Genomic DNA, 57,671 nt, shown 5'->3' on the forward strand with positions numbered 1-57,671 from the left:
CTGTCCGAGACCCGTGCCGCGGGCTGGCCCAACGGACTCGCGCTCTCCGCCGCCGACGACATCGGCGCCGTGCGCAACGCCCTCGCGGGCGGCGTCAAGGGCTACGTCGTCACCGGCACCCGTACGAACGTGGGGCTCCCCACCCGACCCGGCGCCGCCCCCATCGGCTCCGCCGCCGCCCGTATGCACCGGCGTCCGCCGGGCACCCCGAGCCACCCGGGCGGCTACCGCGAGCTGTCGGGACGCGAGGTGGAGGTGCTCCGCCTGGTCGCCGAGGGGCAGTCCAACAAGGCCATCGGCGTCTCGATGGGCCTGTCCGCGCTGACCGTCAAGAGCCATCTCGCCCGCATCGCCCGCAAGCTCGGTACCGGCGACCGGGCGGGAATGGTGGCGGTGGCCCTGCGCACGGGAATCATCCACTGACCGATTTACACCCCCTGGCCGCCCGTCGACGTAACGTTCCGTCGACGGGCGCCGTGCGTTCACAGATACCCTTGACAGGTGACCGACGCCCAAGAGACCGCAGCAGACAGCTCACTGCGAACCACCGGAGGCGCTCCTCCGGACGAAGGCGTCACAGGCGTCTCCGTCGAAGGGACACCCACCCCTCTCCTCGAACCGCGTGACGGCATTCCGCCGGTCGTCTCCGACCAGGAAGCGCTTGCGCAGGTCATCGCGGCATTTGCCACCGGTACGGGACCGGTGGCCGTGGACGCCGAGCGGGCCTCCGGGTACCGCTACGGCCAGCGCGCGTACCTGGTCCAGCTCCGCCGCGAGGGCGCGGGCACCGCGCTCGTCGACCCCGTCGCCTGCCCCGACCTGTCCGGGCTCGGCGAGGCGCTGGCCGGCACCGAGTGGGTGCTGCACGCCGCGACCCAGGACCTGCCGTGCCTGCGGGAAATAGGCATGGTTCCGTCCGCCGTCTTCGACACGGAGCTGGCCGGGCGCCTCGCCGGGTTCCCCCGGGTCGGCCTTGGCGCGATGGTCGAGAGCGTTCTTGGCTACGTACTGGAGAAGGGCCACTCCGCCGTCGACTGGTCGACGCGACCGCTCCCCGAGCCCTGGCTGCGGTACGCGGCGCTCGACGTCGAGCTTCTCGTCGATCTGCGCGACGCCCTGGAGAAGGAGCTGGACCGGCAGGGGAAGCTGGAGTGGGCCCGCGAGGAGTTCGACGCTATCGCCTCGGCGCCGCCCGCGCCGCCCCGCAAGGATCCCTGGCGGCGTACGTCCGGCATGCACAAGGTGCGGCGCCGGCGGCAGATGGCGGTCGTACGGGAGCTGTGGACGACCCGGGACCGGATCGCGCAGCGCCGTGACGTCTCGCCCGGCAAGGTGCTCAGTGACGGGGCCATCGTGGAGGCGGCGCTCGCGGTGCCCGCGAACGTGCACGCGCTCACCGCGCTGCCCGGGTTCGGGCACCGGATGGGGCGGCGCCAGCTCGAGCAGTGGCAGGCCGCCGTCGACCGCGCCAAGGCGCTGCCGGACGCGGAGCTGCCGCAGCCCGGGCAGGCGGTGGCGGGGCCGCCGCCGCCGCGCTCCTGGGCGGACCGCGATCCCGCCGCGGCGGCGCGGCTGTCCGCGGCGCGCGCCGCGGTGTCGGCGCTCGCCGAGCGCCTGAACATGCCCCAGGAGAACCTGATCACGCCGGACACCGTCCGCCGCGTGTGCTGGGAGCCGCCCACGGATCTCACCCCCGAGTCCGTGGCCGCCGCCCTCACCACCCACGGCGCCCGCCCCTGGCAAATCACCCAGGTAACCCCGGCCCTCACCAGGGCACTGGCGACACCGGCCCCGTAACGCACGGGGGCCGCACCGCGGCCGAGGGCACCTCCGCGCCGCGGTGGGGCGCCTTACCCCGCCGCTCCGCGGCGGCCTTCCCACCCGCCCACCCGTCACTGTGGGACGCGGGTGCGGGCCGGGACAGGCGGTCGCGTACGGCGGCAGGGGCCGTAGTCCCGGGTGACGGCGGTGCCACCGCACCCGCGTGTGCGGTGGGGCGGTGGCAGGCCGGGGGTGCGACCGGGACCACAGCCACAGGCGGGCGGGTGGGAGCCCGCGCGGCGGAGCGGTCGCGGCCCTCGCCGTACGGGCACCTCGCGAGCGGCGGGGAGGCGGCATGCGGCAGCGGCGGTGCGACTGGCACGACAGTCACCGCCGCGGAGCGGCGGGGCCGTTGCAGCCCCCGGCCTGCGGGGACCCCACGGGCGGCGGCCAGGCAGCACGCCGCAGGGGCGGTGCGACTGGGACAGCGGTCACGGGCGGGTGGGTGGGAAAACCGCCGCGGAGCGGCGGGGCGGTTGCAGGCCCCGGCCTGCGGGGACCTCACGGGCGGCGGCCACGCGGCATCGTCGCGGCGGTGCGACTGGGACGACGGGGGCAGACCGGCGGCGGCAGACCCCGGCGTGCGCACCGCATGTCCCGCAGAGTGCGCACCGCATGTGATGTGTGCCTCCCCAGACCCACCCTTGGCCAGCTAGTTACTGATAAGTAGCATGGACCGAGGAAGCGCGCCGCAGGCGCACCGCACCCTGGAGGAGAGCCATCGTGCCTCGTACCGTCAGGGACGTCGTCTTCGTCGACGGCGTCCGCACCCCGTTCGGCAAGGCGGGTCCGAAGGGCATCTACCACGAGACCCGCGCCGACGACATGATCGTCAAGGCGATCCGGGAGCTACTGCGCCGCAACCCGGCCCTGGACCCGGCCAAGATCGACGAGGTCGCCGTCGCGGCGACCACGCAGATCGGCGACCAGGGGCTCACCATCGGCCGCACGGCCGGCATCCTGGCCGGGCTGCCGCAGTCGGTGCCGGGCTACTCGGTCGACCGCATGTGCGCGGGCGCCCTGACGGCCGTCACCACGACCGCGGGCTCCATCGCCTTCGGCGCGTACGACGCCGTGATCGCCGGTGGCGTCGAGCACATGGGCCGCCACCCGATGGGCGAGGGCGTCGACCCCAACCCCCGGTTCGTGAGCGAGAAGCTCGTCGACGAGTCCGCCCTGTTCATGGGCATGACCGCCGAGAACCTGCACGACCGCTACCCCTCCATCACCAAGCGCCGCGCCGACGAGTACGCCGTGCGCTCGCAGGAGAAGGCCGCCAAGGCGTACGCCAACGGCAAGATCCAGCAGGACCTGGTGCCGATCTCCGTACGCCGCACCAACGAAGAGGCGGGCGAGACCGGTTGGGGTCTGGCCACCCAGGACGAGCCCATGCGGCCGGGGACCACCCTGGAGAACCTCGCAGGCCTGAAGACGCCGTTCCGTACGCACGGACGCGTCACCGCGGGCAACGCGGCGGGCCTCAACGACGGCGCCACCGCCTCGATCATCGCCTCCGAGGACTTCGCCCGCGAGAACGGGCTTCCGGTCAAGATGCGGCTGGTCGCCTACTCCTTCGCGGGAGTCGAGCCGGAGGTCATGGGCTACGGCCCCATCCCGGCCACGGAGAAGGCGCTCGCCCAGGCGGGCCTGTCCATCTCCGACATCGGCCTGTTCGAGATCAACGAGGCCTTCGCCGTGCAGGTGCTCGCCTTCCTGAAGCACTACGGCATCGCCGACGACGACGCCCGCGTCAACCAGTACGGCGGCGCCATCGCCTTCGGCCACCCGCTGGCCTCCTCCGGTGTCCGCCTGATGACGCAGCTGGCGCGGCAGTTCGAGGAGCAGCCGGAGGTCCGCTACGGCCTGACCACCATGTGCGTCGGCTTCGGCATGGGCGCCACGGTCATCTGGGAGAACCCGCACCACAAGGACGCCGGAGGCAACAAGTGAGCACCACCACTGAGCTGTTGAAGGGTGCGGCCGAGCTGTTCCCGGACGAGGTCGTGACGCAGGCTCACGTACGTCACCTCGACCTGCCCGCGGGCGCGGGCCGGTTCGCCCTCATCACCCTCGACAACGGCTTCGACCACACCAAGCCGACCACCTTCGGCCCTGGCTCCCTTGCGAACCTGAACGCCGCGATCGACCAGGTCGAGAAGGAGGCCGCCGAGGGCACCATCGTCGGCGTCGGCATCACCGGCAAGCCGTTCATCTTCGCCGTCGGCGCGGACCTCAAGGGCGTCGAGATCCTCAAGCGGCACGAGGACGCGCTCGCCATCGGCAAGGGCGGCCACGACGTCTTCAAGCGGCTCTCCGGGCTCGCCGTGCCGACGTTCGCGTACTACAACGGCGCCGCCATGGGCGGTGGCGTCGAGGTCGGCCTGCACTGCGCGTACCGCACCGTCTCCAAGGCGCTGCCCGCGTTCTCGCTGCCCGAGGTCTTCCTGGGGCTCGTGCCGGGCTGGGGCGGCTGCACGCTGCTGCCGAATCTGATCGGCGCGGACCGAGCGGTTTCGGTCATCATCGAGAACTCGCTGAACCAGAACAAGCAGCTCAAGGGCAAGCAGGTCTTCGAACTCGGCATCGCGGACGCGCTGTTCGAGGGTGCGGACTTCCTGGAGCAGTCGCTGATCTGGACGGCTTCTGTCCTCAACGGCACCGTCAAGGTGGAGCGGCCCGAGATCGACCGCGGCGAGGCCTGGGACGCGGCGGTCGCCCGCGGCCGTGCCATCGCGGACTCCAAGGTGCACGGCGCCGCCCCGGCCGCGTACCGCGCCCTGGAGATCGTCGCCGCCGCCAAGGACGGCGACGTACAGAAGGGCTTCGACGCCGAGGACACGGCGCTCGCGGACCTCATCATGGGCGGCGAACTGCGCAGCGGCATCTACGCGTTCAACCTCGTGCAGAAGCGCGGCAAGCGCCCGGCGGGCGCGCCGGACAAGAATCTGGCGCGGCCGGTCACCAAGGTCGGCGTCGTGGGCGCCGGTCTGATGGCCTCGCAGCTCGCGCTGCTCTTCCTGCGCCGTCTGGAGGTGCCGGTCGTGCTGACCGACATCGACCAGGAGCGCGTCGACAAGGGTGTGGGCTACGTCCACGCCGAGATCGACAAGCTGCTCGGCAAGGGCCGCATCAACCAGGACAAGGCGAACCGCCTGAAGGCCCTGGTCACCGGTGTCCTGGACAAGGCGGAGGGCTTCTCCGACGCGGACTTCATCATTGAGGCCGTGTTCGAGGAGATCGGCGTCAAGCAGCAGGTGTTCGCGGAGGTGGAGGCCGTGGCCCCCGCGCACGCGATCCTGGCGACGAACACCTCCTCCCTCTCCGTGACGGAGATGGCCTCGAAGCTGAAGCATCCGGAGCGGGTCGTCGGCTTCCACTTCTTCAACCCGGTCGCGATCCTGCCGCTCCTGGAGATCGTGCGCGGCGAGCGGACCGACGACGCCTCCCTGGCCACGGCCTTCGGTGTCGCCAAGAAGCTGAAGAAGACCGCGGTCCTGGTGAAGGACGCCCCGGCGTTCGTCGTGAACCGCATCCTCACCCGCTTCATGGGCGAGATCCAGAACGTCATCGACGAGGGCACGCCGGTGGCGGTGGCCGAGAAGGCCGTCGAGCCGCTCGGCCTGCCGATGTCGCCGCTGGTGCTGCTCGAGCTGGTCGGCCCGGCCATCGGCCTGCACGTCTCGGAGACCCTCAACCGGGCCTTCCCGGACCGCTTCACGGTGTCGCCGAACCTGAAGGCCGTCGTCGAGGCGGGCAAGCGCGGCTTCTACGTGTACGACAGCGGCAAGCCGGAGCTGGACCCGGAGGTCGCCGCGCTGCTGAAGCAGGGCGACTCGGTGCTCACCGAGGAGCAGGTGCGCGCCCGCGTGCTCGACGCCGTCGCCCAGGAGATCGGGCTCATGCTCGACGAGGGCGTCGTCGCCGAGGCGCAGGACATCGACCTGTGCCTGATCACCGGCGCGGGCTGGCCCTTCCACCTGGGCGGCATCACGCCGTACCTGGACCGCGAGGGCGTCAGCGAGCGCGTCAACGGCAAGCGGTTCCTGGAGCAGGGGATCGCGAGCGTGCCCGCCTAGCCGGGCCGAGCGCTGAAGGTGCCCGGTACGCCGCGTGGCGTGCCGGGCACCGGCATGTGCGGGGGCCGGACTGCCGTCGGCCATACGGAAAACCGTCGGCTATACGGAGGCCGCCTGCTCCCAGGCCTTGAGAGCGAGGCCCGGTTCGTCCTTGCGGTGGGTCAGACGGAGTGCGCCCGTGCCGGGCACGAAGGTCGCCGCGACGACCCGGCCGGCCGCGTCCTCGGCGAGGGCGACGCGGGCGTCCACCGGCAGGGCGGGGCCCGACTCGGTCCACCAGGCGCCGGCCGACTCCAGCTCGGTGGGGTAGGCGGCGAAGGCGACGCGGCCGCTGTCGGCGCGCTGGGCGAGCAACGTGCAGTCGTGGCCGTCGAGTTCGCAGCGGACCGCCGAGACCGGTCCAGGGCCCGCTGCCGTCAGGACGCGCACAGGCTCGTCGTCCGCCGTCCCCCTCCACGCGCACAGCTCGCCGGCCTCGTCCGTGAAGAAGAGGGTGAGGTGTTCGGCGGAGGTGGCGAGGGCGCGCAGGGTGCCGGGGCGGGCCTTCACCGCGAGGGGCGCCTCGTCCAGGGCGGGGATGGCGCCGGGCGAGGCCTGGCGCCAGCGCAGGATGCCGTCCGGTGTCGTCGCGTACGCCGTGACCAGGCCGGACTCGGCCGTCGCCACGGCGAGGGGGCCGCGCACGCCGGTGCCCTTGAGATCGCGCCAGGGGCCCCAGCCGCCCTTCTCCTTCTGGCCCCGCATGCTGACGCCGCCGCCCCGGTTGGGCACGAAGACGTGGGCGCGGCCCTGGGCGTCGACGGTCACGGCCGGGAGGCCGGTGCGGTCGCCCTTCTTGTTGGGGTGGCCGAGGGGGTTCCAGTCGAGGGCGGTGAGGTGCGGCTGGAAGTGGGTGGAGTGCACCAGGCCGGACTCGCCGGGGACGGTGGGGCGCCACGACACCAGGTGGGCGTACGCGTCGGTGCCCTGGCCGACGGCGAGGACCGGGTGGACGCGCTGGTCGCCCCCGACGGGGCGGGGTTCCGTCCAGGGGCCGCCCGGGCGCCGCTGCGTGCGGCACACCACGGCGTCGCTCTCGCAGGCGTAGACGGCGAGCCTGCCGTCGCGTGCGCGTATGAGCCAGTCGCCGTTCACGGTCGGAGAGGTGGGGGCTGGGGGCATGCGGCGGTTCCGGGGCTTCCGGGATGTGGGACGTCGGTCCTGGCAACTCTAATGGGCGAGGTGGGGGTGGGTGCACCCGGGCGTGCGAGGCTTGGCCGTATGCAGACTGTGACCCTCGTCGTGGACGCCGCGAATGTCGTGGGCTCGGTGCCGGACGGGTGGTGGCGGGACCGGCGGGGTGCCGCGGAGCGGCTCCGGGACCATCTCGTGCCGCTCGCCGCGGGCGGGCTCCCCGATCTCCCCGGGCCCCTCGACGTGGTCCTCGTCGTCGAGGGCGAGGCTCGGGGCGTCGACTCCGTCCCCGGCGTACGAGTCGACTCCGCCCCCGCCAGCGGCGACGACCGCATCGTGGAGCTCGTCGCCGAGGTGCCCGGCCCCTGCGTAGTCGTCACCGCCGACCGCGAGCTGCGCCGCCGCGTGTCCGTATTGGGCGCCCAGTACGTGGGCCCCCGGGCAGTCCGGGGCTAGGCAGCCCTGACCGCACCCTTGCACCGGGCCGGTGCGAGGCCGTCGTAACGGGCACCGTCGACCTGGGCTGTGCCCACCCGTGCCGCCCCTGGCGGCCCAGCTGCCCACAGCAGGGAGCGGAAGCGGAAGCGGGACCGGGGCCCCGCCCAGCCAAGCTGCTCACAGCGGAAGCAGAAGCGGGAGCGGGAGCGGAAGCGGGAGCGGAAGCGGGAGCGGAAGCGGGAGCGGAAGCGGGAGCGGAAGCGGGAGCGGAAGCGGGAGCGGAAGCGGGAGCGGAAGCGGGAGCGGAAGCGACCGGGCCGGGGGACGCCCGCCCCCCCCACAGCGGTCGGACGCTGAACTAGCCGCTGTGGCACCGGAATTTCGGACTGCCCGGGCAGCGAGTGGGCGGTGCCCACGTTTGCGGCCCGAGCCTGCCGGTGTGCTGGAAACGGGCGGGCGGGTGGGAGATTTCCGCCGCGGAGCGGCGGGACAGGATCATCCCCCCACCGAGCCGCAGGCTAAAGCCGCTTCGCGCTGCGCAACGCCGAGGCGTAGTACCCGTTCCCGTCCAGGCGGGACGTACCGCCCTTGTCCCCAATCGTGGGCCCGTTGACCTCCTCACGGCTGGAGATGAAGATCTTGTGCCCCTCGGCGTCATGCCCGAGGAAAATCCCCACATGGTCGAGCCGCTGCTTCGTACGCGCGTCGAGCTTGAAGAAGACCAGGTCACCGGGCTGAACGACGTCGATGGTCTTCGGCCGGTCGGTGGCACCCACGCCCTTCAGGGGAATGACGGGGGTCCCCACCTTGCCCCGGGCCATGCCGTTGGCAGTACGGGGCAGCCCGTCCCCGGCGACGTCGGAGGCCATCAGCGGATAGCGGGCCCGGTACCCGAACACGGTCCGGATGAAGCCGGAGCAGTCGATGGCCCGCGCCCGCTTCGTCTCGGGCTGCATCGTCGTACCGTCCCGGAAGGTGTACGGAATGCCGAGGTAGTCGTAGAAGTCGGACTGCTCCTCGCGCAGGTCGTTGCCCTCGCTGCCATGGGGATTCAGCGGCCCGAAGCTGGCGTCACCGGCGTAGGAGATGCCTTCGTCGTCCTTCTTGACCGGCGCCCCCTCCACGTACTGGAACGCCATCGCGAAGATGTCGTCCTCCTCGCTGCCGGCGAACTCCTTGAACCAGTCCTTGAACCACTTCTCCTTCTCCGCGCCCTTGCGCCAGATCTCCGGCATCAGCCGCACCCAGTTGTCGGTGACGACCTTGGACTTGGTGGTGGTGGGCTCGGCGAAGGTGCGGCTCGGCCCGGAGAGGGTCGCGGTGCGGGCGCCGTCCGTGAAGGTGGCGAGGACCTTGCCGTCCTCGGTGCGCAGCACGGAGCGGTCGGGATTGCGCAGCCGCTCCCACTTCTGCTTCCCGTCGGCCTGCCCGGTGCCGTTGGTCAGGTCGGGGGTGTCGGTGACGGCCTGCACCTTGGGCGCCTTGTCCTGCTCGTCCTTGCGCAGTTCGACGGTCAGGTAGGTGCTGCCCGCGAGCAGGGCGAGGACGGTGACGGCGTGGACTGCGGGGCGTTTCTTCTTGGGCGGCATGAGTGACTCCGGATTCAGGCGGACGGCATGAAGCCGAGGAGGATCCCGGCCGTGAGGACGACATAGGCCATGAGGGTCACCGAGCCCGTGGCGAGCAGGGTGGGGCCCTTGGGCTGACGCACCAGCTGGTAGGCGATCAGGCCCGGCACGATGAAGCCGAGGGTCTGGTTGCTGTACATCAGCGGGAACTCGAGCGAGAGCACGATCATCACGGTGGCCTGCAGCACCACACCGGTCAGCACGACCGCGGCGAACAGGCGCTTGCCGTAGAGGATGACGAAGCGCTGCATCAACAGCGTGCAGACGTACGTCAGGACGGTGACGCCGACCACCATGGCGGCGCGCTGGAGGTCCTCGACGAGGGTCAGCGCGAGCCAGCCCGGCGTGATCATGCCGCCGGGCGACAGGTTCGTCGTCAGATAGCAGACGAGCGAGAACAGCAGCCCGAGCGCGATGCCGACCGCGGCGATCTCGGGGGTGAGGACGGACGGGATCAACGCTGCTCTCCTGGGCTGTGCCACTGCTGGGTTTCATCCGCGGCGGGCGGGGCGGGCGGGACGCGCGGCTCGAACAGGCCGCGGGGGGCGGGGGGTTGGGGCGGGGTCTGGGGCTGGTGCTGGTGCTGGTGCTGGTGCTGCTGGGCGTACGCGTCGTATGGAGCCTGCGCCCCGTAGGCCGACTCCTGCTGTACCGCGTACGAATCCTGAGCGACGTACGGATCCTGAGCCGCGTACGGATCCTGGGCGACGTACGAACCCTGGCCCTGGTACGCACCCTGCGCCGCGTACGGATCCTGAGCGGCATGGCCGTCGTACGCCGGGTAGTGCTGCACCGGCACCTGCGGCGCCGGGACCACCTGGAGCGATCCCGTCTGCGTGTACCGCGTCTCGTACGCCTCCGGATAGTGCTGGTAGGGGTCGATGTGCGGTTCGTACAGGTGGTGGCCGCCCGTCGTCTCGGCGGGCGTGGCCCCGGCCGGGGCGGTCGCGGCCGCGGGGTCCTCGCTCTCGTCGGCGGGCAGTTCGGCGAGGTGCTCCAGGAGCACCTCGCCCTGGCCGTGGATGTTGCCGATGGCGACGAGCGAGGAGTCCGCGCCCAGCTGCCCGAGCAGCTGGCCCATGAACTCCTCGGGGTCGCGCCGGTCGCCGCCGAGGTCCACGGCGCGCGAGCGCCAGTCCGCGGGGATGGCGTCGATGGCGGACTTGGCGGGGTGGCCGATGACGAAGACCTTGTCCGGCTGCAGGTCCGGGATGATCTCGCCCATCTGGCCGTTGCGCTCGACGCGGTCGGGGCGGCAGTTGATGACGACGTTCAGCGGGCGGTGGATGGCGCCGAGGTCGAGGAGCTGGTTGATGTTCATCAGCGTCGACTCGGGGTCGTTGGCCGCGAAGACGTTGGCGAAGCGGAGCTTCTTGCCCTCCTCGGTGACGTACCGCTCGACGGAGAGGACACCGGGGTCCGGCGGCGCGTCGTACATGCCCTGGAGGGCGACCTCGCGGCCGACGCCGAGGAGTTCGGCGACCTTCAGCGCGATCGCCACGTTCTCCTTGAAGGTGAACCAGCTGAAGCCGCGCAGCTCGTCGTCGGTCACCGTCTCGGGGTCGGCGTAGATCAGCTCGCAGTTCCGCGCGTCGGCCTCCTCCTTGAGGATCGCGAAGCGGTCCTTCTCGGCGGTCACGCAGATGCCGTTCTCCGGCATGGAGCGGGACAGCGAGCGCGCGACGTCGTCGAGGGTGGGCCCCATCTCGGCGAGGTGGTCCTCACGGACGTTGCAGAGCACGCCGATGGTGGAGCGGATCAGCTTGGACTGGTTGATCTCCTGGAGCGCCGGCATGACCGCCATGCACTCGATGACCAGGGCGTCCGGGTTGTACGCCGCCGCGCGCCGCACGATGCCGATCTGCTCGACGACGTTGGCGATGCCGAACTTGCGGTAGACCGGCTCCTCGGTGGCGTCCGGGTGGATGAACCGGGCGGCGGTGCCGGTGGTCTTGGCGACCGTGGTCAGATCGCCGCCGCGCAGCGCGCCCGCGCACAGGCGGGTGATGGAGCTCTTGCCGCGGATGCCGTTGACCAGCACCCGCGACGGTATGTGTTCCAGGTTGGTGAAGTGCCGCCGCTGCTCGATCACGCCCGCGACCAGCAGGACGGCGCAGCACACCACCAGGACGGTGTAGAGGAAGAGCACGGCGGTTCAGTTCCTTCCGGCGAGACCGGCGCTCGCGCCGTCCCGCTTGCGCTGCGCGCCGGACGGCAGCTGCTGCCTGATCAGTTCGAGGCTGCGGGTGACGGCGCCGACCTCGTCGTGGTGGACCGGGTACAGGACGGTCTTGCGGTCGCCGTCGGCCAGCGCCTCCGCCTGGTCGGCGAGCTTGCGCAGCGGCCGGACCACGACGATGTGCAGCCAGCCGAGGCAGGCCGCGGCCGCCGTGATGCCGAGCATGCCCGCGAGGACCGTGCGGTTCTGCAGGGTGTATTCGGGGATGGCGAGCGCGGAGGCGGGCTGCCAGCTCACCACGGACCAGCCGAGCTTCTCGGCCGCGCCGCCGCCGGCGAACGGGGCGGCGGCCGCGATCTGGATGTCGTCGCCGTCGCGGTACAGCACGCCGCTGGGCCGCGGCTTGCCGCCGACCTTCTGGCCGGTGCCCTCGACGAGCCCGTCGAGGCGGCCGCTCGGCAGCCCCTGGAACTCGCGGTAGCCGGTGTTGCCACCGATGATCTTGCGGTCCTTGTCGACGACCCGGACCTCGCCGAGGCCGGGGCGCTTGAGCATGGAGTTGAGGAACTCGATGCGGAACTCGCCCACCACGGCGGCCCCTTGGCGGCCCGGCACCTCGGCGGTGCCGATGATCACCGGCTCCTTGCCGTCCTCGTCGATCACGCGGACCGGCTGGTCGGACGGCTCGTCGCCGGCGGCGCGCGGGTCGCCGCCAGCCTCGGCGAGGACCTTGCCGTCGTTGTCGAGGACGTACAGCGAGCGGTAGCGCGAGTGCTGGTTCAGGGTGCTCTTGAGGACCTTGTTCATGTCCGAGGCCTCGGTCTTGGCGCCCATGAGGGAGGCGACCGAGGTGAGGTCGGCGTGGCCCTCGTTGAGGGCGCGGCGGACCCGGTCGGAGAGCGTGTCGGTGCGCTCACGCTGGTCGTTGACCATCTGCTGCGGCACCTGGACGGTGTCGCCCGCGCGGTTGAGCAGCAGCAACAGCGGCGCCGACCAGGCGAGCAGCAGCACACCGGCGACCGCGACCAGGGTCCGGATGCCGAGCTTCCGGCGCCCGGCGGGCCTGGCCTTCGCGGCGGGTTCGCCGACCAGTTGGCGGCGCAGTCGCTCCAGGGCGGCGCCGATGCGGGCGGCCTCGCCGTACTTGGGCACGGACACCGGCCTGCTGAGGTCGCCGCGGGTGAGCCTGCGGCTCTCCAGGAACAGCCGGATCAGCGGGCGCTGCACGGTGCGCAGGAGCAGGAAGACGGTCACGCCGCCGATGAGCAGCAGCGCGCCCGCGGCGAGCAGACCGAAGGCGGAACTGGTGCTCCGCTCGGGGTCCTCGGCGACCGGGACCATGGCGACGACGCTGAGGCCGAGCCGGGTGGCCACGGTGGACTCGCCGGCCTCGGGGGCGGCGAGCGAGGCATAGCCGGCGACGGACCGCTCACCGAGGTGACGGTCGCCGATCAGATGGCCGCTGACGCCGAGATAGCCGCCGGAGCCGGGCTCCTTGGACAGCAGCGGGTGGCTGCGGGACTTCTTCGCGGCGGTCTCGGCGAAGGCCTTGAGCTGCGCGTTGGAGGCCTTGATCTCCGCGCGCTCCTCCTCGGTGCTGACCTGCTCCGGCTCGGGGATGCCGTCGGTGCTCAGCACCTTGCCGTCGTCGCCGACGACGGCGATGGAGCGGAAGTTGCCGAGGCTGATGCCGGGGAAGCGCAGGCTGCTGGAGGCGACAAGGAGCTGCTGCGGCTGGCCCTTCCAGGCGAGCACGGAGAACGCGAGGAGACGGGTCTCGCCGTTCTCCAGGCGCACCATGCGCGGGTCGAGCCCGTGGTCGCCGCTCAGCTTCGAGCGGTCGATCGCGGCCAGCGGGACGTTCTCACCGCGGGCGGCCATGAGCTTGCCCGAGCGGATCTCGACGACGGCGGTGCCCATCCACTTCTGGTAGACGCTGCCGATCTTGTCGAGTACGGCGTCGGCGGGCACCGGGTCGGCCGCGTTGAACAGGTCGGCGGTCCGGGTGAGGTCGGTGACGCTCTCGTCGATGGAGGCGCGCAGGGCGATGGCGCCGTCCTCGGCGAAGTGCTGCTGGGACGACTTGACCGCCTTGGGGACGGCTTCCTGGCCGACGCGGCCGAGGGTGAGGGCGGTGACGCCCGCCAGGGCAAGGAGCAGGACCGACAGCACGGCGATCGGGGGCCGGATGCCTCCGATGAGTGACATGTCGGTCCTTCGGCGGACCTTGTGCCGCCGCTTCGTGGTCGAAGCGGCCAAGGGGGTGCTCCTCTCCTGGCGTGACACGCGTGGTGACACGGGAATGACGCGGGAATGACGTGGGCGGTGCTGCGGGCAGGGGTGACGCACCCCCGGCACGAGCGGGCACACGGGTGCGATCTGGAAGGTCATGACCCATGACGGGCCCGGAAGGATGTACGAAAGCAGCCGGATGTGAGCTACGTCAAAGATCCTTTTCGTGGACCTCGCGAGGGCCATGAATGCGCCACCTGGAGTTCTCCAGGCGTTCTCGCCCCGGCCAACAGTTCTCGGTCCGGCGGCGGTTCTCAGTCCGGCAGCTTCTCCAGGGGCTCGAGGCCGTCCTTGCTCGCGCCGCGGTTGAGCAGGGTGCCCTCGGTGCGCTCGAAGGCGAGGCGGTAGCGGGAGCGCTGCTGATCGGTGAGGCCGTCGCCGGTGCGCAGCGCGGTGGCCACGTCGAGCAGCCGGTGGTTCTTGACCGCGCCCTTGGGCAGGGCGGCGCCGTCCTCCTCCGGCTCCGGCGGAATTTCCGTGAACGTGGGCACGTACTTGGCGTCGACGTCCCACTTTCCGCCGCGCTTGTGGAACTCGAACCAGCCGATGACGCCCTCCTCGGTCAGTCCGCTGGGCCTGTCGTGCCGGGCGATCTGGTTGCCGAGTCCGTACGCGATCCAGGTGCCGTCGACCTTCTCCATCGGCTGCACGACGTGGGCGTGGTGGCCGATCACGAGGTTGATGCCGGTCTCCTTGGCGATCCGGCGGCCGAGTTCGACCTGTTGGGCGGCGGCGTTGGGCTGGTGCTCCTTGCCCCAGTGGATGCTCAGGATCACGACGTCGGCGCCCGCGGCGCGGGCCTTCTTCTCGGCGGCGGCGATCGCGTCGAAGTCGGTGAGGTTGGCGAGCCAGGGCTTGTCCTTGGGGACTTGGCGCCCGTTGAAGCCCAAGGTGAAGGCGATTTGGGCGACCTTGACGCCCTTCACATTGGTGATGAGTGGTTTGTCTGCCTCTGCCTTGTTACGTGCCGTTCCGGTGTGGCGCAGCCCCGCCTTGTCGAGGGCGTCGAGGGTGCGGGTGACACCGGCGGGGCCGTGGTCGAGGGCGTGGTTCGAGACGCTGGAGCACTGGTCGTAGCCGACACCCTTGATCGCTGTGGTGATCTGCGGCGGCACGATGAAGTCGGGGAAGCCCTGGAACGGCCCGCCCGGCGCGCCGACCACCGGCTCGAAGTGGCAGATCCCGAGGTCGGCCTTGCTGATCACCGGCTTGATGCCGGCCATCATCGGGCCGAAGTCGATCCCCTGCTCACCCTTGCCGGTCGCCTTCGCGTCCTTGCGCGCCTGCTCGGTGAGTTCGGGATGGATGAGGATGTCGCCGGCGGCGGCGACGGTGAAGGTGGGGCCGCCGTCGTCGGCGGCCTCGCCGTCGTCGCCGAACGGGCCGCAGGCGGTGGCGCCTGCGAGCAGGGCGAGCGAGGCGGCGCAGGCCGCTATGAGCCTGCGAGAAGGACGTGTCATCACGGGGCTATCTTTATACAACCATGACTCTCCCTCCAATTCGGTCGATAACAATCGCAAAGCGACGCAGGGTGCTTGGCGTGCGGCGGCCCAAGCGGCTCACGGCACTCGCCGTCGTCACGGCGGGCGTGCTGAGCCTCACCCAGTGCACCTCGCCGCCCGACGACGACCGCCCGCCGTCCTCGTCGGGCGACCGGTCGGCCGGCCTGGAGGAACTGGTCACCGGATACACCGCGGGCTTCTCCGAGGACAGCGGCTATCGCCGCCCCTCGCGCTCCGAGCGGCGCACCGTCGCCGACGGCGTGGGCCTGCTCCTGGACCGCCACCGCTCCCGGGCCGAACGCCGCCTGGCGGACGTCGACTTCCAGGTGCGCACGGTCACCGACTCGGGCACCGGGCGGCGCTACGCCGAGGTGTCCGACCGCTCCGAGGACGCCGCGGCGCCGCGCGGCTGGGGCCGTGTCTATGTGGACCTCGACTCCCCGATCCGCTGGTCCGTGCAGGTGCCGCACCCGGTCGCCGACCGCAACACCGAGCGGCTCGGGGCCGCGCTGCTCAGCCGCTCCTCCGGCGGCGTCATGGTCATTGCGGGGGCACATCGCAAAGCGGGGCGCGGCGACGAGGCGGACGTGGCGCACCGCCGGAAGAGCGTGTTCCACGCCATCTGCGACGAGTTGGCGAAGCGGGGCGTGCCCGGCATCCAGGTGCACGGCATGGCGGACGGCTCCGCGCCCAGGCATGACGTGGTCGCTTCCACGGGCAAGGGCCGGGAGGCCGTGCGGGAGGGCCGCGACCTCGCGGACGCGCTGCGCCGGCGCGGCTACGACGTGTGCCGCGCCTGGGCCCGGTCCTGCCCCCTCGAAGGCCGCAAGAACGTCCAGGGCCGCAACGCCACCGCGCAGGACACGGAGTTCCTGCACGTCGAGTTCGCCCCCAAGATCCGTGACCGGCGGCAGCACATGAAGGCGGCGGTGGCGGCGATGACGACGGTCACGCGGGACTGGCGCCGCATGTAGGCGCCCCGGGCTCCGGGCCCCGGGCCCCGGAGGGCGCGTACACCCCTCCCGTACGCCCTGCCCGCCCCTGCCGCTACCCCTCTCCCTTCACGTACACCACCGCCCCGCCCACCGACCCCACCGCCTCGTACCCCCCGCCGCTCAGCACCCGGCGGAAGCCCGGGATCCGCTCGGGTCCGTACGGCTTGCCGCGGGAGTCGTCGACGACGACCGCGGGCGGGCGGGCCGCCAGTTCGGCGCGGAAGACGTCCCAGGCGCCGTCCACGGCGTACCGCTCGCCCACGCGGGGGCCGTTGCGGCCGCCGCTGTAGTTCGTCAGGAGCCCGGCGGTCAGGTAGCGGGTGGCGGGGGTGCGGTCGGCGAACCAGTACGTCTCGGGGTGCATGCCCCAGAACAGGACGCGGTCGCCGGGCTCCGTACGGGTCCGGACGGCGTCGGCGAGGCGCTGGGCGTGGGCCAGCTCGGGGCGCGGCGCGAGCAGGCCCCAGGCCACGAACAGCGAGCAGGCGCAGGCGGAGGCGAGGACCGCCTTCGCCGTCCGCTCGGCGGGCAGGATCTGCAGCGCGGCCGTGCCCAACAGGGCGAGCGGCGGCGTGAGTTGCAGGAAGTAGTGGCCGAAGAAGTGGAAGCCGAGCGCGACCGCGGCCGCCGAGGCGCACAGCCACAGCCACAGGTCCGCCGCGCCGGTCCGGGCGAGCCGCAGCACCCGCACGACCGGCGGCAGGATCCCCGCGCAGGCCACGCCGAGGAGGGCGGTGTTCGCCAACCCGCGGAAGAGCACGTGGAGTTCGGAGCCGGTGAAGGACACGTACGCGCCCGACCCGGTGAGGGTCCAGAACACGAAGCCCGCCGGATCCGTGAGCGCGGCGGCCGCGAGGACGGGCCCGACCACCCCGGCCACAAGACGCAGCACGTCCCCCCACCGCCCACCGGAGCACCGCGCGCCCCCGCACCGCCCGTCGCCGCCAGCCCGCCACAGCAGCCACACCACCGGCACCAGCACCGCTCCCCCGGTCTGCTTGGCCAGGAACGCGCATGCCACCGCCGCCCCCGCGAGGCCCCAACGGCGCCGGTCCGCGGCCCACATGGCGGCGGCCGTGCACGGCAGCATGAAGACCTCGAAGGTGGCGGCCTGGGCGTCCTCGGGGTTGAGCCCGACGGAGGCGAGGAGGTACAGGACACCGGCCGTGCGGCCCGCGCCGTCGCCCCAGCGGCGCCGGGCCAGCGAGGCGAGCAGGGCCGCCGTGAGGACCTGCGCGCCGACGGCCAGGACCCGGGCGCCCGTCAGCGACTCGTCCCCGCAGACCGCGAAGGCCGCCTGGTACAGCCAGGGCACCAGCGGCGGCTTGCGGTCGACCACCGTCTCGTACAGCTCACCGCCGTGTCCCAACAGGCGGGCCTGGACGGCGAGATAGCCCTCGTCGGGGTTCCACAGCGGGCGTACGAACGAGGGCAGGCGGGTGGCGCAGGCCAGCACGGCGAGCGCGGGAAGCAGCCGGGGCCAGTATCCGGGGGCGGCCGCGGCGGATACGGAGCGTGGTGACGCGAGGGGCGCGACGGGCTCGACGAGCATGGCCAGCACGCTATCCGGCCCCGCAGTTCGCGTCGAAACGGAACATACGGGGCCGAAGTGCTTGATGGCTCGACTACTCGCTGTCGCGGCCCGGCGGGCGCAGGACCTGACCCACCGTCGTCTCCTCGTGCCGCCCGAGGCGGCTGTGCGAGCGGCTGTAGAGGAAGTAGACGACGACGCCGACGGCCATCCAGGCGCCGAAGCGGACCCAGGTCTCGGCGGGCAGGTTGAGCATCAGCCACAGCGAGGCACCGACGGACAGGATCGGCAGGACGGGCACCCACGGAGTGCGGAAGGAGCGGTGCAGGTCGGGCCGGGTCCTGCGGAGGACGACCACGCCGACCGCGACGATCACGAAGGCGAACAGGGTGCCGATGTTCACCAGCTCCGCGAGTTCGCTCAGCGGGGTGAAGCCGGCCAGGACCGCGATGATCACGCCGAGCAGGATGGTCGGCCGGTGCGGGGTCTTGAAGCGCGGGTGCACGCGGGAGAAGAAGCGCGGGAGCAGTCCGTCGCGGCTCATCGCGAAGAACACCCGGGTCTGGCCGAGCAGCAGGATCATACAGACCGTGGTCAGGCCGACGGCGGCGCCGAAGCTGATGAAGCCCGCGTACCAGGGGTGGCCGGTGGCCTTGAACGCGTCGGCGAGCGGGGCGTCCACGGAGAGTTCGCTGTAGTGCTGCATGCCGGTGACGACGATCGACACGGCCACGTAGAGCGTGGTGCAGATGAGCAGCGAGCCGAGGATGCCGCGCGGCATGTCCCGCTGCGGGTTCTTGGTCTCCTCCGCCGCCGTGGCCACGACGTCGAAGCCGATGAAGGCGAAGAAGACGACGGAGGCGGCGGTGAAGATGCCCATCACGCCGAAGTTGCCCGGGGCCCAGCCGAACATCAGCTGGATCAGCGGGGAGTCCAGGCTGGCGCCCGCCTCCACCTCCTGGGACTTCGGGATGAACGGGTCGTAGTTGTCGCCCTTGATGAAGAAGGCGCCCGCGACGATCACGACGAGGACGACGGTCACCTTGATGGCGACGACGAGGGAAGTGATGCGCGCGGAGAGCTTCATGCCGAGGACGAGGATGGCGGTGAGCAACAGGACCAGGGCGGCGGCGAGGATGTCGAAGCCGAAGCCGTCGGCGGCGTCCCTGCTGCTGAGCGCCTCGGGCAGATGCCAGCCCGCGTTGTCCAGCAGCGAGGCGACGTACCCCGACCAGCCGACGGCGACCACCGCCGTGCCGAGCGCGAACTCCAGGACGAGGTCCCAGCCGATGATCCAGGCGGGCAGTTCGCCGAGGGAGGCGTACGAGAAGGTGTACGCCGATCCCGCCACCGGGAGCGTGGAGGCGAACTCGGCGTAGCAGAGGGCGGCGAGGGCGCAGACGACGCCCGCCACCACGAAGGCCAGGGCGACGGAGGGGCCCGCGTTGTTCTTGGCGACTGTGCCGGTGAGGACGAAGATGCCGGTGCCGATGATGACACCGACGCCGAAGACCGTCAGATCCAGAGCGGACAGGGATTTCTTGAGCGCGTGCTCTGGCTCCTCGGTGTCGAGGATGGACTGCTCGACCTTCTTCGTCCGGAAGAGGGTGCTGCTCACGGCGTACCTCCCACGCTTGTCGTCCTCGACATGATCGAGAGGGGGCGCAGTGCTTATGCCCCGACGCGGGTGGATTCACGCAAATGGGCCGGTTTCACCACCGTGAAGGGTGGTGAAACCGGCCCATCCGGAGACATCGGCTGTTGCCTCAGTCGCGCGCGGGCTCCACGGAGTCCACGGCCGTCGCGGCGCGTTCGAAGCGGCCGTCCAACTTCGCGACCAGACCGGTCACCTGGCGGGCGATGTCCGGGGCCGTGAGGCCGATCTCCGCCATGACCTCCTTGCGGGAGGCGTGGTCGAGGAAGCGCGGCGGGATGCCGAAGTCGCGCAGCGGCACGTCCACGCCCGCGTCCCGCAGGGCCTGGGCGACGGCCGAACCGACGCCGCCGGCACGGGAGTTGTCCTCGACGGTCACCACGACGCGGTGCTGCTCGGCGAGCGGAGCCATCGCCTCGTCGACCGGCTTGACCCAGCGGGGGTCGACGACGGTCGTGGAGATGCCCTGCTTGTCGAGCAGGGCGGCGATCTCCAGGCACATCGGGGCGAGGGCGCCGACGGAGACGAGCAGGACGTCCGGCCGGCCGGTGTGGGCCTTGCGCAGCACGTCCATGCCGCCGACCGTGCCGACGGCCTTGACCGCGGGGCCGACGGCGCCCTTGGAGTAGCGCACGACGGTCGGGGCGTCGTCGACCTCGACGGCCTCGCGCAGCTGAGCGCGGACCTGGTCGGCGTCGCGCGGCGCGGCGATCCGCAGGGTGGGCACGCACTGCAGGATCGACATGTCCCACATGCCGTTGTGCGAGGCGCCGTCCGAGCCGGTGACCCCGGCCCGGTCCAGGACGAAGGTGACGCCGCACTTGTGCAGGGCCACGTCCATCAGGAGCTGGTCGAAGGCGCGGTTGAGGAAGGTCGCGTACACGGCGAAGACGGGGTGCAGGCCGCCGGTGGCGAGGCCCGCGGCGCTCACCGCGGCGTGCTGCTCGGCGATGCCGACGTCGTAGACCCGGTCGGGGAACTCCTCGGCGAACTTCTTCAGGCCGACCGGCTGGAGCATCGCGGCGGTGATCGCGACGATGTCCTCGCGCTCGCGGCCGAGCTTGACCATTTCCTCGCCGAAGACCGACGTCCAGTCCATGCCGCCGGCGGCGATGGGCAGGCCGGTGTCGGGGTGGATCGGGCCGATGCCGTGGAAGTGGTCGGCCTCGTCCTCCTCGGCGGGCTGGTAGCCGCGGCCCTTCTCGGTGAGGCAGTGCACGATGACCGGGCCGCGGAAGCGCTTGGCGCGCTGCAGGGCGGACTCCAGGGCCTCCATGTCGTGGCCGTCGATCGGGCCGACGTACTTCAGGCCGAGGTCCTCGAACATGCCCTGCGGGGCGATGAAGTCCTTCAGGCCCTTCTTGGCGCCGTGCAGCGTCTCGTACAGCGGCTTGCCGACGACCGGTGTGCGCCCCAGGAGGTCCTTGCCGCGGGCCAGGAAGCGCTCGTATCCGTCGGTGGTGCGCAGGGTCGCGAGGTGGTTGGCGAGGCCGCCGATCGTGGGGGCGTACGACCGCTCGTTGTCGTTGACGACGATGACGAGCGGGCGGTCCTTGGCGGCCGCGATGTTGTTCAGGGCCTCCCAGGCCATGCCGCCGGTGAGCGCTCCGTCACCGATGACGGCGACGACGTGGTCGTCCTTGCCGCGCACCTCGTTGGCCTTGGCGAGGCCGTCCGCCCAGCCGAGGACCGTGGAGGCGTGGCTGTTCTCGATCACGTCGTGGTCGGACTCGGCGCGCGCGGGGTAGCCCGACAGGCCGCCCTTGCCGCGCAGCTTGGAGAAGTCCTGGCGGCCGGTGAGCAGCTTGTGCACGTAGGCCTGGTGGCCGGTGTCCCAGAGGACCTTGTCCTTCGGGGAGTCGAAGACGCGGTGCAGGGCGATGGTCAGCTCGACGACGCCGAGGTTGGGGCCGAGGTGGCCGCCGGTCTTGGAGACTGCGTCGACGAGGAAGCCGCGGATCTCGTTCGCCAGCTCGGTGAGCTGTTCCGGGCCGAGCGGGTCCAGATCGCGCGGTCCCGTGATGCGGGTCAGCAGCGGCACCCGTGCCTCCTTGCAGTAGAGCGTGTAGCGCTGTTCGAGCATTGCCGGGCCAGTCGAGTCTAATGTTCCGCCGCTGACGGCGGCGTCCGGGCCGGGAGTCGTACGTCACGCGATCGGCTGTAAATCGACTGGTACGACCGGGCGGGGCCCGGGGCGCCGGGGGTCGCACGGGAACGGATGTTCCCATCTGGTGGCAAGGCTGTGCCCGGTACCGGAAGGACCGGTACCGGGCACGGGGCCGCGGGATCAGGCGCGGCCTGCGGACTTCTGGGTCCGGCGGGAGACCGAGTCGATCACGACGGCGGCGAGCAGCACCGCGCCGGTGATCATGTACTGGATCTCGCTGGGCATGCCCTGCAGGTTCAGGCCCTGCTGGATCGACTGGATCACCAGCATGCCGAGCATCGCGGACCAGATCTTGCCGCGGCCGCCGAAGAGGCTGGTGCCGCCGATCACGGCCGCCGCGATCACGATCATCAGGGTGTTGCCGCTGCCGAGGCTCTTGGTCGCGCCGCCGGACAGGCTCGCGATGAAGAGCCCGCCGAAGGCGGCGAGCATGCCGGAGATCGCGAACACGGTGATCCGGATCCGGTCCACGTTGATGCCCGCGCGCCGCGCGGCCTCCGCGTTGCCGCCGACCGCGAAGACCTGGCGGCCGAAGGTGGTGCGGCGGGCCACGAAGTCGGCGATGACGAGCACGGCCAGGAAGAGCACCAGGGCCAGCGGCAGGCCGCGGGCGCCCTCGGGCTCGTTCAGGAAGTACGCCACGACGAAGGCGAGGACCGCCAGGACGCCGGTGCGCAGCAGGATCTCACTGAGCGGCCGCGAGGGCAGCCCCGCGCCCTTGCGGCGCCGGGAGTCCAGGAGCTGGGAGCCCGCGTAGGCGAGCACGGCGACCAGGGCGAGGCCGTACGCGGCGGCCTTGTCGGCGAAGAAGTGGGTGGTGAGGTCCTCCACGACCGAGCCGGTGGGCGTGTTGATGCTGCCCTCGTCGCCCATCAGCCAGATCTGCAGACCGCTCCAGCCGAGGAAGCCCGCCAGGGTGACCACGAAGGCCGGTACGCCGATCTTGGCGAAGAAGAAGCCGTGCAGGGCGCCGATCACCAGTCCCGCGGCGACCGCCACGAACACCGACAGCCAGTCGCCCCACCCGTGGGTGACGCTCAGGACCGCCCAGATGGCGGCGCCCGTACCGGCGACGGAGCCGACGGACAGGTCGATCTCGCCGAGCAACAGCACGAAGACGATGCCGACGGACATGATGCCGACGCCGGAGGTGAACACCGCGATGTTGGCGAGGCTGCTCGCGGACAGGAACTTGTCGTTCTGCAGCTGGAAGACCAGCGCGATGACGATCAGGCCGACGACGACGGGCAGCGAGCCGAGCTCACCGCCGCGCACCTTGCGGACGAACTCCGTCCAGTAGCCGGCGAAGCCCTGCTCGCGCACGAGGAGGCGGGGGTCGACGACCGCGCCGGGGGTCGCGGACGGCTCGGCGTCCACGGTGCCGCCCGTGGCCGCCTGGGCCTGGGTGTCGGGGGTCTTGGCGAGGTCGCTCACTTCGCGTCCTCCTTCGGTGCCGTGGCCGTGCGCGCCCTGCGGCGGGTCACGGCGTTGTCCGTGGCGCCCGTGATGGCGGCGATGACTTCTTCGGGGGTGGTCTCGGCGACCGTGAAGACGCCGTTGTTGCGGCCCAGGCGGAGCACCGCGACCCGGTCGGCGACGGCCTGCACGTCGGCCATGTTGTGGCTGATGAGGATCACGCCGTGGCCGCGCTCGCGCAGCCGCTCCACGAGGTCGAGGACCTGCGCGGTCTGCTCGACGCCGAGGGCGGCGGTGGGCTCGTCGAGGATGACGACCTTGGGGTCGCCGACCAGCGCGCGGGCGATGGCGACGACCTGCCGCTGGCCGCCGGAGAGGGCGGCGACGGGGATGCGGACGCTCGGGATGCGGATGGACAGGGTGTCCAGGAGCTCCCGGGCGCGCTTCTCCATCCTGATCTCGTCCAGGACGGTGGCGCTCTTCAGCTCGCTGCCGAGGAACAGATTGGCGACGACGTCGAGGTTGTCGCAGAGCGCGAGGTCCTGGTAGACGGTGGCGACGCCGAGGTCCTGGGCGTCGTGCGGGCGGCCGATGCGGACCGTACGGCCCTCCCACTCGATGGCGCCCTCATCGATGGGGTGGACCCCGGAAATGGTCTTGACGAGCGTGGACTTGCCGGCGCCGTTGTCGCCGACCAGGGCGACCACCTCACCGGTGTGGATCTCGAGGTCTACGTCCGTGAGCGCCTGGACGGCGCCGAACCGCTTGGAGACCCCGCGCAACGCCAGCACGGGCGTAGCGGACACGTGAATCATCTCCTTCGCCGCCTGACCGGCGGGGATGGTGCTGTGCTGCCACGGGCAGTGCCGGGGCAGCACAAGGAACAAGGTGCCCGGTGCCCGCCCTCCGGCTGCGGGGCGGGATGAAGCGGGCGGGCACCGGACCGCTGGGGAAGGTGTCTCGCGGCCCGTGGGCCGCGTCAACACCCGTGACCTGACCGGGAGTTACTTGATCCCGGCCTCGTCGCAGGCCTTCTTGAACTGCTTCGTGCAGATCTCGCCGGCCTTGTACACCTTGTCCTTGACGATGGTGTCGGCCACCTCGTCCTTGGTGATCGCCTGCGCGTCGTAGAGCTTGGCGGGGATGTCCTTGAAGTCGCCGCTCAGCGAGTTGACCTTGCGGTCCGTGAGGTCGTCGATCTTCTTTTCCTTGAGCAGCCGCACCGCGATCTCGGCGGTGGTCTCGGCCTCCGGCTTGATCTGCTTGTAGATCGTGAAGGCCTGGTCACCGCTCAACAGGCGCTGCACACCGGCCAGTTCGGCGTCCTGACCGCCCACCGGAACGTCGATGCCGCGCTGCTTGAGGGCGGTGATGATGCCGCCGGCCATGCCGTCGTTGGCGGAGTAGACGCCGTCGATGCCGTCCTTGCCGAGCTTGTCGATGGCGGTGGCCATCTTCTTGTTGGCCTCGTCCGGGGACCAGTCCGGGATGTCCTGCTCGTAGGCGATCTTCTTCACGTTCTTGTCGAGCACCGAGTGGGCGCCCTTCTTGAAGAACGGGGCGTTCGGGTCGGTCGGCGAGCCGTTGATCATGACGACGTTGGCGTTCTTGGCGTCCGAGCCGAGCGCCTTGACCAGGGCGCCGCCCTGGAGCCGACCGATCTTCTCGTTGTCGTAGCTCACGTACGCGGCCAGCGGGCCCTCGGCGAGGCGGTCGTACGCCACGACCTGGACGCCCTGCTTGTCGGCGCGCTCGACCCAGCCCTTGGTGGACTTGTAGTCCACCGCGTCCAGGATGATCACCTTGACGCCCTGCGTGATCAGGGCGTCGAACTGCTTCTTCTGGGTCTCGATGTCCTGCGCGGCGTTGTTGTACTTGACCTCGCAGTCGCTGCACAGCGACTTGATCTTCGCCTCCATGATGGGGCGGTCGAAGGTCTCGTAACGCGTGGTCTTGTTCTCCGGCAGCAGCAGACCGATGGTCTTGCCGTCGCCGCCACTGCCCTTGTCGTCGCCGTCACCGGCCTCACCGCATGCGGCCAAGGCCAGCGCGAGGGAAACGGTGACGGTGCCTATGCCGACGCGGCGCGTCATTCTGTTCATTTGGGGGTGCCTCCCTGACGTGGCCGCGTCGTTGCGGCCGAGGTGGCTCGAAGTCAACTCGGCCACCCGACACGCGTCAAGGAGTAAATCCTTAACGAGATGACAACGGTGCCATGCGTTATCTAAGTGAAGGCAGGTGCCGCGGCCGTCAGGCTCCCGTCCAAAAGGGTTGAATCCCCCATCTCGCTGAGCGCGAGGGCGAGCGCCCCGAGGACCTCCGCGCGCGAGCCAAGTGCCCCGGGAAGTACGGACAGTTGGCGCGCGGCGCTGGGGATGGCGTACCGCCCCACCGACTCCCGGATGGGCGCGAGGACCAGCTCCCCGGCCTCCGCCAGGGCGCCCCCCAGGACGACCCTGCTCGGGTTCAGCAGGTTGCACAGGTTCGCGACACCGCTGCCGATGTGCCGACCCACGTCGGCGATCACCCGGCGGCAGCCGGGGTCCCCCTCGCGGGCCAGGGCCACCACGCGCTCCATGGTCAGATCGCTGCCGTGGCTGGACTGGAGCAGGGGCAGGACGTACCGGGCGGCGGCGAAGGTCTCCAGGCAGCCGCGGTTGCCGCAGCGGCAGACGGGGCCGGACTCGTCCAGGGTGATGTGCCCGATTTCTCCGGCGGTGCCGCCGGGCCCCCGGTAGATCCGGCCGCTGATCACCAGGCCGGCGCCGACACCGCTCGCGACCTTGATGTACGCGAGGTCCTTGACGCCCCGGCCGCTCCCCCAGACCAGCTCGCCGAGCGCGCCCAGGTTGGCGTCGTTGTCGACGTGCACGGGCACCCCGAGCCGTTCCTTGAGCTCCTCGGCGGGCCTGGTGCCCGCCCAGCCGGGCAGGATCGCGGTGGAGCCGAGGGTGCCGGACTCCACGTCGATGGGGCCGGGCACGCCGAGGCCGACGCCCGCGACCTTGGAGCGGTCCACGCCGGTCGCCTCGATCAGCTTGCCGACGAGCCGCTCGGCCCGGTCGAAGCCCTGCGCGGCGGAGGCGTCCACGTCCAGCGGCTCGGACTCCTCGGCGAGCACCTTGTGGGCGAGGTTGCCGAGCGCGACGCGCAGGTGGGTGTGGCCGAAGTCGATGCCGATGACCATGCCGGCGTCGCCGCTCAGGGAGACGCTGCGGGCCCGGCGGCCGCCCGCCGACGTGGGCGTGACCTCGACGGTGCCGCCGTCCTTCAGCTCGCGGACGATGTTGGACACCGTCGCGGCGGACAGGCCCGTCGTCCTGGCGATCTCCGCCTGCGTGAGCGATCCCGCCAGCCGCACCGCGCGCACGACCCGCTCGAGATTTGCTCGGTGCAGTGACGACTGCGACCCCGGAGTCTCCATCGACTCATCCACTCCCGCCTATGGCGGACGGCACCTTCGCCGCCCGTACAAGTTGTGAACTCCAAGCTCCGCTGAAGGTGTTACCGCAGTCAAGTCCTTGACGAAAATCCAGTCGGCCACTCCAGGCACACGAAACGCCCCGCGTACGGGGCGCTCCGCCTGCATGATCGCGTTCGACTACTTGATCGTGGCCGCCGTCACTTGACCGACCGTGGCCGCCGTTACTTGATCGTGGCCGCCGTGAGGCCCGACTGCACCTGACGCTGGAAGGAGAGGTACACCACAAGGACCGGGATCATGGAGATGGTCATGCCCGCGTACAGGGCGGGCAGGTCGGTCTCGTAGTTGCCCTGGTTCATCAGGCTGACCAGGCCCTGGGCGAGCATCGAGCGGTCCTCGTCGCCGCCGCTCTGCTTCTGCATCAGGGTCAGCGGCAGGATGTACTGGTTCCACTGCCCGAGGACGTTGAAGATCCCGACGCTGATCAGCCCGGGTTTCGCCATCGGCACCATGATCTGGAAGAACACCCGGGTGTGCGAGGCGCCGTCGATCACCGCCGCCTCGTGCACGGCCGTGGGCAGGGTGCGGAAGAACGAGTGCAGATAGAACACGGTGAACGGCAGCGAGTACGCGACGTACACCAGGATCAGTCCTTGGTACGTGTTGAGCATGCCGAGCCGGTCGACCATGAAGTACAGCGGCACGAGCGCCAGGAACACCGGGAACATCGAGCCGGCCACGAAGAAGTAGTACACGAACCGGTTGCCGACGAAGTCGTAGCGGGCCAGCACGTAGGCCGCCATGGCGCCGAGCAGCATGGTGAGCGGCACCGAGACGACCATCACGATCAGGGTGTTGAGCAGGTAGTCGCCGACGCCCTTCTCCCAGCCGCGCTGGAAGGCGTCGAGGGTCCACTCGGTGGGCCAGGTCCAGGCGCTGGACTTGATCTGGGAGTCGGTCTTGAAGTTGCCGAGCAGGATCCAGATCAGCGGCAGGACGATCATGACCGCCCACAGCACCAGGAAGCCGTGCGAGAAGGCGTTGAGGGTCCTGCCCTCCATGCCGTCCTTGCCGGGGCCGCGCCCGCCGCCGCGCTGGCGCGGCACCTTGACCTTGGTGACCGGCGGTTGAGTCGCGGGAGCCGTCATCGCTCGCGCCTCCCTCAGTACTCGATGCGGTCACGGCGGCTGAGCCGCAGCGTGACGATGGACACGATCAGGGTGAGCAGCAGCATCACCACACCCATGGCGCAGGCGTATCCGCTCTTGCTGTACGTCTGGAAGTTGCGCATCAGGTACGTCGAGATGACCTCGCTGCTGTGGTCGGGGCCACCGCCGAAGTCCTGCGACGTGAGCGTGGAGATGAGCAGGAACGCGTCCATGGAGAGAATCGCGAGGAACACCCAGGCCGTCTGGATGGTCTCCCAGAGCAGCGGCAGCGTGACCCGGAAGAAGGTCTGGACCCGCCCGGCGCCGTCGAGCAGCGCCGCCTCGTAGATGTCCTTGGGGATGGACTGCATGGCAGCCGAGAACAGCACCATGTAGAAGCCCGCGCCGGCCCAGACCATCACGAAGATGATGCACCACAGCACCAGGTCGGGGTCGTTGAGCCACTCGGTGGGGCTGCTCTTGTCGCCGAGGCCGACCGCCTGGAGAGAGCCGTTGATGAGGCCCGAGTCGTCGCCGCGGTAGACCGCCTTGAAGAGGATGGCGAGGATGGCGATGGAAAGGACCTGCGGGAAGAAGAAGATGATGCGGTAGAAGCCGGAGCCCTTGACGCCCGACACTCCGCCGGCTCCGCCACGGCCGCCCACATTCACCATGAAGGCGAAGAACAGCGAGAGCAGAATCGTCAGGGTCGGCACCAGAACGAGCAGCAGGGCATTGTGCTGCAGCGCCTTGACGAAGACGTCGTCCTTCGCCAGTTCCGTGTAGTTGTCGAAGCCGACGAAATTGAAGTTCTGGGAGGCGCCGCTCCAGTCGGTGAAGGAGTAGCTGATGGTCTGGATGTAGGGCCAGATCACCAGCAATACATAGAGCCCGACGGGAAGAATGAGAAATCCCGCGATGAACGGGTACTTTTTCCGATGCATGACATCCTGCTCCTGGCCTTGCCCTGGCCGTCCCGGTGCGGCGCCGCACCGCCGGCCGGGGCGCGGGCGGCGCCCGGCCCGGCCGTGCCGCCCGGCCCCGGCCGGCGGTTGACGACGACTACGTCCGCGACGACTACTTCCGCTTCGTGTCCGGGTTCTTCGCGGCTTCCTTGTCGACGGCTGCCTGGCAGCGCTCGAGCCACTTCTTGGGCGTGATGCGCTTGGCCATCAGCTCACCGGTGGCGTTCTGGATCGCGACGTCCAGCTCGCCGTACCACTCCGAGTAGCGGAAGTTGAAGCGCTCCTTCACCGGGCAGGCGTCGACCGCGGCGAGCGCCGTCTTGATGCCGGGGCGCAGCTGCACGCTCTCGTCGACGTACTCCGGGCCGAGCACGGACAGCGAACTGGCCTCCTTGGCAAAGGCGGTGGCGCCTTCCTTGGACAGCATGCGGCGCAGGAACTCGAGGCCGCCCTGCACGTTCTTCGCCTTGGACGGCACGATGAAGGGCTCGTCGGCGCCGGTGCGCAGGGCGTGCAGCTTCATCTTGGAGCCGGGCAGCAGCGGCAGCGGCAGGAACGTCATCTCGAAGTCGGCGGGCGTCTGCTTGGCCTGCTCGTTCTCCAGCCAGGAGCCGGAGGGGATGAAGACCGCCTTGTACTCGTTCCACTTGGTCTGGGCCTCGGTGTGCTCCAGGGAGTTGGTGCCCGGCATCAGCAGGCCCTTCTCCACGATCTCGTACACCGCCTCGATGGCCCGCTCGGCGGCCGGGTTGCCGACGAAGGCCTTCTTGTCGAGGTTGTCGATCGCCTTCACGGCGTCCATGCCGCCGGTCTTGGCGATCAGGTCCATGATCACGATGTTCATGTAGTACGGGTACTTGCCCTGGTGGGCGAGGCCGCCGATGCCCTTGGACTTGGCGTCCTTCATGATGTCCAGGAGCTCGTCCCAGGTCTTCGGCACCTTCCAACCGTGCTTCTTGAACAGCTTGTTGGAGTACCAGAGGCCCCAGGTCGCGTACACATAGAACAGCGCGTGGAACTTGCCGCCGAAGGTGCCCTGCTCGATGGTGCCGGGCAGCATGATCTCGCGGATCTTCTTGCTCGGGTCGTCGATGGACGGGGCGTCGAGCAGCTGGGTGAGGTCGGTGAGATGGCCTTCCTTGTGCAGGGTGTCCAGCTTCATCTTCTTGGAGCCGGAGTCGTCGACGACGTCCGGCGGGTTGCCCTTGTTGAAGCGGGGCTGGAGCTTTCCGGTGACGTCCTGCTCGCCGCTGTGCGAGACCTCGCCGCCGTACTTCTTCTCGAACGACGCCTCCCACACCTTGGCGTAGGCGTCGCCGTAGCCGCCCTTGAAGATGAAGACGTCGAGGTCGTTGTCCTTGGCGACGCCGAAGGGGTTGTCCTTCGTCTTCTTGACCGTCTTGGCCTTGTCGTCGTCACCGCCGCCGCCGGAGGCGCACGCCGACAGGAAGCTCATCGTCGGTACGGAGATGATGCCGAGCGCGGCCGCGCGCTTGATCAGATCGCGGCGGCCGACGCCGCCGGCGGTGGGCCTGCCGGAGGTCCCAGGGGTGGATCCCATGCTCAAGTCCTCGCCTTCTTCCAGGACTCAGGCGGTGAACCGGAACCTCCCCGGCACCGCGGAGTTGTGAAGCTGGGGTCGTGCGATGGTGCGGGATGTGCGGGATGTGTCCGCCGCCGGTGGGACGGCCGCCGCGGCTGGTCGATCCGGGGCAGTGCGGACGCCGACAGGTATAGTCCACTCACAGTCGGCGTAGCAAGATCGAATGCAGGTTTGGGCTGCAGGCTTTTCCGAGTTGAGACCTCCCGGAGACGCGCGCTGAGACGCGCCCGCAGACACGTGTGACGACCACCTGTGTGCAAGAAAAGTCCGTACCAATGCGGAAGCGAATCCGGCTTTCTCCGAACCCGTCGAGGCGACCGAACTCGACGGGGAAACCGGGCGCTTCGTAAAGGCCCGGCGAACGGCTCAGCGGAAGGCGTCCACCATCGCGTCACGGCACTTGGGCGTCCACGCGGTCGGCAGCAGCAGACGGACAGGGACGCCCAGTGGCGGGTCGAAGGGGCGTACCGCGGCCACGGGACCCCGGTACGTCTCGCTCGCGCACAGGTCGACGACGAACCGGTCGCCGTGCACCACGGTCCACGCGGGGGTTCCGGCGCCGATCTCCAGGACGGCGTCGTCCACCGAGGTGACGTCGCGGCCGCGGGTGACGGCCGCCTCCTCGTCGGCGCACCGGGCCAGCACCGTGTCGTGCAGCACCGGGTCGCCGTCCCGCGGGGGCAACCGCAGCCGCAGGTCGGTGAGTTGGCGGACCTGGACGGCCGGTTCCGCGGCGGCGAGGTGCGTACGGGGCAGCACGGCGGAGAGCGGGTCCTCGCCGAGGCGCGCCGCGTGCACACCGGTGCCGGGCGGCGCGGCGCGGACGAGCGCCGCGTGCAGCTCACCCGAGGCGACGGCGGCCAGGTGGTCCCGCGCCGGGCCGTCGACCAGGACCAGTTCCACGTCGGGCGCGAGCTCCCGCAGCGCCGCCATCCCGTGGGCCAGCCGCCGCCCCAGGCCGGGGCTCGTCCCGATGCGGAGCGTGCCGGACCCGCCCCTGGTCAGCTCCTCGGCGACGTCCCGGACCCGGTCGACCGCGGCGAGCGCGGCCCGCGCCTCGGCGAGCAGCCGGGTCCCGTCCACGGTGAGGGCGACCCGGCGCGGCGAACGGATCAGCAGCCGTAGCCCCAACTCCCGCTCCAGGCGGGAGAGTTGCTGGCTCACGGCGGGCTGGGCGACACCGAGCCGGGCGGCGGCGCGGGCGAAGTGCAGTTCCTCGGCCACGGCCACGAAGCAGCGGAGCTGCCGGATCTCCATGGTGCCGTTCCCCTCCCGCTCCCCTCCATCACGATTACTTATTGCTGGGCAGCGTAGTTGCCCATTGTTCCGGGTGATCCCGCGCGTTGGACTGGACCCATGGAACTCGGACTGTGGATCGACGGCACCAACCCCGTCCCGGACATCCTCGACGCCGTGGAGCGCGCGGCCGCGGACGGCTTCGCGCGGGCCTGGCTGAACGAGAGCGTCGGCTGGGACCCGTTGACGCTCTTCGCGGCGCTGGGAGAGCGCGCCCCGGGCATCGGGCTCGGCACCGGCGTCGTCCCGCTGTTCCCGCGGCACCCCTTCACGCTCGCCGCCCAGGCCCTGACGGCGCAGGCCGCGGTGGGCGGGCGGCTGACGCTAGGCGTCGGCCCGAGCCACGCGACCCTGGTGGAGGGGCGGTTCGGCCTGCCGTGGGACCGCCCGCTGCGCCGGGTGCGGGAGTATCTCGACGTCCTCGACCCCGTGCTGCGCGGCGCGGACGCCGAGGTGCGCGGCGAGACGGTCACGGCGGTCGGGGGCGTGGCCGCGCCCGGCGTGCAGGCGCCACCCGTCCTGCTCGCCGCCCACGGCCCCAAGATGCTCGCCCTCGCCGGTGAACGTGCCGACGGCGTGCTCACCATCTGGACCGGACCGCGCCTCCTCGCCGACTACGTGGTCCCGGGCGTCACGGCCGGAGCCGCGGGCAGGCCCGCGCCCCCGCGCATCGCCGTCGGCGTGATGGCCTCCGTCACCGCCGACCCCGACGGCGTACGTGACGACGTCGCGGCCACGTACGGCACCGCCAACGCGCTGCCCAGTTACCGCGGGACGCTGGAGCGGCAGGGCCTCGGCGGCCCCGAGGACACACTCGTCGCGGGCGACGAGGCGGCCGTCGAAGCGGCCATGCGCCGCTACGCCGAGGCGGGCGCGACCGAACTGATCCTGTTCCCCGAGGGTTCCCCCGCGGACCGGGCGCGCACGGTCGCCCTGTTCGCGGATCTGGCCGGGCGCTCGGGCTGACCGACGCCAGGTGCTCCGCCCGGCCACCAGGGCCCCAGGACGACCGTCCGGGGCCCTGCAACACCCTTGACACCACTCATCACTTGACGCCCTACTGGACCTTGCGCAGACATGTGACAACGTTGTCCGGCACTCGCAGGGAGGGGCTTCAGGGGATGGGACACAGACCTCGACACAGACGCCGTGGGGGAAGCGGGCGCCGCACCCGGGCCGTCGTCGGCCTCACCGCTCTCGCGGTGCTCGGCGCCTCGCAGGGCGTCGCCGTGGCCGGGCCGGAGCGGGCGGAGCAGGCGCCGCGCGCGGAGCGGGAGTTCGGTTCCTCGTTCGAGAAGGACGACGTGCAGCCCGACTGGCTGAACACGGTCGAGTCCGGACCCGACGGCAAGAAGAGGGCCGGCGGGGTCAACGGCGGCTTCAGTTCCGGGATTCCGGGCAGCGTGAACGACCACGTCGTGGACGTGCGGGCGAGCGGTGAGAACAGCGGGGGCGGCGAGACCAAGGAGAACCTCGTCGACGGCGAGAAGTCGACGAAGTGGCTCACCTTCAAGCCCACCGGCTGGGTGGAGTTCGAACTCGACGAGCCCGCCAAGGTGGTGACGTACGCGCTCACCTCCGCCAACGACCACGCCGAGCGCGACCCGAAGGACTTCACGCTCCAGGGCTCGACGGACGGCAAGGAGTGGAAGGACCTCGACAGCCGCAAGGGCGAGAAGTTCGACGGCCGGTTCCAGACGAAGAAGTACGAGTTCGAGAACGCCGCCGCCTACTCCCACTTCCGCCTGGACATCACCGCCAACAGCGGCGCGGGCGACGCCCTGCAACTCGCCGACGTGCAGCTCTCCGTCGGCGGCAGCGACACCCCGGCCCCGCCCGAGGACATGCTGAGCCTGATCGACCGCGGCCCCGCGGGCTCCCCGACCGCCAAGGCCCGCGCCGGGTTCACCGGCAAGCAGGCGCTGCGGTACGCGGGCACGCACACGGCCGACCGGCGCGGGTTCTCGTACAACAAGGTCTTCGACGTGAATGTCGACGTGCGGCGCGACACCGAGCTGTCGTACCGCGTGTTCCCGTCCATGGCGGACGGCGATCTGGACTACGACGCCACGAATGTCGCCGTGGACCTGGCCTTCACGGACGGCACCTATCTGAGTGACCTCAAGGCCACCGACCAGCATGGCTTCCCACTGACCCCGCGCGGGCAGGGCGACGCGAAGGTGCTGTACGTCAACCAGTGGAACAACGTGGTCGGGCGGATCGGCGACGTCGCCGCCGGGAAGACGGTGGACCGGATCCTGCTCGGCTACGACTCCCCCAAGGGGCCCGCGAAGTTCCGGGGCTGGCTGGACGACGTGTCGCTGAAGGAGACCCCGCCCGCCGAGCCCAAGGCGCGCCCCTCCGACTACGCGTCGACCACCCGCGGCACGAACTCCAGCGGCGGCTTCTCGCGCGGCAACACCTTCCCGGCGACGGCCGTCCCGCACGGCTTCAACTTCTGGACGCCGGTGACCAACGCGGGCTCCCTGAGCTGGCTGTACGACTACGCGCGCGGCAACAACGACGACAACCTGCCGACCGTGCAGGCGTTCAGCGCAAGCCACGAGCCGAGCCCGTGGATGGGCGACCGGCAGACCTTCCAGGTGATGCCGTCGGCGGCGAAGGACACCCCGGACGCGTCGCGCACCGAGCGGGCGCTGCCGTTCCGGCACGAGAAGGAGACGGCGAAGCCGCACTACTACGGCGTGACGTTCGAGAACGGCCTGAAGGCCGAGATGACGCCGACCGACCACGCGGCGATGCTCAGGTTCACCTATCCCGGTGACGACGCGAGCATCATCTTCGACAACGTCTCCGACAAGGCGGGCCTCACCCTCGACAAGGACAAGGGCATCGTCACCGGCTACTCGGACGTGAAGTCGGGCCTGTCGACGGGTGCCACGCGCCTGTTCGTGTACGGCACCTTCGACGCGCCCGTCACCGGCGGCGGCAAGCTGGACGGCGGCGGTGGCGGTGACGTCACCGGCTATCTGCGCTTCAAGGCGGGCGCGGACCGCAGTGTCACGCTGCGCCTGGCGACCTCACTGATCAGCGTCGACCAGGCGAAGGCCAACCTGGACGAGGAGATCCCGGCGGGCACGTCCTTCGGCCGCGTCAAGGACCGGGCGCAGGACCAGTGGGACGACCTGCTCGGCCGCGTCGAGGTGGAGGGCGCGAGCGAGGGCCAGCTGACCACGCTCTACTCCAGCATGTACCGCCTGTACCTCTACCCCAACTCCGGTTTCGAGAAGGTTGGTTCGAAGCACAAGTACGCGTCGCCGTTCTCGCCGCAGACCGGCCCCGACACGCCCACCCACACCGGCGCGAAGATCGTCGAGGGCAAGCCGTACGTCAACAACGGCTTCTGGGACACGTATCGCACGACGTGGCCCGCCTACTCGCTGTTCACCCCGAAGAAGGCGGGCGAGCTGGTCGACGGCTTCGTGCAGCACTACAAGGACGGTGGCTGGACGTCGCGCTGGTCCTCGCCCGGCTACGCGGACCTGATGACCGGCACGTCCTCCGACGTGGCGTTCGCGGACGCGTACGTGAAGGGCGTCGGCGGCTTCGACGCGAAGGCGGCGTACGACGCGGCGGTGAAGAACGCGACGGTCGCGCCGGACAAGCCGGGATACGGCCGCAAGGGCATGGCCACCTCGCCGTTCCTCGGCTACACCAGCAGCGAGACGCACGAGGGCCTGTCGTGGGCGCTCGAGGGCTACCTCAACGACTACGGCATCGCGAAGATGGGCCAGGCGCTCTACAAGAAGACGGGCGAGAAGCGCTACAAGGAGGAGTCCTCGTACTTCCTCAACCGCGCCCGCGACTACGTGCACCTCTTCGACTCCAAGGCCGGGTTCTTCCAGGGCAAGGACAAGAAGGGCGACTGGCGCGTCCCGTCGGACAAGTTCGACCCGCGCGTGTGGGGTTACGACTACACCGAGACCAACGCGTGGGGGTACGCCTTCACCGCACCGCAGGACTCGCGCGGTCTCGCCAACCTGTACGGCGGCCGCAAGGGGCTCGCGAAGAAGCTCGACACCTACTTCGCCACCCCGGAGACCGCCTCGCCCGAGTTCGCCGGTTCGTACGGCGGCGTCATCCACGAGATGACGGAGGCCCGTGACGTACGCATGGGCATGTACGGGCACTCCAACCAGGTCGCCCACCACGCCGCGTACATGTACGACGCGGCCGGGCAGCCCTGGAAGACGCAGGAGAAGGTCCGCGAGGTGCTGTCCCGCCTGTACACCGGCAGCGAGATCGGGCAGGGCTACCACGGCGACGAGGACAACGGCGAGCAGTCGGCCTGGTATCTGTTCTCGGCGCTCGGCTTCTATCCGCTGGTCATGGGCAGCGGCGAGTACGCGATCGGCTCCCCGCAGTTCACGAAGATGACGGTGCACCTGGACAACGGCCGGGACCTGGTGGTGAAGGCCCCGAAGAACAGCGCGAAGAACGTGTACGTGCAGGGGCTGAAGGTGAACGGGAAGCGGTGGAACTCGACTGCGCTGCCGCACAGCGCCATCGCGCGCGGCGGGGTGCTTGAGTTCGACATGGGCCCGAAGCCGTCCGCTTGGGGCGCGGGCCCCGGATCCCAGCCGGTGTCCGTCACGGACGACGACAAGGTGCCGTCGCCGCGTAAGGACGTCCTCAAGGTGGAGGGCGAGCTCTTCGACAACTCGTCGTCGACGTACGCGAACGCTGCGTCCGTTGTGTTGCCGGTGGTATCCAGGACAGAAGCTGTCCAGTACACCCTCACGTCGGCGGACAGGTCCAAGGCTCCGCGCGGCTGGGTCCTCCAGGGCTCGCGCGACGGCGAGAAGTGGTCGACCGTCGACAAGCGCTCGGGCCAGTCCTTCGCCTGGGACCGGCAGACCCGGCCGTTCACGGTGAGCAAGCCCGGTGCGTACGTGAAGTACCGCCTGGTGTTCACGGGTGGCCGGGCGGCGCTGTCGGAGGTGGAGCTCCTGCGCTGACGCGGTGCGCGGCGGCCCGCACGTTCCCGTCCCGTGGGGCGGGGGGTGCGGGCCGCCGTCCGTCCGGCAGGGGCCCGCCCGGTCAGGCGCCGAGCGTCGCCCGGATCTGCTTCTTGTCGGGCTTGCCCACGGGGGTCAGCGGGATCTCCGTGAGCAGATGCAGGCGCGCCGGCGCGTACATGGCACCCTTGTGCCGGGTGACGAAGTCCCGCAGCTCGTCCAGGCCGATCTCCTGCCCCGCCGCGGGGACGGCCGCGACGTGCACCTCTTCGCCCGCGTCCGCGCCGCGCGCCCCGAACACCGCGCAGTGGGCGACGCCCGGGTGGGTGTGCAGCAGGTCCTCCAGCTCATGCGTGTAGACGTGGCCGCCCACCACGATGATCATGTCCTTGAGCCGGTCGGCGATGTAGAGGAAGCCCTCCTCGTCGAGGTGGCCCATGTCGCCGGTGTGGATCCACCCGTCGCGCAGCACCTCGGCGGTGAGCTCCGGCTGCTTCCAGTAGCCGGTCATGGCCTGCCCGGAGCGGACCCGGATCTCGCCGATCTGCCCCACGGGCAGGGGAGTTCCGTCCTCGCCGTGGATGGTGACCTCGATGCCGGGGATCACCCGGCCGACGGTGGCCTGCCCTTCCTGGGGCATGTCCTTGTGGTCGTCCGGGCCGATGACCGTGACGTGGCCGACCTCGGACTGGCCGTACCCGCCGAACAGGACGGGGCCGAAGACCTCGTGGGCCTGGCGCAGCCGCGTCGGCGAAGCGGCGCACCCGCCGTAGGAGATCCGCCGGACGCTGCTCAGGTCGGTGCCGCTCAGGGCGGGGTGGTCGAGCAGGCGGTACAGCAGCGGGGGCAGCAGCCACAGGTGGGTGATCCGCTCGCGCGCGACGGCGGCGAGGACCTCGGCCGCGTCGAAGGAGTGCTGGAGGACCACGGAGCCCCCGGCCATGAAGGTGGCGTCGGCGATGTTGCCCGCGACGTGGGCGAGGGTGGTGGCCGCCAGGAAGCGGGGCGGTTCCCCCGCGAAGACGGAGCCGAAGGCGAGCACGTCCTTGTAGGGGCCGTGCGCCATGCGAACTCCCTTGGGGACGCCGGTGGTTCCGCCGGTGTGGCGTATGCACCAGTCGTCGTCGGGGCGGGCCGCGCTCGGCACGGGGTCGGCGTCCCTGCGGGCGGAGAGCGCCAACAGGTCGTCGCCGTACGGGCTTTCGCCGAGGGAGAGCACGTGTGGGGGCCGGGTGTGGGAGAGGAGGCTCTCGGCGGCTTCCGCGAGATCGGGGTCGAGCAGGAGCAGTTCCGTGTCGACGCTCTCCGCGACGTGGGCGAGGGTGCCGGGCGCCATGCCGTCGTAGAGGAAGACGAGGCGGGCGCCGAGCAGGTTGGCGGCGTACCGCGCGGCGAGGACCTCGGGCCGGTTCCGGGACAGCAGCGACACGGTGGTGCCGCGCCCGATGCCGCGGTCGGCCAGCTCGCGGGCCATGCGGAAGATGCTGTCGCGGAACGCCCCGGCGGTGATGTGGCGGCCGTCGGCGGTGGTGATGAGGGACCGTGCGGGGTCGTCCGCGAGCACGTCGAGGATCGTTTCGACATAACTGCGGAAATCGCGCTGAGCTGAACTCACCTCGGCGGCAGGGTTTTGGGTGGTCATGACGTACTTCCCCCTACGTTGTAGGCGATGCAGGAGATGCAGCCGACTGCTACTGACGGGTAGGCTAACAACTGGTTGTGCGTTGAAAGTGTCTTCTTGATGAACTCCATGCGAGGGCTGTAATTCACCGCTCGGAATTCACAGGAGAAGCGCGCTCGACCGCGCGCACGGGCGTTTACCCGCCGCGGGTACGGGCCTTTGTTCGCCGCGAGTACGGGGCGCTTGCGAGCGGGCGCGTGCTAGCGACAGTCGCCGTTTCCGAGGGCGGCGAACGCCTCGCGCAGAAGCCGGTCGATCTCCCCGGCCGTGCGTCTCTCCTCGGGGAGCGCCGAGTGCGCGAGGAGGGCGCTGCGCAGCGCGGCGACGGCGGCCCTGGCGTGCACGGACGAGCGCAGCTCGGCCGCGCCCTGCGCTTCGCCGTCGCGGCCGGGGCCGTCGGCCGCAATGCGCTGACGCAGCGCGTCGGCGACGCCGTCCTCGATCTCGAAAAGCACGGAGCGGGTGGGGCGGGGATTGGTGAAGAAGCGCGCGGGCTCGTCACTGAACAGAATGCCGAGGGTCGTCACGCGCGTATCGGCGAAGGCGAACAAGGCATTCAGGACCGCGGTGAACGGCGGCTCACCCATGGGGCGTTCGACGATATGTCTGCACAGCGGCGGAATGATTTCGAGGACTTCGCCGAGAACCAGGTCTTCCTTGGACGGGTAATAACGGAAGAACGTGCGCTCCGTGACACCGGCGGCCGTCGCGATGTCGCGCACGGTGGTCCCCTCGAAGCCGTGCTCCTCGAACAGCCGCAGGGCAGCCTCCTGGAGCGCCTTGCGCGTGCGCTCCTTGTGCTGCTCCCGCCGTCCGACCGTGCTCACAGCGGCAGTCTGGCACACGCTTCCGCAAAGTGTCACCCCTGACACTTCCGCTACTCTGGAAAATCTGTCAGTCATGACACTTTGTCGGACCGGTCCGACGCCCGTACCGGACCGGCGCCGACCAGCACTGTTCCGCCCAGGAGCCCTAGGAGCGCCATGGCCTCTCTGCTCGCCCGGCTCGGCCGCACCGCCTTCCGACGCCGCCGCCTCGTCCTGTCCCTCTGGCTTGCCGTGCTCGCGGCCGCAATCGCCTGCCTCACCGCCTTCGGCAGCGGGCTCGACGACGAGTTCTCCATCCCCGGATCGGAGTCCCAGCGGGCCCTGGACACGATGGCCGAGGAGTTCCCCGCGGCCGCCGGCACCAGCGCGCAGCTTGTCTTCACCGCCCCCGAGGGCAAGAAGGTCACCGACGCCCCGTACGCCGCCGTCGTCACCCGCACCCTCGCCGAGGTCGGGCGCGCGCCCCAAGTCACCGCCGTGGTGAGCCCGGCCGCCGCGGGCACCGTTTCCCGGGACGGCCGCACCGCCCTGGCCCAGGCCCAGTACACGGTCGACCGCTCCGCGCTGGACTCCGACGCGCTACCCGCCCTGGAGAAGGCCGCGGACCAGGCCTCCGAAGCCGGTCTCGACGTGTCGGTCGGCGGCAACGCCTACGGCAGCGGCGGCGTCTCCGTCAGCGCCAAGGAGGCGGTCGGCGCCGTCGTCGCGCTCGCCGTCCTCGCCCTCACCTTCGGCTCGCTGCTCGCGGCCGGAATGCCCTTGCTCTCGGCGCTCGTCGGGGTCGCGGTCGGGCTGTGCGGGCTGCTCGCGGTGACCGGCGCCGTCGGCATCTCGTCGACCGCGGTCACCCTCGCCCTGATGCTCGGCCTCGCGGTGGGCATCGACTACGCCCTGTTCATCCTCTCCCGCCACCGCTCCCAACTGGCCCACGGCATGGACCCCGAGGAGTCGGCCGCCCGCGCCAACGGCACCTCCGGCAGCGCCGTCGTCTTCGCCGGGCTCACCGTCGTCATCGCCCTGGCCGGACTCGCCGTGGTCCGCATCCCGTTCCTGACGGTCATGGGCCTGAGCGCGGCGGCCACCGTCCTGGTCGCCGTTCTCGTGGCCGTCACGCTGCTGCCCGCCCTCCTCGGCTTCGCCGGTACGCGCCTCGCGCCACGGCCCGGCTCCCGCGCCGCCCGCCGCGCCAACGAGGAGGATTCCGCGCCCACTTGGGGCGAGCGCTGGGTCCGCGTCGCCACGCGCAGGCCGCTGCTCACCGTCGTCGCGACCGTGGCGGCCCTCGCCGCGGTGGCCGTACCCGCCAAGGATCTGCGCCTGGCCCTGCCCGACAACGGCTCGGCGCCGTCCGGCAGTTCACAACGCCAGACGTACGACACCGTCAGCGAGGCCTTCGGGCCCGGCTTCAACGGCCCCCTCCTGGTGCTCGCCCAGACCCCCGGCAAGGACGCGGCGTCGCCGCAGGGCCGCGAGGCGGCGACGCGGATCGCCGCCTCGTTGAAGAAGGAACCGGGAGTGGCTGCGGTCTCCCCGCCCAAGGCCGCCAAGGGGTCCACCGGCTCGATCATCCAGGTCGTACCGGAGACCGGCCCCGACGACGAGGCCACCAAGGACCTCGTCCACCGGCTCCGCGACCGCGCCCCCGACCTGCACGCGCTGACCGGCGCGACGGTCTCCGTGACCGGGAGCACCGCGGTCGGCGTCGACGTCTCCGACCGCCTCGGCGACTCACTGCTGCCGTTCGCGGTAGTGGTAGTAGGCCTCTGCCTGCTCCTCCTTCTCCTGGTCTTCCGCAGCCTCGTCGTACCAGTGAAGGCGACCGTAGGCTTCCTCCTGTCCGTGGCCGCGTCCTTCGGCGCGGTGGCCGCGGTCTTCCAATGGGGCTGGCTCGCCGACCAGTTGGGCGTCGCCCGTACCGGCCCGGTCGTCAGCTTCCTGCCCATCATCCTGATGGCCGTCCTCTTCGGACTCGCCATGGACTACGAGGTGTTCCTCGTCTCCAGCGTCCGCGAGGAGTACACCCGCACCGGCCGGGCCCGCGACGCCGTACGGCTCGGCGCACGGCACGCGGCCCGCGTGGTCACGGCGGCGGCCCTGATCATGTTCGCGGTCTTCGCAAGCTTCGTCTCCATGGACGACGCCATCGTCAAACCCATCGCCTTCGCCCTGGCCTTCGGCGTCCTCATCGACGCGTTCGTGATCCGCATGACCTTCGTACCCGCGGTGCTCGCCCTGGTCGGGAACGGGGCGTGGTGGCTGCCGCGGTGGCTGGACCGGGTCCTGCCACATGTGGACATCGAGGGAGAGAAGCTGGCCCCTGGGCCCGCTGCGGCCGAACCGGCGCGGGAGCCCGTCCGGGGGTGAGGGCGGCTGCCGCCGGGGTCAGCCGAACTCGCACCACACGATCTTGCCGGGGTCGCGCTCCGCCACCCCCCACTTGTCGGCCAGAGCCGCCACCAGTCGCAGGCCGCGCCCCGACTCGTCGGCATCGCCTTCGTCGACGAGTCGGGGCCTGCCGTCTCCACTGTCGTGCACCTCTACGCGTACGACGGTGCCGTCCCGCACAAGGCGCAGGAGGAATCCGCGTCCCGGCGGGACGCCGTGCAGCAGGGCGTTGGTCGTCAACTCGCTTACGCAGAGGGCGATGTCACCTTCGCGGTCGCCCACCTCCCACTCGGCGAGCGCGTCGCGCGCGAACGCGCGGGCCGCGGGGATCGACTGGCGTTCACGTCGGTAGAAGCGTTCACGCAGGGGCGTGGGGGGAGTTTCGTCGTTCACGTGACCAGAGTCACAGCGTGTGGCCATCATGGTGCAGTCAGTGAGGTCGTACAGATTGGCTGTACGACCTCGCACCGGTAAAGGCCCGGCATTTGGTGGGAGTTGTACCCGCATGAGCGGCTCACGGCGGCGGTCACGACGCAACGCATCGGCGATGAAGATGGTGGGGGCGCTGCTTGCCGTCCACCGCGAGGTGGCTGGGTACACACAGCGGTCGCTGGCCGACCACTTCGTCCTCAGCGAGGATCACATCGCCTCCATCGAGCAGGGGCGGCGCCCGCTGAAGATGGATCTGGCGGTGCAGCTCGACGCATTCCTGGGAACCAACCGGACGTTGGAGACTGCGGTCGACAACATGCCTGAGGTCGACCTGGTTCCTCGGTTCGCCGAGGAGTACCTGGATCGGGAGATGGAGGCTCTTTCGATCTCCTGGTACGAGAGCTTGCTGGTGCCAGGCCTTCTCCAGACGGAGGGCTACGCGCGGGCGGTATTCCGTAGTCGTGTACCTGTGTACGACGAGGACGAGATCGAGCAACTCGTCGCGAGGCGCATCGAGCGGCGGGACATCCTGCACCGCAAGCAGCCGCCGATGGCCAGTTTCGTGATTTGGGAGGCGGCCCTGCACGATCGGCTGGGCGGGCAGAAGGTGTTCACCGAGCAGGTGCGCCATCTGCGTGAGTACGCCGAACTCCCCGGCCTCTCCTTGCAGATCCTGCCGTTGGGGCGCGCCGCCCACGCTGGGCTCGAAGGCCCGTTCATTCTGCTGGAGACGCCCGAGCACCAGCGACTTGCCTACACCGAGACCCAGCGCGGCAGCCACCTGATCGCCGATCTCGACGAGGTGGCGATCCTTACCCAGAAATATGCGATGCTGCGGACACAGGCCCTCAACTCCGAGGACACCAGGGCCCTGTTGGACCGGTTGCTAGGAGAGCAATGAGCAGCAGCACCGCGCTTGAGTGGTTCAAGTCCAGCTACAGCAGTGGTGAAGGCGGCGCCTGCCTCGAAATAGCCACCCGCCAGACCATCATCCACATCCGCGACTCCAAGCACCCCGACGGCCCCCTCCTCACCGTCGCCCCCGCCACCTGGGCCGCCTTCCTGGCCCTCCCGCAGCGGCCCCGGGCCTGACAGCCGCGCGTGCGGTACTACATCTACGTCTCCACCGCCAAGGTGGACATGCTGTACGGGCAGATCCCGCCGAAGCTCCTGCGGCGGCTCGCCGTCGAGGCGAAGGTCGACCTGAAGGTGCTCAGCGTCGCCGTGCAGTCGCCGCGTGCCGACACGAGTACGTACGACCGGCTCGACCTCGTGGAGGCCTACCTGGACCGGGAGTTCGACGTCAGCTGGATGTCGGAGCCCACGGCCTGGTTCCGGGGGGATCTGGGGCTGCGGATCGCGGGGTACGGCGGCGACGCGAACAGCCCGACGTTGATGACGGGCCGCGACGGGGACACCGTCGTCGCGCTCATCGGGTCGGCGCACCACCTGATCGGCTACGAGGCGGCACCCGACATGCACAAGGTCGGCTTCTCGGGGCTGCCGTCGATTTTCCGGCTCCTTCAGGACATCCCGCCCGAGTGGGAGCGCCAGTTCAACGTTCGCTCGCAGTTCGCGATGCCGGATCGAGAGAGCGTGACGCACGACGTGCTCCGCGTCGCCGAGTCGTTGACGGTACCGCCGATGTACTGCGAGTTCCTGGCACGGCAGTTGATGCGCGGCACCGTGACACAGAGGAGCGGGCGGGAGCTGACGATCGTCATCGGGACACCGCTGTACGTGGCGATGTCGGACCGGGTGCCCGAGGACGGGGAGGCCTGAGTGGAGCAGGCGTCGTCGATCGCCGATCTGGTGCGGATGCGCATGGATGGCGATGTCGCGGGTCTGTGCCGGGCCACGCGGTCGGAGGTTCTTGATGTCCGCCTGAGCGCCACCGAATTGCTGGGCGGCAGCACGGGTTCGCCGGAAGCCGTCGAGACGCTGTTCGCCTGCCTGCGGCGCGGGCCGCGGTGGCAGGCCGCCAGGGCCCTGGGGAATCTGCGGGAGCACCGCGCGGTTCCCGAGCTGCTGCGGATGCTGGCCGAGTCGCGTCACAGTCGCGAGCAACTGGACGAGCCCGTGGTCGACGCCCTGGTCGCCATCGGTGGACCAGAGGTCGTGCGTGGACTCGTCGATCTGTGCGACCAGTTAGCGACCGGCCGCGGATACTGGACGGTCCGGGTGCTCGACGCGCTGGCCGCACTGCGCGCGCCGGAGGCCGTGACTCCGCTCCTCGCCGCACTCTGGGAGTACCTGCCCGGGCGTGCGGAACGCGTGCTGCGGACGCTCGGCGCGATCGGGGATCCGCGCGCGACCTCCGCCCTCCTCGTCCTCGCGCACAGCCCCGCCCCTGACCATCACTTGCGCCGGGCCGCCGTAACGGCGCTGCACGCACTGCCCGACATCGACTGGCCGTCCGCGCATGTGTGGCCGCACGCCGAAACCCTGCTGCACGCCCCGCAGCGCGACCCGGACCCCGAGACGGCCCGCCTGGCGACGGCTCTGCTCTCCAGGACGGAGGACGGGCGGGCCCACCTGTGGGAGGTGCTCCGCACGGCGTCTCACTCCCCGGACCGCCCCGAGGCCCCGCCCCACGCCGTGGCCGCCGTCTGCGCCCGCATAGCCGAAGAGCCCGACCTCTTCGACGCGCCGAGCACCAGCGAGTACCACCTCCTGCTCCGGCACCACCTGCGTGAGTCGGCGACACCCGCCGTGCGGCGGGCGGCCGCCCAAGCCCTGTCCGCGTACGCGGGCGCCGAGGCGCGCGAGGCCCTGCTGGCGGCGCTCAGCGACGAGCACATCAGCGACGCCGCCGCGGACCTCGTCGCCCGCCTCCCCGATCCGCCGCTCCGGGAAGTCCTGGCACTGCTCACCGGCGCGGACCGGACAGTGTCCCAACGGCGCGGTGCGGCACGGGCGTTGGGGGGCATCGGACACACGAGTGCCGCCCCGGCGCTAGTGACCGTCGTCGCAGACGACACTGCCCCGATTGCGGTGCGCACAGCCGCAGTGGACGCGCTCGGCGCCCTGCGGCACACGGACGCCACTGGCCCCCTCGCGGCCCTCGCTGAGGACGAGGAGCAACCCGGCACCGTGCGCGCCCGCGCCGTGCGCGCCCTCGGTCTGATCGGCGCCCCGGACACCCTGCCGGTGGTGCTCGCCTGCGCGCGCTCGCCACACGAGGCGGTACGGGCGCGGGCGGTGACAGCTCTGGGCGCGTTCCCCGTGGCGGAGGCGGCCCGGACGCTCGGGGAGTTCGTCACGTACAGCACCGAACCGCGCGACAGCGTCACCCCCACCGAACCGCGCAGCACCGACCCCGACCTCGCCCGCGCCGCCCTGCAAGCCCTGAGCCGAATCGGCACCCCCGCCCTGCCCGTCCTCGTCGCACTCTCCGAGAACGTGGGCCACCTGGGCGAGGATCTGGCCGACCGGCTCGTCGCGGCGCTCGCCGCCCGCCCCGAAGCCGAGGCGACCGCCGTCCTGATCCGGCTCGCCGCGGCACCGCCCCCGCCGGGCGCCGCCAGGCACGTCGCGGCCGGCGCGGGGCGGCTCGCCCCGTCACGCCCGGCGCAGGAGGTCGCGTCCCTCGCGCTGACCGAGCGCGGCACACCTGAGTGCCTCACTCCCCTGACGTCGCTCCTCGGCCCCGACGCGTGGTTCGGCGCCCAGGAGGCCGCCGTACGCGCCCTGTTGAAGATCGGCACCGATGAGGCGCACGAGCACGTGCTGGCGTACTGCCGCAGGAGGACGCACTCCTACGGCTGGCACGTGGAAGCGGTGAACGCCATAGCCGAGGCCCGGGGAATCCGGCTTGGGCCGTAGGCGTGCGGAGAGCCACCATGTACCCCTGGGAGCCGTGCCGCTCATGCGGCGCCCGACTTGGCGCCGCGCCGGCCGCCCATCAGCGCGAGAACGACAAGGCCCAGCACCAAGCAGATGCCCGCCAACCCCCACAGCACCAGATGGAACGCGGAGTCGTACGACCGTGACGCGGTGAGCGTCGTGAGGACCGAGCCGTACAGCGCCACCGCGACCGCCTCGCTGCCGAGCCGCAGCGTGTTGAGGAAGCCCGCCGCCATGCCCGCCTTGGCGGGGTCGACCAGAGCCAGGGCCTGGCCGTCGACGAGGCCCGCGGCGAGCGCCATGCCCGCCCCGGTGACGATCATCGGCAGGGCGACGACGGCCACGGACACGTCGGGACCGAAGACCGTCAGGGCGGCGTCGCCGACGACCAGGGCGCCCAGGCTGACGTAGATGATGGTGAGCGCGGAGACACCGCGGGCCACCAACTTGGCCGCGAGCAGCGGGAAGACCAGCATCGGCGCGGTGAGCAGCACCATGAGGAGGCCCGCCGCGCCGGTGCCGCGCCCGGTCACCTCCGTCAGGTAGCTCGGCAGGTACGTGAGCATCGTGACGAAGCCGAACGATCCGGCGACCGGGACCAGGCACAGCGCGAGGAAGCGCCGGTTGCGCAGCAGGCCCAGGTCGAGGAGAGGGTGCTCGCGCCGCTTCTCCACGGAGCCGAAGACGGCAAGCGCCACGACCGCCCCCGCGAAGAGCCCGAGCACGCCCGCGCTCCCCCAACCCCACTGGGAACCCTGCACGATGGCGGTGGTGAGCAGCACCATGGCGACGACGAAGACCGCCGCGCCGGGGACGTCGATCGTCGCGCCGGTCCGGGGCGTCGGCGGCACCGCCCGCGCGATGACCGGCACGGCGAGCAGGACGACGGCGAGCGCCACGGCGTGCAGCGCGAACACCCAGCGCCAGCTGACGGTCTGGAGCATCGCCCCGGAGAGCGAGGGCCCGACCGCGATGCCCACGCCCGCCACGGTGCCGAAGAGCGCGAACGCCTTGGCCCGCGCCGGGCCTTCGTACACCGTCGACAGGATGGCGGAGCCGCACGAGAAGATCGCCGCGCCGCCGACGCCCGCGAGAGCACGGGCCGCGTCCAGCAGGAGCACGTCGGAGGCGAGCGCGCTGGCGAGCGAGGCGACGGCGTAGACGGCGGCCCCGGCGGCGAAGGCCCTGACCCGGCCGACGACGTCGGCGACGGAGCCCCAGACGAGCGTGAAGCAGGCGAAGGCGACGTTGAAGGCGTTCACCACCCACTGGAGTGGGGCGGTTCCGGCATCGGTGTCGGCGCCGATGCCGGGCAGGGCGACCGCCGTCCCCGAGATGGACATCGGGACGACGAAGACGGCGAGCAGGATCGCGGCGAGCGGCGCGAGCGGCGGCTTCCGCGCGGAAGCCACCGCAGGGTCCGACACGGCAGTCGCGGACAGCGTCGGCGATTCGGGCATGACGAAGGAACCCCCAGGGAGGAGACAGGCTGCTGATTGGTCGCACGTTAGGTTCGACTTGAATCGAACCTGATCCGACCCTGGCACGCACTAGAGGTACGATGCAAGTCGAACCTATGTCGAACCTCATGGCTGTACCTACTGGGAGGAGCGTCCCGTGCCGGACGACGAAGGGCACCCACTGCCCGCCGAGATGGATCTGCGCACGGTCCTGCACGCCCTCGCCGACCCGCTCCGCTTCGGCGTGATCGCCGAGTTCCTGCGCGAGCCCGACGGCACCGAACGCACCTGCGCCTCCTTCCAGTTGCCAGTGTCGAAGTCGACGACGTCGCACCACTTCAAGGTGATGCGCGAGGCAGGTCTGCTCCGCATGGTCGACCACGGCAACAGCCGGACCGCGGTCCTGCGCGGCAAGGAACTCGACGCGCGCTTCCCCGGCCTGCTCGACCTGGTCCGCGCCGAATAGCGCCGAACAGCGCCGAACAGCGCCGGCCGCCGACGGCTGGACAGCGCGCCGCCCGCCTTCCTAAGATCCACGCCAGCATCGCGTGCCGGTCACCGACTGGGTGAGGCATGGAGGTGCGGGAGATGCCCACGGAGGCATTCCTTGGCAGTACAGCTCAATCACACGATCGTCCACGCCCGGGACAACCGGGAGTCCGCCGAGTTCTTCGCGGAATTGCTGGACCTCGACATCGCAGGCGAGTGGGGCCCGTTCATCGCGGTGGCCCTGAGCAATGACGTCACGCTCGACTTCGCCACCATCCCTGCGGACAAGATCACGCCGCAGCACTACGCGTTCCTCGTCTCCGAGGACGAGTTCGGCGCGGCGTACGAGAAGATCAAGGCGCGCGGCCTGCAGCACTGGGCCGACCCGCAGCAGACGCACCCCGGCGAGATCAACCGCAACGACGGCGGCCGGGGCGTGTACTTCCTGGACCCGGCGGGTCACGCCATGGAACTGATCACGGTCCCGTACGGCGGCTGGCCCAAGGCCTGAGCGACAGCGGTCAATCCCCAGATCTCGGGATACCTGTGGACCTCCCGCTCCTGCGAGCTTTGCGGCATGCACAGCACAGGCAAGAGCGGGAGGACCACGGAAATGACGCGATGGACGGCCAGACGCGTATGGCGGCCGGTGCTCGCCGGAGCGGTCGGCGCCTGCGCCTTCATGGGCACGGCCGCACCGGCCTCGGCGGCGACGCCGGGACCGGCGAAGGGCCCGGAGGCGGCGCCCGCCGCCACCGGCTATCTGAACCTGCACCAGTGCTCGTACTACGCGAGCTCCCTCGACGACCACTTCAGCACGTTCGTGACCCCGAGCGCCGACGGCCGGTACTCCACCGGCACGAAGCGCTCCAGCACCGCCGACACCAGAGCCGACTGCGGCCCCGGCAACGACAATCACAAGCCCGTCCCGCTCCTGCACGGCGTCAAGGCGCTGAACCTCGCCGCGGGGCGCTACCTCAACCTCCAGCAGTGCGACTACTACCGGAGCGCGAGCACCGACCGCTTCACCACACTGGTGACGCCGAGCGGCGACGGCCGCTACTCCACCGGCACCAAGGTCTCCAACACCCCTGAGACCAGCCCGACCTGCGGCCCCGGCAACGGCAGTCACGTACCCAACCCGGGGCTCTCGGGCGCCAAGGCCCTGGACCTGAACGCGGGCCGCCACCTCAACCTGCACCAGTGCGTGTACTACTCGGAGCGGCACAAGAGCCACCTCACGAGCGTGGTGACGGCTCCCGACACCCGGTACTCGACCGGGACGAACGTCTCCAACACCGCCGACACCAGGCCCGTCTGCGGTCCCGGCAACGGCGACTACGTCCTCATCCCGATCCTGTCGGCCGTCAAGAGCCTCCCCTTGAGCTGACGGGGCCCAATGAACGAGGGCCGCACCCCTCGCCCCGGGGTGCGGCCCTCAACTCGTGCGTGCAGCCGCCTACATGCGGATCGCCTACTTGCGGATCAGCGAGCGCAGCACGTACTGCATGATGCCGCCGTTGCGGTAGTAGTCCGCCTCACCGGGGGTGTCGATGCGGACGACCGCGTCGAACTCCACACCGGTGTCGGTGGTGACCTTGACCGTGCGCGGCGTGGTGCCGTTGTTCAGCTCCTCGACGCCGGTGAAGGAGAAGGTCTCCTCGCCGGTCAGGCCGAGGGACTCCGCCGAGGCGCCCTCCGGGAACTGGAGCGGCAGGACGCCCATGCCGATGAGGTTCGAGCGGTGGATGCGCTCGTACGACTCGGCGATGACGGCCTTGACGCCGAGGAGCGCGGTGCCCTTGGCGGCCCAGTCGCGGGACGAGCCGGAGCCGTACTCCTTGCCCGCGAGCACGACCAGCGGGATGCCCTGGTCGATGTAGTTGCGGGAGGCGTCGTAGATGAACGACACGGGCGCGTCGGCCTGGGTGAAGTCGCGGGTGTAGCCGCCCTCCGTGCCCGGCGCGATCTGGTTGCGCAGGCGGATGTTGGCGAACGTGCCGCGGATCATGACCTCGTGGTTGCCGCGGCGCGAGCCGTAGCTGTTGAAGTCGCGGCGGGCCACGCCGTGCTCCGTGAGGTACTGGCCGGCCGGGGTGTCGGCCTTGATGGCACCGGCCGGGGAGATGTGGTCGGTGGTGACCGAGTCGCCGAGCTTGGCGAGCACGCGGGCGCCCGCGATGTCGGAGACCGGGGCCGGGTCCATCTGCATGCCCTCGAAGTACGGGGGCTTGCGGACGTAGGTGGACTCGGAGTCCCACTCGAAGGTGTTGCCGGTCGGGATCGACAGGGCCTGCCACTGGGCGTCGCCCGCGAAGACGTCCTGGTAGGACTTGTTGAACATGTCCTCGCCGATGGCGTTGGCCACGACGTCGTTGACCTCGGCCTCGCTCGGCCAGATGTCCTTGAGGTAGACCGGGTTGCCGTCCTGGTCGGTGCCCAGGGCGTCCTCGGTGATGTTGACCTTCATCGAACCCGCGAGGGCGTACGCGACGACCAGCGGCGGGGACGCCAGGTAGTTCATCTTGACGTCGGGGTTGATGCGGCCCTCGAAGTTCCGGTTGCCGGAGAGGACCGACGTGACCGCGAGGTCGTGGTCGTTGACGGCCTTGGAGACCTCCTCCGGCAGCGGGCCGGAGTTGCCGATGCAGGTGGTGCAGCCGTAGCCGACGAGGTTGAAGCCGACCTTGTCGAGGTAGGGGGTCAGCCCCGCCTTGTCGAAGTAGTCGGTGACGACCTTGGAGCCCGGGGCGAGGGTCGTCTTCACCCACGGCTTGCGGGTCAGGCCCTTCTCGACGGCCTTCTTCGCGACGAGCGCGGCGGCGACCATCACGTACGGGTTCGAGGTGTTGGTGCAGGAGGTGATGGCCGCGACCGTCACCGCACCGTGGTCGATCTCGTACGTCGAGCCGTCGGGGGCGGTCACGAGGACCGGGTTGGACGGGGTGCCGTTCGGCGCGACGGCCGGGGCGTCGGAGGCCGGGAAGGACTCCTGGCCCGCCTCGTCCACGCTGTCGACGTAGTTGCGGACGTCCTGCTTGAACTGCTCGGCGGCGTTCGCGAGGACGATGCGGTCCTGCGGGCGCTTCGGACCGGCGATCGACGGGACGACCGTGGAGAGGTCCAGCTCCAGCTTCTCGGAGAAGTCCGGCTCGGCGGCCGGGTCCAGCCAGAGGCCCTGCTCCTTGGCGTACGCCTCGACGAGCGCGAGCTGCTGGGCGTCGCGGCCCGTCAGCTTCAGGTACTTGATGGTCTCGTCGTCGATCGGGAAGATCGCTGCGGTGGAGCCGAACTCCGGCGACATGTTGCCGATGGTGGCGCGGTTGGCCAGCGACGTCGCGGCCACACCCTCGCCGTAGAACTCGACGAACTTGCCGACGACGCCGTGCTTGCGCAGCATCTCGGTGATCGTGAGGACGAGGTCCGTGGCGGTCGTGCCCGGCTTCAGCTCGCCGGTCAGCTTGAAGCCGACGACGCGCGGGATGAGCATCGAGACCGGCTGGCCGAGCATCGCGGCCTCGGCCTCGATGCCGCCGACGCCCCAGCCGAGCACACCGAGGCCGTTGACCATCGTGGTGTGCGAGTCGGTGCCGACCAGGGTGTCCGGGTAGGCCTGGCCGCCCCGGACCATGACCGTGCGGGCCAGGTGCTCGATGTTCACCTGGTGGACGATGCCGGTGCCCGGCGGGACGACCTTGAACTCGTCGAACGCGGTCTGGCCCCAGCGCAGGAACTGGTAGCGCTCCCGGTTGCGGCCGTACTCCAGCTCCACGTTCTGGCCGAAGGCCTCGGCCGTGCCGAACTTGTCGGCGATGACGGAGTGGTCGATGACCAGCTCGGCCGGGGCCAGCGGGTTGATCTTGGCGGGGTCGCCGCCGAGCTCCTTCACGGCCTCACGCATGGTGGCGAGGTCCACGACACACGGGACACCCGTGAAGTCCTGCATGATCACGCGGGCCGGCGTGAACTGGATTTCCTGGCTCGGCTGCGCCTGGGAGTCCCAGCCGCCGAGCGCGCGGATGTGGTCGGCGGTGATGTTCGCGCCGTCCTCGGTGCGGAGCAGGTTCTCCAGGAGCACCTTCAGGCTGTAGGGAAGGCGAGCGGAGCCCTCGACCTTGTCCAGCTTGAAGATCTCGTACGACTCGTCGCCCACGCGCAGCGTGCTGCGGGCGTCGAAGCTGTTCGCCGACACGACAGTCTCCTTCATATTTGTGCGCAGTCCACCGCATCCTGCCGCCACAACTTCTCGCCCATCCGCTAAGGTAAGGCTTAGTTAGGTAACCCTTACCGCCAGGACCGGCGATGCGTGCGGCTACGGCACGCCTCGGCAGATATCTCGATGTCGAGATAACTCTAGTACATCACCCGCCGTCGCGACGAGGCGCGCCCCGCTGTGCCCTGCCGCGGGACGAGGTCCGCACCCGGAGTGCCGCCGGGACCACGGTCGGTCCCGGCGCCGGCGGGCGCGCGCCCTCGACCAGGGCGACCAGGCGGTCCACGGCCGCGCGGGCCGTGAGTTCCGGGTTGAGGCTCACCGTGGTCACGGGCGGTTCGGTGTCCGCGTACCCGGGATCCTCGCTCGCGCACACCAGGAGCAGATCCTCGGGGACCCGCAGCCCGTGGCGGCGCGCCGCCGCGAGGAGCTGGCGGCCGCCCGGGTCGTAGGCGGCGTAGACGGCGTCGGCGCGGGCGGTTCCGGCGCGGGCGGTTCCGGCGCCGGTGCTGGTGCGGTCGGTTGTTCCGGCGCCCGTGCCGGTGCCGGTGCCGGTGTCCGTGCCGGTGCCGGTGCCCGTGCCGGTGTCCGTGAGCAGGGCGTCGAAGGCCCGGCCTTCGGTGTCGGCCGCGTCGAACGGCACGGCGCGCGCCGCGACACCGCGTTCCGCGCACCACTCCTCGTACGTCTCCGTCACCACGCGCGCGTACGTCTCGGCGCCGCTGCCCGACTGCAGGGCGATGCGGCGGGCGCCGGCGGCCGTGAGGTGGTCGAGGACCTCGCGGGTGGTGGCGGTGTGGTCGTTGTCGATCCAGTGGTCGCCCTCGCGTACGTCGCCGGGGGCGCCGTCGAAGACGAGCGGGATGCCGCGGGCGCGCAGGGCCCGTGCCATCGGGTCGCCCGGCGGGCTGTCGACGATGAGCATGCCGTCGACGGCGAGCGTGTGCCAGTCGGCGTCGGCGACGCGGTCGGCGGGCAGCGTGGTGAGCGCGTAGCCGTGCGTGTGGGCGGCGGCGGTGGCCGCGGTGACGACGCGTGAGAAGTAGGCGATCTCGGTGTAGTTCCAGGGGCCGGGGAAGGTGGTGACGGCGATGCCGAGCGTGCGGGTGCGCGGCCCCGTGCGCGGGGCGCCGTAGCCGAGGGCGGTCGCGGTCGCGCGGACGCGGCGCCGGGTCGCGTCGGACAGGCGCCCGGTGCCGTTGAGCGCGTGCGAGACGGTCGCGGTCGACACCTCGGCGGCGCGCGCGATGTCGGCGAGAGTCGGTCCGCTGTCCGGCACGCGGACATCGTACGGACGGGGGGCGGGGGTGGAAGGGGGCGTGCGGATGCCGCGGCAGCGGGAGCGGGTGTTCGGGTTCGGGGAGGCGGGTTCGGGGAGACGGGCTCGGGGAGACGGATGTGGGTGCGGACTTCGCGGACGCGGGCGGGCCCGGACTTCGCGGACGCGGAAGCCGGGGTGCGGATACGGGGAAGCGGGCCTTGCCGCCTGACTTCGCGGACGCGGGCGTGCGGATTTCGTTGTCCGGGACGGGTTCTGGTTAACGGGTTACTCACGGAATGTGCGGTCACGACCCAGCCGACGCCTGCGCCTTGGAGTGACCATGCCTGCCGAGCCGTCCGCACCGCCCGCGCCGAAGCCGCCGTCCTCGTCCGTCGCCCGGCGCAGCCTGCTCGCCGCCGCCGGTGCCGTCGGCGCCACCGGACTCGTCGCCGCCACCGGCGCCCCCGCCGCCGCGTCGGCCGCGCGCGGACCCCGCCACAGTGCCGCGCTCGTCGTGCACAACGCCCGGGTGTTCACCGGTGTGCGCGGCTCCGGGCCCGCGCGGGCGGTCGCCGTCGGGCGGGACGGGCGGATCCTCGCCGTCGGGTCGGACGCCGAGGTGCGGCGGTTCGCCGGACGGGACACCGAGGTCGTCGACGGGTGCGGCGGCAGCCTGCTCAGCGGGATCCACGACGGGCACGCCCACCCGACGGACGCCGCCACCCGATCGCTCAGGCCGTCGCTCGACGGGGCCGAGCACAGCGTCGAGGAGTTGCAGAAGACCCTCACCGGGTTCCTCAAGGACACCTCCGGCGACGAGCCCGACGGCTGGCTCGTCGTGGAGGACTGGAATCCGGTGGGACTGCTTCCGCGCGGCACCGCCCCGCACCACTCGATGCTCGACGCCCTGCCCACCCGCCGCCCCATCGCGCTGCGCGGCGGCGACGGCCACAACATGTGGGTCAATCAGCGCGCACTGGACATCGCGGACATCACCGCCGCGACCCCGGACCCCGTCGGCGGCAAGATAGTCAAGGGCGCGGACGGCAAGCCGACCGGCGTGCTCAAGGACGACGCGCAACCCCTGGTGTCCCGGCACATCCCCGAGCCCGGCGAGAGCGAGCTCGTGGCCGCGGCCGCCAAGGTGTTCGCCGAGGCGGCGGCGTCGGGGATCACCACCTTCATGGAAGCGGTGGTGGGCGAGGACGAGCTGGCGCTGTACCGGGCGCTCGCCGCGGCGGGGAAGCTCCCTCAGCGCGTCGTGCCCGCGCTCCGGCTCAGCTCCGAACAGGCCAAGGACCCGCGCGCCTCGGTCGCGTACGCGAAGAAGCTGCGCGACGACTTCGACGGTGTGCGCGGGCTCCGGTTCGGCACCGTCAAGGTCTTCCTCGACGGCGTCATCGAATATCCGGCACAGACCGCCGCACTGCTCACGCCCTATCTGGACAAAGACGGCAGGCCCACCGACCACCGGGGTGACCTGTATGTGTCGGCCGCCGACTTCGGGCGGCTCACCGCCGCCTTCAACGCCGAAGGCTGGCAGCTGCACGCGCACGCCATCGGCGACCGGGCCGTGCGCACCGCCCTCGACGGATACGCGTACGCGCTGCGCCGCACCGGCCGCCGTGACGTCCGCAACACCATCGCGCACCTCCAGCTCGTCGACCCCGCCGATCTGCCCCGGTTCGCCGAACTCGGCGTCACTGCCTGTATGCAACTGCAATGGGCGACGCGGAACGCCTGGACGATGGACTCGCTGCTTCCGTACCTCGGCACGGCGCGGCACCGATGGCTGTACCCGGCGCGCAGCCTTCAGTCGCACGGCGCACGCCTCTCCGGTGGCTCCGACTGGCCCGTCGACCCCCTCCAGGTGTGGAACCAGGTGCGCACCGCCGTCGACCGGCGCGGCACGGACGCCGAAGGAGACGGCGACCTCTACCGCGCCAAGGAGGGCATCAGCCGGACGTCGTCGCTGCTCACGCACACCCTCGGCACCGCGCGGCAGCTGCGCGCGGCCCACCTCACCGGGACCGTCGAACGCGGCAAGCAGGCGGATCTGGTGCTGCTCGACCGCGATGTGACGCGGTGTCCGGTGGCCGAGATCAGCGGCGTCGAGGTGCGCCTCACGCTCAGCGGAGGCAGAGTGGTACACGACGGCGATGCGCCGTCGGGGCGCGCGGCCGCCGCCCGGGTGACGCGGGCGGCGGGCCGGCCACGGGTGACGTGCCGGTGCGGGTGACCCTGGCGGATGCGGGTGACCGTACGGGCGCGGCTGACCCTGGCGGATGCGGGTGACCGTACGGGCGCGGCTGACCCTGGCGGGTGCGCCCGGCTCTGCGGTGCGGTCGGCCCCCGGCCGCCCGTCCGGCCCAACTCCCGGATGGGAGGCGGCTCCCGCGGGCTCATGCGGAGCCCCGTGCGCCGTTCGGAACCGGTCACTCCACCAATGGCCTACCCCGGCGCGCACTTCATCTCATATCTGAGATAGCCTGCGTCGCATGGCAGACGACTACCTCGTACGCATCGGCAAGCTCATCCGTGACGCCCGGCAGCACCGTGGCTGGACCCAGTCCGGGCTCGCCGAGGCGCTCAACACCAGCCAGAGCGCCGTCAATCGCATCGAGCGCGGCAACCAGAACATCAGCCTTGAGATGATCGCCCGCATCGGCGAGGCGCTCGACAGCGAGATCGTCTCGCTCGGCTATGCGGGACCGATGCATCTGCGGGTGGTCGGCGGGCGCCGGCTCTCGGGCTCCATCGACGTGAAGACGAGCAAGAACGCGTGCGTGGCGCTGCTCTGCGCGTCCCTGCTCAACAAGGGCCGCACGGTGCTGCGCCGCGTCGCCCGCATCGAGGAGGTCTACCGCCTCCTGGAGGTCCTCAACTCCATCGGCGTACGCACCCGTTGGATCAACGACGGCGTCGACCTGGAGATCGTGCCGCCCGCGCAACTCGACATGGACGCGATCGACGCGGAGGCGGCCCGCCGCACCCGCTCGATCATCATGTTCCTCGGCCCGCTCCTGCACCGCATGGACCACTTCCGGCTGCCCTACGCCGGCGGCTGCGACCTCGGCACCCGCACGATCGAGCCACACATGATCGCGCTGCGCCGCTTCGGCCTGGACATCGCCGCGACCGAGGGTCTTTACCACGCGGAGGTCGCCCGCGACGTCACGCCCGACCGCCCGATCGTCCTGACCGAGCGCGGCGACACGGTGACGGAGAACGCGCTCCTCGCCGCCGCCCGCAGCGCCGGCACCACGGTCATCCGCAACGCCTCCTCCAACTACATGGTCCAGGACCTGTGCTTCTTCCTGGAGGCGCTCGGCGTCAAGGTCGAGGGCATCGGCACGACGACCCTGACCGTGCACGGCGTGCCGACCATCGACGTCGACGTGGACTACTCCCCGTCCGAGGACCCGGTCGAGGCGATGAGCCTGCTGGCCGCCGCCGTCGTCACCGAGTCCGAACTGACCGTGAAGCGGGTGCCGATCGAGTTCCTGGAGATCGAGCTCGCGGTCCTGGAGGAGATGGGCCTCGACCACGACCGTACGCCGGAGTACTTCGCCGACAACGGCCGTACGCGTCTGGTGGACCTCACCGTCCGGCCCTCCAAGCTGGAGGCGCCCATCGACAAGATCCACCCGATGCCGTTCCCCGGCCTCAACATCGACAACGTCCCGTTCTTCGCGGCCATCGCCGCGTCCGCCCAGGGCAAGACCCTCATCCACGACTGGGTCTACGACAACCGCGCGATCTACCTCACGGACCTCAACCGCCTCGGCGGCCGCCTCCAACTCCTCGACCCGCACCGCGTCCTGGTCGAGGGCCCGACGCGCTGGCGCGCCGCCGAGATGATGTGCCCGCCCGCGCTGCGCCCCGCCGTGGTGGTCCTGCTCGCGATGATGGCCGCGGAGGGCACGTCCGTGCTCCGCAATGTGTACGTCATCAACCGCGGGTACGAGGACCTGGCGGAGCGCCTGAACTCCGTGGGCGCCCAGATCGAGACGTTCCGGGACATCTAGGGCTGCTCGGTGTGAGGGGGTGCCCTCGCGGGGGCGCCCCAGTCCCGCCCCTTCACCGTAACCAGGGGGCTCCGCCCCCTGGACCCCCGTATCGGCCTGAACGGCCTCGTCCTCAATCGCCGGACGGGCTGGAAGGGGCGGGCGGGCTGCGCGGGTGGCTGAAATGTGTGGCTGATGTGCCGACTACGTCCCGCAGGGCAAGTTGGGGCGGGTGGGTGGGAGAAAGCCCGTCCGGCGTTTGAGGACGAGGCCCGGAGGGCCGAAAAAAGGGGGAAAGGGGCGAAGCCCCATGGTCAGCCGGTGCCCACGAACTCGCGGAGCGCCGCCGCCAGGCCGTCCGGCCGGTCGAGGGGAATCAGCGTGCCGCAGGCGTCCAGCTCCACCAGACGCCCGTGGGGCAGCAACTCGGCCAGCCTGCGCCCGTGTTCGGGCGGCATCATGCGGTCCTGTCTGCCCCAGACGACCAGGGCGGGACGATCGTAGGCACGCAGACCGTCGACCGCCTCCATCATCTCCGACCTGCGGACGGAACGCAGATAGCGGAGCAACACCCCCCGCGCGCGGGGGTCCTTGCGCAGCGGCTCGACCCAGCGGTCGATCAGTTCATGCGGCACGGGCCGGTGGGCCATGACGGCATAGCCGGTGCCGGGCACGCGCCGCAGCGGGCGGACGGCGAGAACGTGCGCGAGCAGCGAGAGGCCGCCGGGAACCCGCGACGCCACGTCGAGCAGCTTGCCGCCCGCGCCCGGCGGGTAGTTGTCG

General features: G+C 70.9%; 42 protein-coding genes (2 of these 42 running past the window's edge). 18 read left to right on the forward strand and 24 right to left on the reverse strand.

From position 1 onward, the window contains the following. From AC0KTA_RS08255 to AC0KTA_RS08270, 4 genes are all read left to right on the forward strand, one after another. Nucleotides 1–423, forward strand: the 3' portion of a protein-coding gene (locus AC0KTA_RS08255; protein ID WP_016643199.1) for a response regulator transcription factor. Its footprint begins 240 nt before the window's first position; the window shows 423 of its 663 coding nt (coding positions 241–663); the start codon falls outside the window, past its left edge; its stop codon occupies nt 421–423. Nucleotides 424–501: 78 nt separating this feature from the next. Continuing rightward, complete coding sequence (locus AC0KTA_RS08260) at nt 502–1,797, forward strand: HRDC domain-containing protein (protein ID WP_481054464.1); 1,296 nt, start codon at nt 502–504, stop codon at nt 1,795–1,797. A gap of 747 nt (nt 1,798–2,544) precedes the next feature. After that, the gene (locus AC0KTA_RS08265) at nt 2,545–3,771 is read left to right on the forward strand and encodes a thiolase family protein (RefSeq protein ID WP_481054465.1); all 1,227 of its coding nucleotides are present in this window, start codon (nt 2,545–2,547) and stop codon (nt 3,769–3,771) included. Beyond that, entirely contained in the window at nt 3,768–5,897 is a 2,130-nt protein-coding gene (locus AC0KTA_RS08270; RefSeq protein ID WP_481054466.1) for a 3-hydroxyacyl-CoA dehydrogenase NAD-binding domain-containing protein, read from the forward strand. Before AC0KTA_RS08265 ends, AC0KTA_RS08270 begins: the two co-directional genes overlap by 4 nt. A 99-nt stretch (nt 5,898–5,996) precedes the next feature. Here AC0KTA_RS08270 and AC0KTA_RS08275 read toward each other — a convergent pair whose 3' ends face one another. After that, a complete protein-coding gene (locus tag AC0KTA_RS08275) occupies nt 5,997–7,031 on the reverse strand; it encodes a PLL family lectin (protein ID WP_481056353.1) in 1,035 nt (344 codons plus the stop codon). A 126-nt stretch (nt 7,032–7,157) separates the two neighbouring features. On the opposite strand from AC0KTA_RS08275, the gene AC0KTA_RS08280 reads away from it, so the two are divergent. Beyond that, nucleotides 7,158–7,526, forward strand: coding sequence for an NTP pyrophosphohydrolase (locus AC0KTA_RS08280; RefSeq protein ID WP_481054467.1), 369 nt, complete (start codon nt 7,158–7,160; stop codon nt 7,524–7,526). 500 nt (nt 7,527–8,026) lie between these two features. Here the strand turns inward: AC0KTA_RS08280 and AC0KTA_RS08285 are convergent, their stop codons facing one another. The 5 genes from AC0KTA_RS08285 to AC0KTA_RS08305 form a co-directional block, all read right to left on the reverse strand. Then, nucleotides 8,027–9,097, reverse strand: a complete 1,071-nt coding sequence (locus tag AC0KTA_RS08285; RefSeq protein WP_481054468.1) for a C40 family peptidase — start codon at nt 9,095–9,097, stop codon at nt 8,027–8,029. A 14-nt stretch (nt 9,098–9,111) separates the two neighbouring features. Next, nucleotides 9,112–9,594, reverse strand: a complete 483-nt coding sequence (locus AC0KTA_RS08290; RefSeq protein WP_055564848.1) for a poly-gamma-glutamate biosynthesis protein PgsC/CapC — start codon at nt 9,592–9,594, stop codon at nt 9,112–9,114. Then, nucleotides 9,591–11,285 carry a poly-gamma-glutamate synthase PgsB gene (gene pgsB, locus AC0KTA_RS08295; protein ID WP_481054469.1) on the reverse strand — a complete coding sequence of 565 codons (1,695 nt, stop codon included), beginning with the start codon at nt 11,283–11,285 and terminating at the stop codon, nt 9,591–9,593. Before pgsB ends, AC0KTA_RS08290 begins: the two co-directional genes overlap by 4 nt. A 6-nt stretch (nt 11,286–11,291) precedes the next feature. Beyond that, complete coding sequence (locus tag AC0KTA_RS08300; RefSeq protein WP_481054470.1) at nt 11,292–13,523, reverse strand: HAMP domain-containing protein; 2,232 nt, start codon at nt 13,521–13,523, stop codon at nt 11,292–11,294. 338 nt (nt 13,524–13,861) lie between these two features. Beyond that, nucleotides 13,862–15,067, reverse strand: a complete 1,206-nt coding sequence (locus AC0KTA_RS08305; protein ID WP_481054471.1) for a CapA family protein — start codon at nt 15,065–15,067, stop codon at nt 13,862–13,864. 80 nt (nt 15,068–15,147) lie between these two features. Here AC0KTA_RS08305 and AC0KTA_RS08310 point away from each other — a divergent pair, with 80 nt between their 5' ends. After that, entirely contained in the window at nt 15,148–16,083 is a 936-nt protein-coding gene (locus AC0KTA_RS08310) for a hypothetical protein (RefSeq protein WP_481054472.1), read from the forward strand. Nucleotides 16,084–16,156: 73 nt separating this feature from the next. On the opposite strand, the gene AC0KTA_RS08315 is transcribed toward AC0KTA_RS08310, so the two are convergent. From AC0KTA_RS08315 to AC0KTA_RS08365, 11 genes are all read right to left on the reverse strand, one after another. Further along, complete coding sequence (locus AC0KTA_RS08315) at nt 16,157–17,656, reverse strand: ArnT family glycosyltransferase (protein ID WP_481054473.1); 1,500 nt, start codon at nt 17,654–17,656, stop codon at nt 16,157–16,159. A 73-nt stretch (nt 17,657–17,729) separates the two neighbouring features. Then, nucleotides 17,730–19,253, reverse strand: a complete 1,524-nt coding sequence (locus tag AC0KTA_RS08320; RefSeq protein WP_481054474.1) for an amino acid permease — start codon at nt 19,251–19,253, stop codon at nt 17,730–17,732. 148 nt (nt 19,254–19,401) lie between these two features. Further along, a complete protein-coding gene (gene dxs, locus AC0KTA_RS08325; RefSeq protein WP_481056354.1) occupies nt 19,402–21,330 on the reverse strand; it encodes a 1-deoxy-D-xylulose-5-phosphate synthase in 1,929 nt (642 codons plus the stop codon). A 246-nt stretch (nt 21,331–21,576) separates the two neighbouring features. Next, on the reverse strand, nt 21,577–22,890 hold the full coding sequence (locus AC0KTA_RS08330; RefSeq protein ID WP_481054475.1) for a sugar ABC transporter permease: 1,314 nt from the start codon (nt 22,888–22,890) through the stop codon (nt 21,577–21,579). Continuing rightward, complete coding sequence (locus tag AC0KTA_RS08335; RefSeq protein WP_481054476.1) at nt 22,887–23,687, reverse strand: ATP-binding cassette domain-containing protein; 801 nt, start codon at nt 23,685–23,687, stop codon at nt 22,887–22,889. The genes AC0KTA_RS08330 and AC0KTA_RS08335 overlap by 4 nt, the downstream gene beginning before the upstream one ends. A gap of 189 nt (nt 23,688–23,876) precedes the next feature. Continuing rightward, nucleotides 23,877–24,974, reverse strand: a complete 1,098-nt coding sequence (locus AC0KTA_RS08340; protein WP_481054477.1) for a substrate-binding domain-containing protein — start codon at nt 24,972–24,974, stop codon at nt 23,877–23,879. A gap of 122 nt (nt 24,975–25,096) precedes the next feature. Beyond that, a complete protein-coding gene (locus AC0KTA_RS08345) occupies nt 25,097–26,296 on the reverse strand; it encodes an ROK family transcriptional regulator (protein WP_481054478.1) in 1,200 nt (399 codons plus the stop codon). Between the two features lie 221 nt (nt 26,297–26,517). Continuing rightward, on the reverse strand, nt 26,518–27,444 hold the full coding sequence (locus tag AC0KTA_RS08350) for a carbohydrate ABC transporter permease (protein ID WP_481054479.1): 927 nt from the start codon (nt 27,442–27,444) through the stop codon (nt 26,518–26,520). 14 nt (nt 27,445–27,458) lie between these two features. Beyond that, nucleotides 27,459–28,388 carry a carbohydrate ABC transporter permease gene (locus AC0KTA_RS08355; RefSeq protein WP_481054480.1) on the reverse strand — a complete coding sequence of 310 codons (930 nt, stop codon included), beginning with the start codon at nt 28,386–28,388 and terminating at the stop codon, nt 27,459–27,461. A 133-nt stretch (nt 28,389–28,521) separates the two neighbouring features. Next, the gene (gene ngcE, locus AC0KTA_RS08360) at nt 28,522–29,970 is read right to left on the reverse strand and encodes an N-acetylglucosamine/diacetylchitobiose ABC transporter substrate-binding protein (protein ID WP_481054481.1); all 1,449 of its coding nucleotides are present in this window, start codon (nt 29,968–29,970) and stop codon (nt 28,522–28,524) included. A 408-nt stretch (nt 29,971–30,378) separates the two neighbouring features. Then, nucleotides 30,379–31,269, reverse strand: coding sequence for a LysR family transcriptional regulator (locus AC0KTA_RS08365; protein ID WP_481054482.1), 891 nt, complete (start codon nt 31,267–31,269; stop codon nt 30,379–30,381). A gap of 99 nt (nt 31,270–31,368) precedes the next feature. Here AC0KTA_RS08365 and AC0KTA_RS08370 point away from each other — a divergent pair, with 99 nt between their 5' ends. Together AC0KTA_RS08370 and AC0KTA_RS08375 are read left to right on the forward strand one after the other, a co-directional pair. Then, entirely contained in the window at nt 31,369–32,274 is a 906-nt protein-coding gene (locus AC0KTA_RS08370; protein WP_481054483.1) for a TIGR03564 family F420-dependent LLM class oxidoreductase, read from the forward strand. Nucleotides 32,275–32,429: 155 nt separating this feature from the next. Beyond that, nucleotides 32,430–36,287 carry a GH92 family glycosyl hydrolase gene (locus AC0KTA_RS08375; protein WP_481054484.1) on the forward strand — a complete coding sequence of 1,286 codons (3,858 nt, stop codon included), beginning with the start codon at nt 32,430–32,432 and terminating at the stop codon, nt 36,285–36,287. A gap of 82 nt (nt 36,288–36,369) precedes the next feature. Here the strand turns inward: AC0KTA_RS08375 and AC0KTA_RS08380 are convergent, their stop codons facing one another. Together AC0KTA_RS08380 and AC0KTA_RS08385 are read right to left on the reverse strand one after the other, a co-directional pair. Continuing rightward, nucleotides 36,370–37,929, reverse strand: coding sequence for an AMP-binding protein (locus AC0KTA_RS08380; RefSeq protein WP_481054485.1), 1,560 nt, complete (start codon nt 37,927–37,929; stop codon nt 36,370–36,372). A gap of 239 nt (nt 37,930–38,168) precedes the next feature. Then, complete coding sequence (locus tag AC0KTA_RS08385) at nt 38,169–38,795, reverse strand: TetR/AcrR family transcriptional regulator (protein ID WP_481054486.1); 627 nt, start codon at nt 38,793–38,795, stop codon at nt 38,169–38,171. A 156-nt stretch (nt 38,796–38,951) separates the two neighbouring features. Between AC0KTA_RS08385 and AC0KTA_RS08390 the strand changes: the two genes are divergently transcribed. Further along, nucleotides 38,952–41,159 (forward strand): MMPL family transporter, encoded by a 2,208-nt coding sequence (locus AC0KTA_RS08390; RefSeq protein ID WP_481054487.1) that lies wholly within the window; start codon nt 38,952–38,954, stop codon nt 41,157–41,159. An 18-nt stretch (nt 41,160–41,177) separates the two neighbouring features. Here AC0KTA_RS08390 and AC0KTA_RS08395 read toward each other — a convergent pair whose 3' ends face one another. After that, nucleotides 41,178–41,600: an ATP-binding protein gene (locus AC0KTA_RS08395; RefSeq protein ID WP_481056355.1), complete on the reverse strand. Its 423-nt coding sequence runs from the start codon at nt 41,598–41,600 to the stop codon at nt 41,178–41,180. Between the two features lie 85 nt (nt 41,601–41,685). Here AC0KTA_RS08395 and AC0KTA_RS08400 point away from each other — a divergent pair, with 85 nt between their 5' ends. From AC0KTA_RS08400 to AC0KTA_RS08415, 4 genes are read left to right on the forward strand one after another with little or no spacing between them, the layout of a single operon-like run. Continuing rightward, entirely contained in the window at nt 41,686–42,513 is an 828-nt protein-coding gene (locus AC0KTA_RS08400; RefSeq protein WP_481054488.1) for a helix-turn-helix domain-containing protein, read from the forward strand. Beyond that, nucleotides 42,510–42,704: a DUF397 domain-containing protein gene (locus tag AC0KTA_RS08405; RefSeq protein WP_481054489.1), complete on the forward strand. Its 195-nt coding sequence runs from the start codon at nt 42,510–42,512 to the stop codon at nt 42,702–42,704. The genes AC0KTA_RS08400 and AC0KTA_RS08405 overlap by 4 nt, the downstream gene beginning before the upstream one ends. Before the next feature lie 9 nt (nt 42,705–42,713). Then, nucleotides 42,714–43,394: a DUF7019 family protein gene (locus AC0KTA_RS08410; protein ID WP_481054490.1), complete on the forward strand. Its 681-nt coding sequence runs from the start codon at nt 42,714–42,716 to the stop codon at nt 43,392–43,394. Further along, nucleotides 43,395–45,437 (forward strand): HEAT repeat domain-containing protein, encoded by a 2,043-nt coding sequence (locus AC0KTA_RS08415; protein ID WP_481054491.1) that lies wholly within the window; start codon nt 43,395–43,397, stop codon nt 45,435–45,437. It abuts the gene before it with no gap. Between the two features lie 41 nt (nt 45,438–45,478). Here the strand turns inward: AC0KTA_RS08415 and AC0KTA_RS08420 are convergent, their stop codons facing one another. Then, nucleotides 45,479–46,918 (reverse strand): MFS transporter, encoded by a 1,440-nt coding sequence (locus AC0KTA_RS08420; protein ID WP_481054492.1) that lies wholly within the window; start codon nt 46,916–46,918, stop codon nt 45,479–45,481. 157 nt (nt 46,919–47,075) lie between these two features. On the opposite strand from AC0KTA_RS08420, the gene AC0KTA_RS08425 reads away from it, so the two are divergent. The 3 genes from AC0KTA_RS08425 (at nt 47,076) to AC0KTA_RS08435 (ending at nt 48,797) form a co-directional block, all read left to right on the forward strand. Beyond that, entirely contained in the window at nt 47,076–47,384 is a 309-nt protein-coding gene (locus AC0KTA_RS08425) for an ArsR/SmtB family transcription factor (protein ID WP_481054493.1), read from the forward strand. 141 nt (nt 47,385–47,525) lie between these two features. Next, complete coding sequence (locus AC0KTA_RS08430) at nt 47,526–47,918, forward strand: VOC family protein (protein WP_481054494.1); 393 nt, start codon at nt 47,526–47,528, stop codon at nt 47,916–47,918. A gap of 102 nt (nt 47,919–48,020) precedes the next feature. Continuing rightward, nucleotides 48,021–48,797 (forward strand): hypothetical protein, encoded by a 777-nt coding sequence (locus AC0KTA_RS08435; protein WP_481054495.1) that lies wholly within the window; start codon nt 48,021–48,023, stop codon nt 48,795–48,797. Between the two features lie 84 nt (nt 48,798–48,881). Here AC0KTA_RS08435 and acnA read toward each other — a convergent pair whose 3' ends face one another. Both acnA and AC0KTA_RS08445 read right to left on the reverse strand, forming a co-directional pair. Next, nucleotides 48,882–51,599: an aconitate hydratase AcnA gene (acnA, locus tag AC0KTA_RS08440; protein WP_481054496.1), complete on the reverse strand. Its 2,718-nt coding sequence runs from the start codon at nt 51,597–51,599 to the stop codon at nt 48,882–48,884. A 169-nt stretch (nt 51,600–51,768) separates the two neighbouring features. Then, the gene (locus AC0KTA_RS08445; RefSeq protein ID WP_481054497.1) at nt 51,769–52,899 is read right to left on the reverse strand and encodes a LacI family DNA-binding transcriptional regulator; all 1,131 of its coding nucleotides are present in this window, start codon (nt 52,897–52,899) and stop codon (nt 51,769–51,771) included. A gap of 322 nt (nt 52,900–53,221) precedes the next feature. Here AC0KTA_RS08445 and AC0KTA_RS08450 point away from each other — a divergent pair, with 322 nt between their 5' ends. Both AC0KTA_RS08450 and AC0KTA_RS08455 read left to right on the forward strand, forming a co-directional pair. Then, entirely contained in the window at nt 53,222–55,120 is a 1,899-nt protein-coding gene (locus AC0KTA_RS08450) for an amidohydrolase (RefSeq protein WP_481054498.1), read from the forward strand. 259 nt (nt 55,121–55,379) lie between these two features. After that, on the forward strand, nt 55,380–56,909 hold the full coding sequence (locus AC0KTA_RS08455; protein WP_481054499.1) for a helix-turn-helix domain-containing protein: 1,530 nt from the start codon (nt 55,380–55,382) through the stop codon (nt 56,907–56,909). 293 nt (nt 56,910–57,202) lie between these two features. Here AC0KTA_RS08455 and AC0KTA_RS08460 read toward each other — a convergent pair whose 3' ends face one another. Beyond that, nucleotides 57,203–57,671 carry the 3' portion of an alpha/beta fold hydrolase gene (locus tag AC0KTA_RS08460; protein ID WP_481054500.1) on the reverse strand. The gene runs 368 nt beyond the window's last position, so only the last 469 of its 837 coding nucleotides appear in the window; its start codon lies beyond the right edge, outside the window — the gene reads right to left on this strand; the stop codon is at nt 57,203–57,205.

This window comes from Streptomyces sp. Y309, assembly GCF_056712025.1.

Excerpts from the sequence above, each read along its gene's own strand:
- AC0KTA_RS08280 (WP_481054467.1), top strand. The coding sequence starts at position 7,158 with ATGCAGACTGTGACCCTCGTCGTGGACGCCGCGAATGTCGTGGGCTCG.
- AC0KTA_RS08285 (WP_481054468.1), bottom strand. The coding sequence starts at position 9,097 with ATGCCGCCCAAGAAGAAACGCCCCGCAGTCCACGCCGTCACCGTCCTC.
- AC0KTA_RS08300 (WP_481054470.1), bottom strand. The coding sequence starts at position 13,523 with ATGTCACTCATCGGAGGCATCCGGCCCCCGATCGCCGTGCTGTCGGTC.
- AC0KTA_RS08305 (WP_481054471.1), bottom strand. The coding sequence starts at position 15,067 with ATGACACGTCCTTCTCGCAGGCTCATAGCGGCCTGCGCCGCCTCGCTC.
- AC0KTA_RS08315 (WP_481054473.1), bottom strand. The coding sequence starts at position 17,656 with ATGCTCGTCGAGCCCGTCGCGCCCCTCGCGTCACCACGCTCCGTATCC.
- AC0KTA_RS08335 (WP_481054476.1), bottom strand. The coding sequence starts at position 23,687 with ATGATTCACGTGTCCGCTACGCCCGTGCTGGCGTTGCGCGGGGTCTCC.
- AC0KTA_RS08340 (WP_481054477.1), bottom strand. The coding sequence starts at position 24,974 with ATGAACAGAATGACGCGCCGCGTCGGCATAGGCACCGTCACCGTTTCC.
- AC0KTA_RS08345 (WP_481054478.1), bottom strand. The coding sequence starts at position 26,296 with ATGGAGACTCCGGGGTCGCAGTCGTCACTGCACCGAGCAAATCTCGAG.
- AC0KTA_RS08350 (WP_481054479.1), bottom strand. The coding sequence starts at position 27,444 with ATGACGGCTCCCGCGACTCAACCGCCGGTCACCAAGGTCAAGGTGCCG.
- AC0KTA_RS08355 (WP_481054480.1), bottom strand. The coding sequence starts at position 28,388 with ATGCATCGGAAAAAGTACCCGTTCATCGCGGGATTTCTCATTCTTCCC.
- ngcE (WP_481054481.1), bottom strand. The coding sequence starts at position 29,970 with ATGGGATCCACCCCTGGGACCTCCGGCAGGCCCACCGCCGGCGGCGTC.
- AC0KTA_RS08365 (WP_481054482.1), bottom strand. The coding sequence starts at position 31,269 with ATGGAGATCCGGCAGCTCCGCTGCTTCGTGGCCGTGGCCGAGGAACTG.
- AC0KTA_RS08370 (WP_481054483.1), top strand. The coding sequence starts at position 31,369 with ATGGAACTCGGACTGTGGATCGACGGCACCAACCCCGTCCCGGACATC.
- AC0KTA_RS08375 (WP_481054484.1), top strand. The coding sequence starts at position 32,430 with ATGGGACACAGACCTCGACACAGACGCCGTGGGGGAAGCGGGCGCCGC.
- AC0KTA_RS08380 (WP_481054485.1), bottom strand. The coding sequence starts at position 37,929 with ATGACCACCCAAAACCCTGCCGCCGAGGTGAGTTCAGCTCAGCGCGAT.
- AC0KTA_RS08390 (WP_481054487.1), top strand. The coding sequence starts at position 38,952 with ATGGCCTCTCTGCTCGCCCGGCTCGGCCGCACCGCCTTCCGACGCCGC.
- AC0KTA_RS08395 (WP_481056355.1), bottom strand. The coding sequence starts at position 41,600 with ATGGCCACACGCTGTGACTCTGGTCACGTGAACGACGAAACTCCCCCC.
- AC0KTA_RS08400 (WP_481054488.1), top strand. The coding sequence starts at position 41,686 with ATGAGCGGCTCACGGCGGCGGTCACGACGCAACGCATCGGCGATGAAG.
- AC0KTA_RS08405 (WP_481054489.1), top strand. The coding sequence starts at position 42,510 with ATGAGCAGCAGCACCGCGCTTGAGTGGTTCAAGTCCAGCTACAGCAGT.
- AC0KTA_RS08420 (WP_481054492.1), bottom strand. The coding sequence starts at position 46,918 with ATGCCCGAATCGCCGACGCTGTCCGCGACTGCCGTGTCGGACCCTGCG.
- AC0KTA_RS08435 (WP_481054495.1), top strand. The coding sequence starts at position 48,021 with ATGACGCGATGGACGGCCAGACGCGTATGGCGGCCGGTGCTCGCCGGA.
- AC0KTA_RS08450 (WP_481054498.1), top strand. The coding sequence starts at position 53,222 with ATGCCTGCCGAGCCGTCCGCACCGCCCGCGCCGAAGCCGCCGTCCTCG.
- AC0KTA_RS08455 (WP_481054499.1), top strand. The coding sequence starts at position 55,380 with ATGGCAGACGACTACCTCGTACGCATCGGCAAGCTCATCCGTGACGCC.